The sequence below is a fragment of the Amycolatopsis sp. NPDC059021 genome (assembly GCF_042739895.1).
Taxonomy (GTDB): Bacteria; Actinomycetota; Actinomycetes; order Mycobacteriales; family Pseudonocardiaceae; genus Amycolatopsis.
The window spans coordinates 15,469-72,464 of the sequence record NZ_JBHYIQ010000027.1 but is presented as its reverse complement, the minus strand read 5'-3'; the positions used below and the strand labels follow the sequence as shown (position 1 = coordinate 72,464).

Sequence of the window (56,996 nt, the reverse complement as noted above, 5' to 3'; positions counted from 1 at the left end):
GTGCGCAGCGGTTGCTGGAACGGCTGGCCACGACGCCGGTGCGGTGGTTGGTGGTCCTCGACGACCTGCAGTCCCCCGAGGATCTGCGGGGATTGTGGCCGCCGGCCACGGCGACCGGCCGGGTAGTGGTCACCACCCGGCGTCATGACGCCGCGCTGCGGGGCCCGGGACGCCAGGTGATCGAGATCGGGGTGTTCACCCCGGACGAAGCCCACGGCTACCTGCGCGGCGCGCTGGCAGGCCGGCCGCGTTCGCCCGACGGCACCGACGATCGTGGTGAGCTCGAGGAAGTGGCGCGGGAGCTGGGGTTTCTGCCGTTGGCGTTGGCCCAGGCGGCGGCGTACATGCTGGACCGGAACCTGACGTGTGCGGCGTACCGGAGGCGGCTGGCCGACCGTCGGCGCCGGTTGGCGTCGCTGTTGCCCGAGGGCGCGGGCCTGCCGGACGAGTACCGGGCGACGGCGGCGGTGACCTGGTCGTTGTCGGTCGAGCAGGCCAACCGGCTCGCCCCGGCCGGGCTGGCGCGTTCGTTGCTGGCGGTGGCCAGTGTGCTGGACGCCAACGGCATCCCGCTGGAAGTGTTCGCCGCACCGGCGGTGCTGGGGTTGCTCACCGCGGCGGCGGGCAGGGAGGTTTCCGGGGAAGAAGCGGTGGATGGGCTGGGGTGCTTACAGCGGCTGAGCCTGGTCACGCTGGACCCGCAGTCCTCGGTGCGGGCGGTACGGGTGCACGCCTTGGTGCAGCGCGCTACCCGCGACAGCCTGTCCCCGGATCGGCTGGCGGTGGTGGTTCGTGCGGGGGCGGACGCGCTGCTGGGGGTGTGGCCGGAGATCGAACGCGACGTCGCCGTGGGGCAGGTGCTGCGCGCCAACACCGACGCGGTGGCCGAGGCCGGTGGCCGGTACGTGTGGGAACCCGAGACCCACCCGCTGTTGTTTCGCGCCGGGCACAGCCTGGGAGAAAGCGGCGGGGCCGCCCAGGCGCGCGACTACTTCCACCGGCTGCACACCACAGCGACCGAACGACTGGGCCCCGAGCACCCCGACGCGCTGCTCACCCGCACCAACTTCGCCCGATGGCGTGCACACGCCGGGGACCTCGCCGGAGCGGTGGCCGTGTTCGAGGAGCTGGTCGCCGACTATCTGCGCGTGCTGGGGCCCGATCACCCCGACACCCTGCTCGCCCGCGACTATCTCGCCACCTGGCGCGGACGTGCCGGGGATCCCATCGAAGCGCTGGCCGCCTTGGAGGAATTGGTCGCCGACGAGATCCGGGTACTGGGACCCGAGCATCCCGACACCCTGCTCTCCCGCCACTACCTCGCCACCTGGCGCGGACGCGCCGGGGACCCCGCCGGCGCGGCGGCCGCGTTCGAGGAGCTGCTCGCCGACGAGATCCGGGTGTCGGGGCCCGAGCACCCTGACACTCTGCTCACCCGCCACTACCTCGCCCGATGGCGTGGACATGCCGGGGATCCCGCCGGGGCGCTGGCCGCGTTCGAGGAGCTGCTCACCGATTACCTGCGGGTGCTGGGCCCCGAGCACCCCAATACCTTGACCACGCGCCACTATCTCGCTTACTGGCGTGGACATGCCGGGGATCCCGCCGGGGCGCTGGCCGCGTTCGAGGAACTGGTCACCGATTACCTGCGGGTGCTGGGCCCCGAGCACCCCAATACCTTGACCACCCGCCATCACCTCGCCACCTGGCGGGGGAAGGCCGGGGACCCGGCCGGCGCGGTGTCCGCGTTCGAGGAGTTGCTCGCCGACGAGATCCGGGTGCTGGGACCCGAGCACCCGGACACCCTGCTCGCTCGCGCGAACCTCGCCACCTGGCGGGGGAAGGCCGGGGACCCCGCCGGCGCGGTGTCCGCGTTCGAGGAGTTGCTCGCCGACGAGATCCGGGTGCTGGGACCCGAGCGCCCCGACACCCTGTTCACCCGCGCCAACCTCGCCCGATGGCGTGGACACACGGGAAACCCCGCTGGAGCGGTGGCCGGCTTGGCGGAGTTGCTCACCGACTACCTGCGGGTGCTGGGGCCCGAGCACCCCGACACCGTGACCACTCGCCACTATCTCGCCTACTGGCGCGGACGCGCGGGGGACCCCACCGGCGCGGCCGCTGCCGAGGAACTGCCCACCGACGAGGTGCGGGCGTCGGGGCCCGACCACCCCGATACCCGGCGCACCCGCGCCAACTGGCACGAACGGCCGCCGTCCGCCTGACAATGCCGCACTGTTTCGCGATGCCGGACGACGTGCCGGTCACGCGATCTTCGGTGCGGCCCGCAGGCCGATGTAACAGCAGCCGGTGCCGTCCGGCAGGGTGCCGAACACCACCGGCATGTACGCCTCGGTCGGGCTGTTGCGCCCGGCGAACACGTTTTCCGCCACGGGCTCGAGCTCCATCTTCAGTGCGGGGGCGAGTCCGGCCATGCCGTCGACGAAGTCGTAGACCATGAACGGCTTCCCGTTCCGCTCGCTGACGGTGATGGCCACGCCCTCTCGCCGGTAGGTGCCGACGAACCGGGCAAGGTCCACGTCGACCGGCTCCGTGGCTGGCGCGAACTCCACCGGCATCCTGGCCCCGGCGAGTTCCGAGAGCAGGTCGCGGAACAACGCGGCGTAGACCCCGCGAGAATGCGTCCACGGGTTGTCGCCGCCGTTGCAGAGCAGCGCGATGACGACCCCGGCCTCCGGCGCGATCCGCAGATAGCCGTGCTGGCCGACGGTGGCGCCGTCGTGCCCGTAGCCGAACACGCCGGTCCAGTCGTAGAGGGTCCAGCCGAGGCCCCAGGCGTCCGAGCTGACCGTCCATTTGTCCGGTACCTCGACCTCGCGGCGTTGCATGGCGGCGACGGTCTGCTCGGACAGCAGCCGGGTACCGTCCGGCGCGACTCCGCCGTCGAGGTGGAGTTTGCCGAGCCGCACGATGTCCGCGGCGCTCGCGCACAGGTAGGCGCCGCCGGGAGTGTGCGAACGCTGCAGCGGGTTCCAGGACGGCGCCGGTTCCGGGTAGGCCCCGGAAGGGCCGAGGTGGCTCATCGCGGCGCGGAAGCGCAGTGCCTCCTCGGGCAGCGTCACGGTGTGCTCCAGCCCGAGCGGGGCGATCAGCATCTCGCGCAGCGCCTCGTCGTAGGTCTTGCCGGTGAGTACCTCGATGATCCGGCCGAGCACGCTGTATCCGGAGGTGCTGTAGGAGGCCACCGTTCCCGGCGGCACGTCCTGCGCGATGTTCACGCAGGCCTCGACGAACCGGGCGAGGCAGTCGTCGCCACGGCCGGTTTCCGCGTGGAAGTCGCCGCTCATGCCGCTGGTGTGGCTGAGCAGCTGGCGGGTGGTGATCCGCTTCGTCGCCTCCGGGTCGGCGACCGCGAACTCCGGCAGGACGTTCACCACCGGGTCGTCCAGGTCGAGTCTGCCCTCGTCGGCCAATCGCATGATCAGCGTGGCGGTGTGGATCTTCGTGATGGAGCCGACCTGGAACACCGAGTCGGTGGTCACCTCGACGCCGGTGCCGCGGTGCAGCACACCGCTGGCCAGTTCGTGGATCTCGCCGTCCACGAGCACGGCGAGCGACGCGCCAGGCACGTGGTGTTCCGTGCGCAGCTCGTCGAGCCGGGCCTGCCAGCGGGCGGTGTCGAACGTCATCGTTTTCTCCTTTGTTTCCTGGATTTCAGCTGACTTTGGGGGTGGCGCGCATGCCGATGTAGACACAGGACGTGCCGTCGCGAAGGGTCGCGAACACGACCGGCATGTATCCGTCGCTGAACGAGGGACCGGCGCCGGTCCCCGCGAAGACCTTGTCGGTGACCGGAGTCAGATCGACGTCGAGCGGCGGGGACATGCCCGCCATGCCGTCGGCGAACTCGTAAAGCAGATGTGGTTGTCCGTCCTTTTCGGACACTGTGATCGCGGCGCCTTCCCGGCGGTAGCGACCGGCCAGTGGCGCGAAATCGACCACCGGCGGTGTGCTCGGCGGGCCGAACGGCTCCGGCATCCGCACCCCGGCCAGCTCGTCGAGCAGTTCCCGGAACAGGTCCGAATACAGCAGGCGCGCCCCGCCGCCGTTGGTGGTCAGCGCGATCGCCACCCCGCGATCGGGCACTACCCGCAGATAGGCGTACTGGCCGATGGCCGCGCCGTCGTGCCCGTAGCCGCGGATGCCGGACCAGTCGTAGAGGGTCCAGCCCAGCCCCCAGGCGTCCGAGCTGACCGTCCATTTGTCCGGTACCTCGACTTCGCGGTGTTGCATGGCGGCGACGGTCTGCTCGGACAGCAGCCGGGTGCCGTCCGGCGCGACACCGCCGTCGAGGTGGAAGCGGGCGAAGGCGGCCAGGTCGCCCGCACTGGCGATCACCCGGCCCGCCGGGCCGATCGCCCGGGACTGGAAATCCCACCGCGGGGCGGGATCCGGGTCCTGCCCCGGCTCGCCGAGGTGGCTCATGGCCGCCCGGAACCGCAGTGCGTCCTCGGGCAGCGTCATGGTGTGCTCGAGCCCGAGCGGGGTGAGCAGCCGCTCGGCCAGCGCCTGATCCCAGGTCTGCCCGGTGAGCACCTCGACGATCCTGGCGAGCAGGACGTACCCGCTGCCGCTGTAGGAGACCGCGGTCCCCGGCGGCACGTCCTGCCCGAGCGCCCGGCACGCCTCGGCGTACCGCGCGAGGCAGTCGTCACCGCGGCCGGTGTCCTCGTGGAAGTCACCACTGATTCCGCTGGTGTGGCTGAGCAACTGCCGCACCGTCACCGTCTTGGTGGCCTCGGCGTCCGCGACCGCGAAGCCGGGAAGCACGTCGATCACGCGGGTGTCGAGATCGAGCTCGCCGGCGTCGGCGAGCTGCATCACCTGGGTCGCGGTGTAGATCTTGGCGATCGAGCCGAGCTGGTACACCGAGTCGGTGGTCGCTTCGACGCCGGTGCCGCGGTGCAGCACACCGCCGGCCAGTTCGTGGATCTCGCCGTCGACGAGCACGGCGAGCGAGGCGCCGGGCACGTGGTGTTTCGCGCGCAGGGTGTCGAGCCGGGCCTGCCAGTGGACGGCGTCGAACGGGGTACTCATGGTTTCGTGCTCCTCGATGCTCGAGCGGTTCACGCGGCCACCCCGGCCGCCTCGGGTTCCTGGGGCGTTCGGTCCGCGGGTGCCGCCTTGTGGTTGCGCAGCACCAGGAAGGCGAGCACGGCCGCGGCCGCGACGCCGCACCCGCTGACCACGAAGGTGGTGGAGACGGCGGAGGTGAACGCCGATCGCGCGGCGTCACCGAGGCCCGGCACGGCCAGCGCGTCCGCCATCGACCGCTTCGCCGATTCCGGAGCCGAGGCGGGCATGGCCGAGCCGAACCCGCTGGAAAGGACGCTGCCGAGGATCGCGACGCCGAGCGCGGCACCCATCTGCTGGATGGTGTCGTTGAGCGCCGACCCGACTCCGGCATGGTCCTTGGGCACCGCGCTCATCAGCGAGGAGATCGCCGAAGGCATGGCGAGCCCGCCGCCGATGCCGAGCAGGGCGAGACCGACCGCGAGGGTCGTGAAGCCCTGGCCGTCCGAGACCGTGGACAGGACACCGAACGAGGCCGCCATGACGAGCAGGCCGGTGGTGGCCAGCGTCCGGTTGCCGAGCCTCTGCCCGAGTGCCGCGCCTGCCGTGTTCGCGAGCAGTGAGGCCACCGCCATCGGGATGAACGCGAGGCCTGCCTGGGTCGAGGTATAGCCGAGCACGAACTGCAGGTACTGGGCGAGCACCAGCAGCAGGCCGCCGTTGCCGATCTGCACCAGGGTGAGGGAGAGGCTGCCGCCGGAGAAGTCGCGGTTCCGGAACAACCCGAGCGGCACCAGCGGATGCGCCACCCGCAGCTCCCAGAGCACGAACCCGGTGAGGCCGAGCACCGCGACCGCGAGCGCGGTCAGCGTGACCGGGTGCCCGAGCCCGGCCCTCGGCAGTTCGATGATGGTGGCGACCAGCGCGGTCATGCCGGCGAACGAGAGCACCGCGCCGAGCGGATCGGGCTTGCGCCACGGCCCCTGGGACTCCGGCATCAGCAGCAGCGCGGCGATGATCGCGAGTCCCGCGATCGGCACGTTGATCAGGAAGACCGCGCCCCACCAGAACCACGCGATCAGCGCGCCGCCGAGCACCGGGCCGCCGACGAGGCCGATCATCGCGACCGCGCTCCACACGGACATCGCCTTGCGGCGTTCGGTGTCGTCGAACACGGTGATCAGGATGGACAGCGTGCTCGGCATGATCAGGGCGCCGCCGATGCCCATCACCACCCGCGCGGCGATCAGCTCGACCGGGCCGGCGGCGAAGGTCGCGACCAGCGAGGCCGCGCCGAACAGCGCGAGCCCGACGATCATGATCTTCCTGCGGCCGAACCGGTCGCCGAGTCCGCCGGAGGTCAGCAGCAGGCCGGCGAAAACCAGGATGTACGAGTCGAGGATCCACTGGGTCTCCTGCGCACTGGTGCCGAGATCCTCGGCGAGCGGCGCGAGCGCCACGGTGAGAACCATGTTGTCGACCACCAGCACCAGCGTGCTCAGGCAGAGCACGACCAGGATCAGCCAGCGGCGTGGATGACGTTCGCCGGTTCCGTCCACAAGAGATTCCTTTCGCGGTACGATACAGCGTGCGCGTGTAGCGCACACTGTACGCATGAGGGGGTTCGATGGTGCGAGGAAGGCCGGGTGAGGGCGGTCAGCCCGAGGGTGGATCCCATTCGGTGAGCTGGACGACCACGCCGTTCGGGTCGGCGAGCCGTACCGTCCACTCACCCCACGGCGTGCGCCGCAACGGGCCGAGCAGGTTCGCGCCTTCCCGGCGGAGCCGGTCGTGCTCGGCGGCGATGCCCGTGACGCTGAACGACACCAGCACGTCCGCGAGCGGATCGCGGGCCGGGTCCGCGGGCGCCACGGATTCCGGGTCGCGTTCGCGCAGCACGATGTCCGCCGCGCCGTCGTCCCGGGTCAGCAGCACCGCGTCCTCGGTCCGGACGTCCTCCCGGAAACCGAGGTGCGTGGTGAAGAACTCGGCGGACGCCGAGACGTCGCCGACCCGCAGCGACACCGAGGAAGCAATGACGATCACGACATCAGCATCACCGCCGGCCGGCGGCGGATCAACGGCGGAATCCGCAACGCGCGTTAACCGCCAGGTTCACGGTCGGGAGTAGCGGTGGAACTCCGGGACATCGAGATCTTCCTGACCCTGGCCGAGGAACTGCATTTCGGCCGTACCGCGCAGCGCCTGCACGTCTCGGTGGCCAGGGTCAGCCAGGCGATCAAGAAGCAGGAACGGGGCGTCGGCGCGGAACTGTTCGAACGCACTAGCCGCACCGTGCGGCTCACCCCCGTCGGCGAGCAACTGCGTGCCGATCTCACGCCGGTGTTCCGGGGACTGCGCGAGAGCGTGGAGCGTGCCCGGATGGCTGCGCAGGGCAAGACCGGGGCGCTCCGGGTCGGCATGATCGGCGCCAACGCCTACGATCTTCGCCCGTTCTGGGAGTCGTTCCGCCGCCGGTACCCGCAGTGGGGACTGAAGATCAGGGCCAGCCCGTTCATCGACCCGTTCGCCGCGCTGCGCCGGAGCGAGATCGACGTGCTGGTGTCCTGGCTGCCGGTCGAGGAGCCGGACCTCACCGTGGGGCCGGTGATCTTCACCGAGCACCAGGTACTGCTGGTCTCGCCGGAGCACCGGCTGGCCGTCCGGGACTCGGTGTCGCTCGAAACGCTCGGCGACCACGGCGTGATGGACACGAAAGACGACGAGGGGCCGGAGTACTGGAAGGACGGTTTTTCGCCGTACTACACCGAAAGCGGGCGCCGGATCGAGCGGGTCGGCCCGCTGATCGACAGTATGGATACCATCTTCACCGCGGTCAGCACCGGCGAGGTGGTCCACAATCTCGGTGCGCACTGGGCGCGTTACAACGGCAGGCCGGACATTCTGTACCTGCCGATCGACGACTTCGCCGGGCTGCGGTGGGCGCTGATCTGGCGTAGCGACGCGGAGACCGAGGCGATCCGGGGGCTCGCCGCCGTGGTACGGGAGATGGGCACGCTCACTCTGTAGCGTAAGGCTTACGCGAAACGGCGAAAGGAGTCCGGGTGGTGGCACGCGCGCGTCGAGTCTCCTCGGTCTGGACCCGGGAGAGCAAGGACGAGCCGCCCGCGTTGAGTCCGGGCCAGATCGTCACCGAAGCGATCCGGCTGCTCGACGAGGAAGGTCTCGAAGCGCTGAGCATGCGGCGCCTCGGCGCCCGGCTGAATGCCGGCGCCACCTCGCTGTACCGGCACGTGAGCAACCGCAACGAGCTGATCGAGCTGATCGTCGACGAGGTCTACCAGGAGATCGAGGTCCCGGAGCCGGACACCCCGGAGGACTGGCGCGCTTCGGTGGCGGTGTGCGCGCACAGCATGCGATCGATGATCCTGCGGCACCCGTGGATCGCCCCGCTGCTCGGCATGACCGGGCTCTCCTATCTCGGGCCGAACGTGCTGCGGCTGAACGAACGCATGCAGCAGCGGTTCGAGGCCGTGGGGTTCGAGCCGCGCGAGGCGGCCCATGCGATCAGCGCGCTGGTCTCCTACGTCATCGGGATGGGGGTCAGCGAGGCCGCGTGGCTGACCCTGGTCGCCCGCACCGGCGAGACCGAAAGCGCGGTGCACGCGAGCTTGCGGCCCGCCATCGAGCGGGCGGTCCGGACCCATCTCGACGAGCCCGCGCGGTTTCTCGGCTCGCAGGTCCGCGATCCGAAACGGAACCGCGACGAGAAGTTCGAGTACGGGCTGGACCGGCTGCTGGACGGCTTCGCCGCACGACTCGGCTGAGCACGTTCAGCCGATGTTCCGGCCGGGGAAGATTTGTGCCGCGGGCAAGACCGGAGCCGGCCTATTTCGGTCAGGTGCGGACAAGGGCGTCGGCGTCCACAATTTCGAGGCCGAGGCGCCGAATGCGGTGTGGTTGTGGTGGTGATTGCAGGAGCGCCGCCTTCGCGGGACGCGGTCACCGGATCGGGTTACTGTGTCCGCGTGCTGACGCGCTCGCCTTCCCCATGACGACTTGGCGGCTCGGAAGAAAACAATCGAACGATGATCGTGCGGTGTTAACAATACTCGCGATTGCTTGATCAAACCGTGACCAGGTTAACTCGTGCGGGTGACGTCGATGGTGGTTCGAATGGCCGTCATCTGTGCTGTTTTGTTAGGTTTTCCCCATTTCTCGCAGGTTACGGGCCTTCGGCACGTGGTGAGTCGGATAGGGGAACTCCTGATGAGTGTCAGGCCTGGGCACCGGTTTGTCGTGGCCCTCGTCGCGTTGCTGCTGGGACTGTCCAATTTGGCCATCCTCGCCGGCGTGGCCGCGCCGCCCGCCGACGCTTATCAGACGCACCCGGACGGTTCGTGGTTCGGTAACACCGGCACGAACACCTCGGCGTCCTCGACCTTGCCTTCGGGTCTTCAGGCCACCGTCGCGGTGCAGAGCAACCTGCAGATCTCCCGGCTCTCCAACAACCGCGCGGACAGCAAGGGCACGGTTCCCGGGATGTACACCCCGGCGATCCCGGGCAGCACCCCGTTCGCCGTGCTGAACACCCGGCCGGATCTCCAGGGCTGCTACGACACGACGCTGTGCCCGAACATGGCCACGCTCACGGTGTCGTTCAACCGTCCGGTGCGGAACCCCGTGCTGCACCTGACCGGCATCGGCGCGTTCTATGGCAACGGCAAGAGCCAGGTCCGGCACACGCTCACCGGGTCGAGCCCCGCCGGGGCCTCGCTGAGTCTCTCCTCGGGCACCAACCTCCAGGTCTCCGGCGGCAGGACCATCGAGGTCGCCAACAAGAACAGCAACACCGTGTGCAGCAGCCCCGTGGCGGGCGGTTCGACCGCGGGGTGCGGCAGCGTCCAGGTCAACGGCACGGTCTCGTCGCTGACCTTCGCCATCGACCAGACCGGCAACGGCTGGGCCCAGATCACCGGCGACGAATACCTGTTCGGCGTGTCCGCGGACGAGAACTTCGGCGACGCCCCCGCGAGCTACGACGCGGGCGCCGCGGCCAGTCACATCGTGAGCGACCTGCGGCTCGGCCAGCGCGTGGATCCGAACAACACCGCCGTTCTCAACACCGGTCAGGTGTCCCCGAGCCCGAACGCGGTGGCTCCCGGCGCGGACATCACCTCGGCACACACGGACGGCGTCACGAAACCGCTGCCCCGGCTGACGGTGGCCGACGCCGGCAAGACCTACAGCGTCACCACCGCGTTGTCCGGGGCGTCCCAGCCAGGGCGGGTCTGCGGCTGGATCGACTTCAACCGCAACGGGGTGTTCGACAACCCGGGCGAGCGGGCCTGTGCCGACTTCGCGGCGGGCGCCACGTCGGCCACACTGAACTGGACGGTGCCGAGCAGTATCGTCCCGGGGTTCACGTACCTGCGGCTGCGGGCCGGTTACAACACCACGCAGGTGCAGAACCCGACCGGGCTGGCCGACAGCGGCGAGGTCGAGGACTACCGGCTGCCCATCGAGGCGGTCGTGTTCGAGAAGAAGGCGGACAAGCAGGTCGCGGGCCCGGGTGACAAGGTCACCTACACCGTCACCGCGACCAACAGCGGTCCGGTCACCGTCGGGGGCGTCCGGTTCCAGGACGACCTGACCAATGTGCTCGACGACGCCACCTTCAACAACGACCAGCGCGCCACGGCGGGCACCGCGAGCTACACGCAGCCGACGCTGAGCTGGGTGGGCGACCTGGCGCCGGGCCAGACGGTGACCGTGACCTACTCGGTGACGGTGAAGAACCCGGTTACCGGCGACCACCAGCTCGTCAACGGCATCAGGTCGAACACCGGCAACTGCGCCACGGTACCGGGAGACTCGAAGTGTTCGACGACGGTGAACGTCCCGGGTCTGGACATCGGCAAGACGGTGGACAAGCAGTCGGCCAACCCCGGCGACACCGTGAAGTACACGGTCACGGTCCGCAACACCGGCAAGACCGCGCTGACGAACGCGACCTTCACCGACGACCTGTCCAAGGTCATCGACGACGCGACGTTCAACGCCGGGAGCGTCACGGCGAGTGCGGGGTCGGCGGCCTACGCCGCGCCAAGGCTGACCTGGACCGGCAATCTCGGCGTGGGCGCGACCGCGACGATCACCTACACGGTGACCGTGCAGAACCCGGTGACCGGGGATTTCAAGCTGGTCAACGCGATCACCTCGAGCACCCCCGGCAGCAACTGCGCCGCGGGCTCGGCCGATCCGAAGTGCACCACGACCACCCCTGTCTCCGGGCTGAAGATCCAGAAGAAGGCCGACAAACCGGCCACGAACCCCGGCGACAAGGTCACGTACACGGTCACCGTGACCAACACCGGCCAGACGCCGCAGAACGGCGCGACGTTCACCGATGATCTGTCCAATGTGGTCGATGACGCCACGTACAACAACGACGCGGCCACCTCGCAGGGCACCACGTCCTACACCGCGCCGAAGCTGACCTGGACCGGGAATCTGCCCGTCGGCGGCACCGCCACGGTCACCTACAGCGTCACCGTGAAGAATCCGGTGACCGGGGACCACAAGCTGGTCAACGCGATCACGTCCACGACGCCCGGCAACAACTGCGTCGCGGGTTCGGCCGACCCGGCCTGCTCGACCACCACGCCGGTCGCGGGAATCCAGATCAGCAAGTCCGTCGACAAGACCGACGCGAAGCCGGGCGACATCGTCACCTACACCGTGACCGTGCGCAATACGGGCCAGACTCCGCAGAACGGCGCGACGTTCACCGACGATCTGTCCAAAGTGGTCGATGACGCGACGTTCGACACGGGCAGCGTCACCGCGAGCACGGGTTCGGCGAGCTACAGCGCGCCGAAGCTGACCTGGACCGGCGATCTGCCCGTGGGCGGCACCGCGACGGTGTCCTACTCGGTGAAGGTCGACAACCCCGATACCGGGGACCACAAGCTGGTCAACGCCGTCACCTCGACCACCCCCGGCAGCAACTGCGTCGCCGGGTCCACCGATCCGAAGTGCTCCACGACCACTCCGGTCTCCGGGCTGAAGATCGAGAAGAAGGCCGGCAAGCAGCAGGTCAACCCCGGCGAGAAGGTCACGTACACGGTCACGGTCACCAACACGGGCCAGACGCCGCAGAACGGTGCGACCTTCACCGACGATCTGTCCAATGTGGTCGATGACGCGACGTTCGGCAATGACGCGTCGGCGTCGGTGGGAACGACCACGTACGCGGCACCGAAACTGACGTGGACCGGTGACCTCCCGGTCGGGGCGTCGGCGACGATCACCTACAGCGTCACGGTGAAGAACCCCGTGACCGGGGACCACAAGCTGGTCAACGCGATCACGTCCACGACGCCCGGCAACAACTGCGTCGCGGGGTCGACCGACCCGGCCTGCTCGACCACCACCCCGGTCGCGGGTATCGAGTTCGGCAAAACCGCCGACAAGACCAGCGCGAATCCGGGCGACACGGTCCAGTACACGGTGACGGTCCGCAACACCGGCCAGACGCCGCTGACGGGCGCGACGTTCACCGACGACCTGTCGAAGGTGATCGACGACGCGACGTTCGACGCCGGCAGTGTTTCCGCGAGCACCGGCACCGCGTCCTACACCGCGCCGAAGCTCACCTGGGCCGGTGATCTCGGCGTGGGCGCGACTGCGACGATCACTTACCGCGTCACGGTGAACAATCCGGTGACCGGGGACCACAAGCTGGTCAACGCGATCACGTCCACGACGCCGGGAAGCAACTGCGCCACGGGTTCCACCGATCCGAAGTGCGCGACTTCCACGCCGGTCTCGGGCCTGCGGATCGCCAAGTCCGCCGACCGCGACCAGGTCGTGCCCGGCGACAAGGTCACCTACACGATCACGGTCACCAACACCGGCCAGACGCCGCAGAACGGCGCGACGTTCACCGACGACCTGAGCAGCGTCCTCGACGACGCGACCTACAACAACGACGCGTCGGCCACGATCGGTTCGCCGAGCTACGCGGCGCCGAGGCTGACGTGGACGGGTGATCTGCCGGTGGGGGCGTCCGCGACGGTGAAGTACAGCGTCACGGTCAAGAATCCGGACCCGGGGGACAAGAAGCTCAACAACGTCGTCACCTCGTCCACGCCCGGCAACAACTGCCCGCCCGGCTCCACCGACCCGTCGTGTTCCACCACGACCCCCGGCAAGGAGCTGACGGTCGCCAAGACCGCGGACAAGCAGGCCGCGAACCCCGGCGACAAGGTCACTTACACCGTGACGGTGACCAACACCGGCCAGGTCCCGCTCACGGGCGCGGACGCCGCCACATTCACCGACGACCTCACCGCGGTGATCGACGACGCGTCGTTCAACAACGACGCGTCGGCCACGGTCGGCTCGACGGCCTACGCGGCGCCGAAGCTGACGTGGACGGGTGATCTGGCGGTCGGCGCGTCCGCGACGGTGAAGTACAGCGTCACGGTCAAGAACCCGATCACCGGCGACCACCAGCTGCGCAACACGGTCAGCACCAGCGTGCCCGGCAACTGCGAGCCCGGCTCGACGGATCCGCAGTGCTCGACCACGACACCGCTGCCGGGCATGACGATCGAGAAGAAGTCCGACAAGCAAGCGGCCAACCCGGGCGACAAGGTCACGTACACGGTGACCGTGACCAACACGGGCAAGACCCCGCTGGCAGGGGCGACGTTCGCCGACGATCTGTCGCAGGTCGTGGATGACGCGAGGTTCAACAACGACGCGTCGGCCACGACCGGCTCGGCGACCTATGCCGCGCCGAAGCTGACGTGGACCGGTGATCTGGCGGTCGGGGCGTCGGCGACGATCACTTACAGCGTCACGGTGAATAATCCGGCGGCGGGTGACCACAAGCTGGCCAACGTCGTCACCTCGGACACGCCAGGAAACAACTGTCCGCCGGGTTCGACGGATCCGAAGTGCGGCACGACGACGCCGGTGTCGGGGATCGCGATCAGCAAGACCGCGAGCAAGACCGACGCGAAGCCGGGCGACACCGTGACGTACACGGTGACCGTGACCAACACCGGCCAGACGGCACTGACGCACGCGACGTTCACCGACGATCTGAGCAAGGTGCTGGACGACGCCGCCTACAACAACGACGCGTCGGCCGACATCGGCGCCGCGACCTACGCCGCGCCGAAGCTGACCTGGACCGGTGATCTGCCGGTGGGCGGGAAGGCGACCGTGACTTACAGCGTCACGGTGAACAACCCCGTCAAGGGCGATTTCGCGCTCGCCAACGTGGTCACCTCGGATACGCCAGGCAACAACTGCCCGCCGGGCTCGACGGATCCGAAGTGTGGGACGACGACGCCGATCGCGGGGCTGGACATCACCAAGACCTCGGACAAGCAGAATGCGAAGCCGGGGGACAAGGTCACGTACACCGTGACGGTGAAGAACACCGGTCAGACTGTCCAAAAGGGAGCGACTTTCGCCGACGATCTGTCGAAGGTGATCGACGACGCGTCGTTCAACAACGACGCGTCGGCCACGGTCGGCTCGGCGACCTACACCGCGCCGAAGCTGACGTGGACCGGTGACCTGGCGGCAGGCGCGTCGGCGACGATCACCTACAGCGTCACCGTCAACGACCCCGTCAAGGGTGACTTCAAGCTGGCCAACGCCGTCACGTCGGATACGCCGGGCGGGAACTGCCCGCCGGGTTCGACGGATCCGAAATGCGGGACCACGACTCCCATCGCCGGCCTGAGCATCGAGAAGAAGTCGAGTCCCACCACGGCCAAGCCGGGGGACAAGGTCACCTACACGGTGACCGTGCGGAACATCGGTCAGACTGTCCAAACGGGAGCGACGTTCACCGATGATCTGTCGAAGGTGATCGACGACGCGACGTACAACAACGACGCGGCGGCCACGGTCGGCACGACCGCTTACGCAGCACCGAAGTTGACGTGGACCGGTGATCTGCCGGTCGGGGCGACTGCGACGGTGACTTACAGCGTGACGGTGAATAACCCCGTCAAGGGCGATTTCAAGCTGGCCAACGTGGTCACGTCGGATACTCCGGGTGGGAACTGCCCGCCAGGGTCGACGGATCCGAAGTGCGGGACGACGACTCCCATCGCGGGTCTGGAGATCACGAAGGTCGCGGACAAGAAGGACGCGAAGCCGGGGGACAAGGTCACGTACACGGTGACCGTGAAGAACACGGGGCAGACCGTCCAAACGGGAGCGACGTTCACCGATGACCTGTCGAAGGTGATCGACGACGCGGCGTACAACAACGACGCGACGGCGACGATCGGTTCGCCGAGCTACGCGGCGCCGAAGCTGACGTGGGTGGGTGATCTGCCGGTCGGGGCGACCGCGACGGTGACTTACAGCGTGACGGTGAATAACCCCGTCAAGGGTGATTTCAAGCTCGCCAACGTGGTCACGTCGGATACTCCAGGTGGAAACTGTCCGCCGGGTTCGACGGATCCGAAGTGCGGGACGTCGACTCCCATCGCGGGTCTGGAGATCACAAAGGTCGCCGATAAGAAGGACGCGAAGCCGGGTGACAAGGTCACGTACACGGTGACCGTGAAGAACACCGGTCAGACCGTCCAAACGGGAGCGACGTTCACGGACGACCTGTCCAAGGTGATCGACGACGCTACGTTCAACAACGATCAGAACGCGTCGATCGGCAACGCGGCCTATGCGGCGCCCAGGCTGACGTGGACCGGTGACCTTCCCGTGGGCGCCATAGCGACGATCACCTACAGCGTCACGGTGAACAGCCCGGTGACGGGTGACCACAAGCTTGCGAACGTGGTTACCTCGGATACTCCGGGTGGGAACTGTCCGCCGGGATCGACCGACCCGAAGTGCGGGACGACGACGCCGATCGCGGGGCTGGAGATCACAAAGGTCGCGGACAAGACCAACGCGAAGCCGGGCGACAAGGTCACGTACACCGTGACCGTCCGCAACACGGGACAGACCGTCCAAACAGGAGCGACGTTCACCGACGATCTGTCGAAGGTCATCGACGACGCCACCTATAACAACGACCAGAACGCGTCCATCGGTGCCGCGACTTATGCGGCGCCGAAGTTGACCTGGACGGGCGATCTGCCGGTCGGCGCGACTGCGACGGTGACGTACAGCGTCACGGTGAACAATCCCGTCAAGGGTGACTTCAAGCTCGCCAACGTGGTCACGTCGGATACTCCGGGTGGGAACTGCCCGCCGGGTTCGACGGACCCGAAGTGCGGGACGACGACGCCGATCGCGGGCCTGGAGATCACAAAGGTCGCGGACAAGAAGGACGCGAATCCCGGTGACAAGGTCACCTACACCGTGACCGTGAAGAACACCGGCCAGACCGTCCAAACGGGAGCGACGTTCACCGACGACCTGTCGAAGGTTCTGGACGACGCGGCGTTCGACAATGACGCCGCGGCCACGATCGGCACCACCACCTATGCCGCGCCGAAACTGACCTGGACAGGCGATCTGCCGGTCGGCGCGACCGCGACCGTGACGTACAGCGTCACGGTGAACAATCCCGTCAAGGGTGACTTCAAGCTCGCCAACGCCGTTATTTCCGAAACCCCGGGCAACAACTGCCCGCCGGGTTCGACGGATCCGAAGTGCGGCACGACGACCCCGCTGTCCGGGATGGAGATCGCGAAGCAGGTCGACCGGCCGGATGCCAAACCGGGGGACAAGGTCACGTACACCGTGACCGTGCGCAACACGGGACAGACTGTCCAAACAGGAGCGACGTTCACCGACGATCTGTCGAAGGTGATCGACGATGCCGCGTTCGGCAACGACCAGAAGGCGTCGATCGGCTCGGTGAACTACGCCGCGCCGAGGCTGACGTGGGTGGGCGATCTGCCGGTCGGGGCGACCGCGACGATTACCTACAGCGTCACGGTGAACAACCCGGTGACCGGTGACCACAAGCTGACGAACGTGGTCACGTCGGATACGCCGGGTGGGAACTGTCCGCCGGGATCGACCGACCCCAAGTGCGGGACGACAACGCCGATCGCGGGTCTGGACATCGCAAAGGTCGCGGACAAGAAGGACGCGAAGCCGGGCGACAAGGTCACGTACACCGTGACCGTGCGCAACACGGGACAGACTGTCCAAACAGGAGCGACATTTACCGACGATCTGTCGAAGGTCATCGACGACGCCACCTATAACAACGACCAGAACGCGTCCATCGGTGCCGCGACTTATGTGGCGCCGAAGCTGACCTGGACGGGCGATCTCCCTGTCGGGGCGACCGCGACGATCACCTACAGCGTCACCGTGAACAATCCCGTCAAGGGTGACTTCAAGCTCGCCAACGTGGTCACGTCGGATACCCCGGGTAACAACTGTCCGCCGGGTTCGACGGACCCGAAGTGCGGGACGACGACGCCGCTGTCCGGGATGGAGATCACGAAGGTCGCGGACAAGAAGGACGCGAAACCGGGCGACAAGGTCACGTACACGGTGACGGTCAAGAACACCGGTCAGACCGTCCAAACGGGAGCGACCTTCACCGACGACCTGTCCAAGGTCATCGACGACGCGACGTACAACAACGACGCGGCGGCGACGGCGGGCACGACGACCTATGCGGTCCCCAAGCTCACGTGGGTGGGTGATCTGCCGGTCGGGGTGACCGCGACCGTGACCTACAGCGTCACCGTGAACAACCCCGTCAAGGGCGACCACAAGCTGGCCAACGTCATCACCTCGGATACGCCGGGCAACAACTGTCCGCCCGGTTCGACGGACCCGAAGTGTGGCACCACGACGCCGCTGCCCGGCCTGGCCCTCGCCAAGAAGGCCAGCGCCACCGAGGCCAAGCCGGGCGACAAGGTCACCTACACCATCACCGCGGCCAACACCGGCCAGACCGAACTCAAGGGCGCGACCTTCACCGACGACATGACCGGGGTCCTCGACGACGCCGCGTACAACAACAACGCCGCGGCCGACACCGGCACCACGAGCTACGCGGCGCCGAAGCTGACCTGGACCGGTGACCTTCCCGTCGGTGCCACGGCGACGATCACCTACACCGTCACCGTCGGCAACCCACCCACCGGCGACCTGAAGCTGGGCAACGTGGTCGGCTCGACGACCCCCGGCAACAACTGCCCGGTGCCCATGCCCGGCCGGGCCGACGCGGCGGACGTCGACCCGAACTGCTCGGCCACCGTCCTGGTGCCGCGCCTGGCGCTCTCGAAGAAGGCCGACAAGACCGACGCCAAGCCCGGTGACACCGTGACCTACACGGTCACCGTGGCCAACACCGGCCGGACCGACCTGAAGGGCGCGACCTTCACCGACGACCTGACCGGCGTGCTCGGCAACGCGACGTTCGGCGACGACGCCAAGGCCACCGCCGGCTCGGTGACCTACACGGCGCCGAAGCTGACCTGGACCGGCGACCTGCCCATCGGCGCGTCGGCCACGGTCACCTACAGCGTCAAGGTGAAAGCCGTCCCCAGCGGCGATTTCACCCTGCGCAACGCGGTCGGCTCGGACACCCCGGGCAGCACCTGCCCGCCGGGCTCGAAGGACCCGAAGTGCGGCACCACGACGCCGATCGCCGGTGTGGCCATCGCCAAGACCGTCAATACGAAGCAGGCCGCCGCGGGTGACGTCGTGACCTACCAGGTGACCGTCCGCAACACCGGCCGGATCGACCTGAAGGGCGCGACGTTCACCGACGATCTGACCGGGGTGCTGGGCGCCGCCGACTACACCAATGATGCGAAGGCCACCCTCGGTTCGGCGACCTACACGGCGCCGAAGCTGACCTGGACCGGCGACCTGCCCATCGGCGCGTCGGCCACGGTCACCTACAGCGTCAAGGTGAAGGCCCCGGTCGGCGCCGACCGGAACCTGCGCAACGCCGTGTCCTCCTCGACCCCCGGCAACAACTGCCCGGACGGTTCGGCCGATCCCCAGTGCCGGACCACGACGCCGCTCACCCCGGCGCCGCCCACTCCGCCCAGCCCGCCGGTCAATCCGCCGACACCGCCCAAGCCACCGCTGGCCTGGACCGGTGCGGTGATCATCCCGGTGGGAATCGCCGGACTCGCGTTGCTCGCGGTGGGCGGGCTGTTCCTGCTGATCTCCCGGCGCCGCAGGGGGCAGCGATGACCCGGCTCCCGAAAGGACCTGATATCTCCGTGCCTGCCCGCTACCTCCGTCACGCTGTCGCGGTGGCTCTCGCCTTCGGCGCGTCGGCGCCACTGGCGGCCCCGGCGGTGGCCGACCCGGCGAGCCCTCCATCGCTGTCCATCGGCATCGACGACGGCCGGGCGAAGGCACGCGGAGGCGAAGAACTCACCTACACGGTCAAGGTCGCCAACACCGGTGCCGCCGGCATCGAGGGCCTCAGGCTCACGCAGAGCCTGCCGCCCGGCCTGCGGTTCACCTCCGCCGATCACGACGGCCGTCAGGCCGATCAGGTCGTGACGTGGACCGTGACCGTCCCGGCGGGCAAGGACGTGACGGTCACCAGCCGGGGCGTGGTCGAACAGGTGCCGCGGGGCACCACCCGGTTGGCCTCCTCGGCCTGCGCCTACACCGCCGGTCAGGACCGGCCCGCGGTGTGCTCGACCGACTCCGACGCACTCGACGCCACCGCGCTGGCCACTGCGTCCCCCGAGGGCAGCACCTGGTGGTACTGGGCCGCCGGCGTCCTGGCTGCGGTCGCCGTCGTCGTCGCCGTACTGCTGTTCCGGCGCCGTCGCAAAGAGGCAGCGACCGCCGGCGCACGGGTTCCTGCCGGACGGGCAGTGGAGCACGAGGAGACCGTGTAGACGTCGGAACACCGGCCGCTGATGCGCTCCCGGAACGCGTGGATCACCGGAGGACGCCGTATTAGCGCTACGGCCGACGACGGTGACCACAATGGACAGTGCGGTAACCGGCCCAGCTGGCGGCGACTCGAGCTGTCCTAGCCGGCTGGTGGAGTGATGGCTTCGTCGAGCGTGGCGATGGCGACGGCGAGGTGTACGTGTGCCCAGTTGCGGTCTTCGGGTTTGATGACGGCGATCAGGTCGAAGGTCGCTTGTTCGGGGCCGTGTTCGCGGCGCAGCGCGCTGAAGGAATCCAGGAGCTGGGTGATGTTGCTGTAGAACTCGGCTATGGCTCCGGGGGTTTGGGAGATGGGGAGGTGGTCGGTTCGGTCGGAGGTCATGTTCTCCATGGTGCGTGTTACAACTGTGCAACGGTAATGTCCGCCCGGGTGAAACTGCCCTCCAGTTTTGGCGAGGGCGGCGGGTAAGGCGCGCGAGATGACCGTTCGTTCAAGGCGCGGGTCATGGTGGGGAAAGCGGACCAGGCGCCAACTGGCTTGCGCTAGCTGGGGCTTTCCGGGCGGCCTCGGCTGCGGTGGTGCGCCGCCGACATGCCACGGTGACGTTGGCGCTGGCACGTAGCGCTTTAGGAAGTTCAAGATCGACAACGCGAGCGCGGTATCGAACAGGTCGACCAATGTTGCGGGTCGACCAGCTGCCGGTAGCCTCCCAGTCGGGCCTGGGTGCCGAACGTCCGGCTGGTCCGTGCTAGACTTCGGCGTCCTCGATAAGAGGATGCGGCCGTGCGTGAAGGTCCGCTATGGCATGAGCGGCAGGGCTCCGGCGCCCCCGCTGACGATGCCGAGGGTGTGGGGCACCCGCGTCGCGTGAAAGTAGTGACACTAACCGTCTGAAACGTGACCATGTGCGGGCCGGAACGCGGAAATGGATCACGCATGCCCTCTTCGGCTCGGCGTAAACTCAGGGATCTTAGACGCTCCTTCACGGGCGAGGACAAAGTCAGCGCTGGCGCAGGCGTCGGACGCGGCGACCTCGGTCTCGACCGCTGCATGCCACAGCAGCGCATGTTTCGTGCCTTTCTGGCTATACACCTCTTCAACGCCAACGTGCCCGGCATGCCCTGCGCAGATTGGGACCTGCACAGCGCACGAGCGTTCCTGTCGTACACGATGACGGTGTCGCCAAGGTTCGACACTCTTGTGTGCATTGTTCCCCGCGCTGTAGAGAACGCTGTGGGCCGGTTGGTCGCTTCACCGTCTCGCCCGGATCTGCGTTACGGCATACCGGGTTTGCGCGTAGCAGCGGCCGTTGATTTCCAGACTTATCATCTCCTTCACCTGCCGACAGGTGCACGAATGGTGATAGCTCGACGCTCGGACTTCGCGACGGAAAGTGACATTCAGCGCGGCGGAACGTACCGCCGAACGTGGAGTGCCGAGCACTACGCGGGAATCGAGGTCCCCCTCGCCTCGGTTGAACGAGAAGCACTCGGCCGTATTCCCCCGATGTCGTCGGGAATCCAACGCATCCTCGCCGCACTCGTCGCGCGAATCGACACCCGCGATCCTGCCGGACGGTGGGCCATGGGTACATGGTGGTATGACCCTCTGCGCCGGCCCCGGCGCCCTAGGCGCCGAAACGATGGCAGGTTCATTCTCTGGGGGACGGACTCGATGTGGGAGCTTCGCTGGAATGACAGTCCTCGACCAGAGGATGTCGTCGCGTGCTTGACGGCCCCTGCTGTCGGTGTCCAGCAGGCCATCGTTGAGCAGCTTTCGGAGTCTGAGTGGGCGATTCAGCTCGACGGATGCTGCTTGACGTTGAGGCATGGTGCCGCATGATCACCGAACGTTTTATCAGTGCGGTTGGCAGGTTCCAATTAGACCGGTACTGGGTGGCTTTGGCGACGTGATGATCGCAGGGATTATCGTGGCCTTCACTGCTATTTTGCCTGTGTTATATATGGGAGTTGCTATATCGGTTGCACTCTTTCACACGGACCGGAAGCGACGTGCGGATGCCCGCGTCGTCCTGAGGTACCTCATCGGGTTTCTGCAACGTCGGAGGAGGCGTTAGTTCCAGCCCTGCTTCCGACCCTCGAACTGCTTCTGGGATCTGACTACGCTCGAACCTTCGCCGACGGCCCCGGCATCGTGCGCTTCCGGGTACCGCAGGATGCGATGACCCGACTGTGGCACGCGGCCACGCTGCTGCAGGAACACCGCAGTGACGGCCACACCGCGGTCTTGGTGGCCGAGGGCGTCGGCGGGACGGAGGGAGACCCACGTGCTCCACGCTCTGCCCGGCGACATGCCCACGGACAGCCGTCCCGCGGTTGCGGTCGGCACCGTCGACAAGATGGGCCAACCCTGCGCCCTCGACGTCTTCGACGACGTCGGATTCACCAACCTGGACCATGTGACCGCGGACCACTGACGCCGGAATTCGCAGGCAGCCGGCGTCAGCAACCGTCGTCATAGCCACAAGCCTGCGACTCTGTGGGCCTCAGAGGGAATCCTGCTGCAGTCGACGCAGGAAGAGCCCGCCGCCGTCGCCTCCGTGACGGAAATCCAGGGCGTACGGTTCGTGCCCTGCGCGGATCCGATCATGATCTCGCAGGACGGCGTCAGTGCCGAGCAGGCCCGCCTGCGGCTCGATCAGTTGGAGTGCAACCTGTGCGAGAGCGGGACCGTCGGCCCACTCGATCTTGTACGAGCCGTCAGCTGTCCACACGTCAATCCACTGGGCGTCGCTGAGCACATGCAGTCGGCGCAGCATGAGGCTCGCCAGCGCCGGACGAACTCTCACTAACCCATAGTGGCGCAGAAAGTTGCCCTCGGCTTGGCTCAATGAGGAGTCGTGGACTAGCGAAGTACTGGGAGAGCCGTATTGGTCATCCGCCCACGCGAGCGCAGATGACCACTGCTTCGGCGTGACCTTTCTGAGGAGAACTCGCGCGCCAGGAACGGGACCGTTCTGGTCGAGCAACGACACGACCATGCCGCTGTCCCCGGGTGAGACGCGCAGTCCCGGAATACCGCCAAAGCCGGACGTCGGGTCGTCGTAGGGACGGGGAGCCAGGGCGAAGGCGAGTGGGCCGAGCATGTGTGGGACCGGGAGGAGTTCCAGGGAGTCGAGTTTCGGGATGATGTGGTCAAACGGGTAGAAGGGCAGCTGCACATTTCGTGCCCTGCGCGCATCTCGTAAACCAAGAAGCACGAGCGCTTCCAGTTCCTGTTGCGCCACCGAAGTCGGCGCCGGGATGAGGCGGTCGCCGTTACCCAGTTTCCGCACGCCGTCTAGGGCCATCCTGTACACCTCGCCGGTGTAACGCATACGCAGCCGCGTCGAACGTTTGGTGCGCTTGTCGGCGGCCTTCGTGGAGGGGGGCATCAGGATTCACCTCGCTTGCGATGCCGACGGACAAGCGTGTTCCGCGTCAGTGTCCCCGCGAGGATCGTGGCCAGCGTGCCGGCCGCATACGGGACTCCGACCACGATAGCGAGTGAGACGAAGGTCGCCGAGACCACGATCGCGATGCTGACAGCTGCCGTGACCATGAGCTTCACCGCCCTGCGTGTGCGCCCGTCGCTCTCGAGGGTTATGGCCAGCACTGCTACTGGGGTAAGACGGCGACTGCGTTCCCGAGCGGGCGTGGCAGCATGCCGTATGTTCCGGCGGTCGAAGGTCGTTCGTGACATCAGGCGGGCCTTCAGTCTGTACCGCCCGGCACGGCGCAGACATTGACTCGTCAACCTGAGGTCAGCCTTCAGCGACACTCCTGGTGCGCGGAGGCTATGACGCCTTGGGGTCGTATTCATCAGCAAGCCGGGCGCTGACGGGACCGGGCTCCCCGCGAGAGCCATCGAAGCGACCATAGCACGAACGACAAGTCAGACTGCGTTGCACGCTCGCCGTATCCTCGGCAATCACCATTTCCGATACGACCGGAGGAGGCTTCGCCGTCCTGGTGGCGGCGCGCCCTGTCCGCGAGACGCTGGGTCGCGGGCCCGGCTGGCGGTCCAAGCCGCTGCGCGGGGAGGATGTGAACCGCTGAGCAGGCAGGGAAAGGAAGACGCACAATGACAGCTGAGCGAATGAAGGCCACCGATCAGGTCGCTCCCGCCCGGACAGCGGATGTGTACGACGTCAGGTTTCCCAAGCAGCACAGGCAATGGCTGGTGTCTGTCGACAACACCGTGGTATCCCCGGTGTGGTTGGGACATCGGACCGACGAGGGGCTCGAGGCCGCTCTGGTCGGCACGCTGCCCCGCGCCGCGTTCCCGCCCGGGGCGAACCCGCTGGCATGGGATGCGCCGGGGAGGTCAGTCGGCAAGTTGATGGATGTTATCGAGCCGGTGATACCCGGTGCGCAGCGATCCGCCGTGGGCAAGGCCGTCCAGCAGCATCTCGCGCAACAGGTCGCCGCGCTGCCCGGGTGGCCTCGTGTGAGCTGGACCGTGCAGGGGAATCGTGCCGAGGCATCGGTCCTGCATTTCGCCGGAGCGTGGATCGCGATTACCAGCGACCTGCTCGAGTCGTATCTCGTGGTCATCGCAGTGGGGATCGCCCCTGACGACCTTGAGTTCAGCGTGACACGAGGTGAGGAGTGCGGGGTCGACTTCTCTGTCCCGCTCACTATCGGAACACTTAACCGGTTGCCTGTCTGGCAAATGCCTCAGCCTAATCAGGTCGAAGTTCATCCGGATCTCCGCCGATTTCTGTCGCCTGGCTTGTGACCGGGCTCGTCGCACTCCTCAAAGAGCCGGAGGCTACCCGTTCAGGTGAAGATCACTGCGAGAAGTCGCGGCTACATGAGACAGCAACTCCGCGCCGACGCGCATGAGCTGTGCTAAACGACGGAGCGGCCAGTCGAGGGCGGTGGCAGCCTGAGCGATGGGCGCCGTCTGGGTAAGCGATTGTTAGCCTGATTCCTCGGAGATGGAGGAGCCGTGCCGGGCGAGCCCCGCAGCCCGGTACCCAAAGGAGTCATGGAGATTCCCGGCATGGCCTGATGGCCAGCCCGCGCGGACCGGCCATCAGGCCATGCGAATTTATGTGACGGAGCCGTCCGGTCATTTTGCTCGTGATTGAGAGTGCCCGGACGGGCTTCCAGCATACGAATTCCATTCGGTAGATTCGTGTGCGATCGATCACGTCTAATAGGATTTGTAGAGCTTCATCGAGTAAACGTGATCATTGCAAGACCAGGGAACGTTGACGTCCCACTGGAAACTGTAGATGCCGCAGAGGTTTTTAAAGTTCTTTTCCGAATAGATGGCACTGCCGTTACATTGAGCGAAGGTCCTGTATGAGGAAATCCCGCCGACGGCGTCGTTGTATCTCACAATATTGGAGAATCCCCAGCCGGCGCTGTCGCATTCAGAATCCGCGACAAGATCGGCTCGCCAGCCGCCTACCCCGGAATTCTGGTTGGTATGTTGGAACAACTCCGCAAGCAAAACGTTCCTTCGCATGGCAGGGCGCTTCGCTGCGGCGGCCTCCCGGGTCGGCCCGCATGAATTGTCGATCACCTTCGCCTCGGGGCTACCTGGAGCTTCCTTGGTAACCGTGATGATGCAGTACTGGTCTCCGCTCTCGGCGTGCGCCGAGAGCGGAGTACTGATCGTGAAGATCGCTGCGAGCAGGCTCGCCAACCCTAGCAGCGATGACGGCCTCCTCTTGCCTCTTCGTAACACGGTGCGTGGACGCAACAGAATGAACCTTTTCGCCATTACGCAATCCAATCTTGTGAATTGGTACTTTCAGCGCGGTGTTGTTGTCCTGGTGCGAAGTGGACGCCTGGAGTGTATTGAGGTGCTGCCGGGACCGGTCCCGATGCTCGACGCGACCCGGGGGAAGCCTGCACTGTCTAATCGACGGCTGTGTTGAGAAGCTGTACGTCCCCGAGATCAGTCGACGATCTCGTTACCTGTCTGGGTTCTGGTGTCGTTCGGCTCTGTCTCGCTTTCCGTGAAACCGCGCTGCCACCGTGGAGCCAATCTCCCTCCGGTGGTCGTGGCGTAAGCACGCGGCTTCGCGTCACGACCACCGCTACGGTCGACAGCCACCGGCCGCCTTCACGGGAAGGAGGTCAGAGCCAGAACCAAGTCACGACGCCACGGCCAGTCGGCCCGACGTCTGACACGTAATGACGGGTGCTGCGTTCTGATGGTCTTCCGTGTTGCTGTCAGGTGTGCGGGGTCGGGGTGTGGCAGGCCAGGGTTTCGAAGGCGAAGGCCGCGGCGTGGTCCGAGGCGAGGGGTTGCCAGTATTTGTCGGCTGATTCGGTTTTGTCGAGCAGGTCGGAAATGCCGCGCACCACGAGGGCGTCGATTCGGTCGTTGAAGTAGGCGCTGCGGAGGAAGCCGTGTCCTTCCATCTCGACGGCGACGGCGTCGCTGCAGTGCCGGTGGACGAACTGGGCGGTGGGCGATCGGGGGTCGGCAATCACGGTGCCGCCCGCTGCGAGGGGCCGGATGATGGCCGCGGGTTCCCGGTCGAGGCCGGTGGTTTGGCGGATGCGGCGTTGCCAGCGCCCATGGCGGGCTACGGCCCTGGCGCGCTGGACCATACGATGCGATGCCGCATGGGTCCTGACCCGGGGCAGGTAGCCCTCGGCGGTGTCCCTGCCGGCGTCGTACTCGTAGATCGTGTCGGCGACGACGACATCGCCGAGTGCGACGTCCTTGCGGCCCCCGCCGACTCCCACGGACAGCACGACCTGCGGTGAGAACACCGAGATCGCCCGCTCCAATGCGATACCGGCGGCGGTGTCGCCGACACCGGTCTCCACGAGTACGACAGTCCACAGCCCTGGCCGCCCAGGAAAGGTGCCGATTTCGTAGAGGGTGCCCCGGACTTCACGCTCGGCCAACGGTTCTGTCAGGTGTCGACGCACTGCGGCGTACTCGACATCGAGTGCGGTGCACACGACCGCCACTCTGGCCGGCCATCCAGATGGCGTCGCGACACGGCCCGCACCTGTGTGTCCCTGATGCTGTGGCGACGTCATCGACATCCCGGCATGGGCCACGGGCTCAAGGTTCTTCGATTGTCGCGTGAGTTCGAGCATGCGGCTGACGGCGGGACTCGGCACGACTTCCAGCGCGACGTCCTGTTCACCAGCTTGGCGTTGTGCGTGCAGCACCACGTTCAGCGCGGAGGAATCGAAGAAGGTCACCCCGGTCAGATCGGCCACCACGCGTCGCGAGCGCTTCTCCGCGATCAGTCCCGCCAATGCCTCCTGCAGTTGCGGGCTGGTCAGCAGATCGAGTTCGCCGGTGACCACCACCCGAGGCTCGGACGCTCCGGTGTCCAGGGTGATACCGAACCCGGGAGAGGAGGCAACAGCGTTGCGGTCCCACAGGGCGGAGGTCACGGGCCTGTATTCGGCTACCGGCATTGTTTCGAGGCGCGCCGCACGCTGATAGAGGTCGGCCAGTCCAGCGGCAGTATCGAACTCCGGCTGCTCTGGGTCGGTGTCATGGGCGCGTTGCATCAGATTGCGGGTGGCGTCTTGCCTCTCGTTCATGGCCTGTCGCCTCCTTGGTCTGTGCGGCGGAGCTGGTCGAGGTGAGGTTTGAGGATGCTGCGTACCCGTTGGATGTGTGTGCGGACGGTCGACTCGGTGATGCTCAGCGCTACAGCGATTTCGTGTGCGTCGAGGTCGTCGAGGAAGAACAGCACCGCGACCGCGCGGCGCCGGGCTGGTTGCCGATCGATCAGCGCGCGCACCGCACTCAGGATGGTCAGCTCGTCGAGGATCTCTTCGTAGCCGGTGTCGACGATCGGCACCTCGGCGTCGTCGTCGAGTTCGGCGCATCGCCCGCGCTGCCGATACGCGTCGACGACCTTGTGGGCGGCGGTCCCGAGCAGGTACTTCCTGTTCTCTGCCTGTGGCAGTCGCTGTCGCATCGGCCAGCACCCCAGCATTGCTAGATACGCTTCTTGCGTGGCATCGTGCGCCAGGTGGGCATCGCCGGCGGCCATCCGGCGAACGGCGTTGAACGTTCTGCCCGCGGTGGCGGCGTAGAACGCCTCGAAGCCTTCGGAGTCGTCGTCGCGGGGATGCATGGCTGTCACACTGCCCGGTGATCGCGGACCTGGAGAAGTTCGACCTCGGATTTAGCGGTTGCGGAGGAGTGGACTGACACCTCGATGACGGCTCCATCCGGTTCCCGGTCAATGACGCGGCCACCCGGACCGACCCCGGCTACGACACGCTCGATACTGGCCCGCCGCAGGTGGTAGCGCCACAGGGTGGTCATTTCGCGCACCGTCACGCCTAACGTCGAGAGCAGGGTGATGGCCAGCAGCGACACGGAATCCATCTTGTCGTCCTCCCAGCAGTCTGTCTGCTGATAGCTCGGAGATGACGCCTGTTCCGTCTACAACCCCGCACGCTCAGGGTGTGCTGGGGGAAGGTTCGCGAGCTCGTGACCCGATACGGTGTTGGTGCCCTTGCCGCCGTGATCTCCGGAGGGCGGAAGGCGTCGGGCGGGCCTCGTTGTTGGCGCTCTCTGAAATCCCCCGCTCGTGCTCTCTGATATTCCCGAGTTGGGCTGTCTTGTCGGCGCGTCGTTTGCGCTGGTCAGCCGCCTTCGGGTGACGGTTCGCGGTGTTGATAGCCGCGGTTCGTCGCTGGAGGCTAGATGCTCTCGCTGGAGGAAGACGTGGAGGCGCAGGTGCTGCGCGATCAAGGCTGGTTGATCTCGGCGATTGCCCGGCATCTCGGGCGTGATCGCAAGACGATCCGCAGCTACCTGTCCGGTGAGCGTCAGCCGGGGCGGCGGAAGCCGTCGGGGCCGGACCCGTTCGAGCCGGTCGTCGCCTACTGCCGTGCCCGGCTCACGGATGATCCGCTGAGGCGGCGCGGAAGCTCGCGGCGCGCATTCCGCGGCGGTCGCCGCAGGCCGCCAGCAGTCTCGGGCTCGCAGGAGACCACAATGGACACTCCGCAAGCGGAAGAAAGCCTTCCGGAAAACGCAGAAATCCATGTCATCGTTTCCGGTGACCTGGAGTCTGGGAGTGCGCCATCAGGGCGATGGCGCTCACGCAACTGGCCGTTGGGCGGCGTGGCTGGCGTTCGGTTTCGGGATTTCACTGTCGTTGTGCGCGAATATCGGTTCGGCTTCGCGGTTGAGCGTGTTCGGTGTGATGGTGGCGGCGTGCCCGCCGCCGGCTCTGTTGCTGGCGGTCGAGCCACTGAACCGCGCCCTGAAACGGCACAGGGCCGAGACTGAGCCTGTGGCTACGGGTCGTGTTTCCGAGACCGGTGACGAGAGTGAAGACCGGCGCAAGTCAAGGGGTGGCCGGTAATCGTGGGACTTCGGCCACGCGAGCGGCGAGGCAGTCACGGGCTCGAACGGGGTGCGGGGTCAAACGCTCCAAGGCCAATGCTCAAGGAGCACCTGGTGTCGAAGGGGTTCTACCCGAGGACACCCGTGGAAACCACGAGGGACGATCTTCCCGCACGCGTTCCGTGAGCGAAGATCGTCCATCGCCTGTGCCCCATGACCGTTGTGCTCGCGGGTGCCGGGGCCTGCCGGTCAGACGGCCACGCGCAGTGTGACGTCGACGTTGCCGCGGATCGCCCTGGAGTACGGGCAGCGCCCGTGGGCGTCCTCGGCCAGCGATTCGGCGTCCTCTTGGGACAGACCGGGAAGCAAGACGGACAACTCGACGTCGAGCAGGAACCCGGCCTCGTCCTGGGCGAGGCTCACCCGTGCGACGACTGTGTCGCCGGACAGCTTGACCTTGCGCTCCCTGGCGACCAGTCGCAACGCGCTGTGGAAGCAGGCCGAGTAGCCCGCGCCGAACAACTGCTCGGGGTTGGTCGCCGTGCCGGAGCCGCCCGCTTCCTTGGGGAGCGCGAGGGCGGTGTCCAGCAGGCCGTCGTGGGAGCGGACCTTGCCGTTGCGGCCGTCACTGCTGGAGGTCACTTCGGTGGTGTACAGGGTTTTCACGGTCACTGTCCTTTCTGGATGGAGTGGGCGAACCAGTCGAGGGTCTTGGCGAGTGCTTCGCGCATGGGGGTGGCGCGGACACCGAAAGTGCTGGTGTAGAGGGAGTCGTCCATGGCGAACGGCTCGGTGTGCCAGTAGAAGAGTTCGCGGTACTCGGCCATGAACTCCTCGTCGTAGGGGCCGAACGGTTCTGGCTCGCGCTGCACCGTGATCTGCGTCGGCTCGCCGGTCAGGTCGCCGATGATGCCGTGGATCTGCCGGGTCGTGTACGGGCCGTCGACGGGCAGGTGCCACAGCTTGCCCAGTGCGCGCTCGTCGGAGCCGAGCACGGCGAGCCCGGCGGCGAGGTCGGGTACGTAGGTGTAGCTCTTCGGCAGGTCGATGTCGCCCAGCCCGAGCCGGGCCTCGCCGGCCAGCGCGGCGGGGAACACCGACACGCCCAGCGAAGACAGCAGAACGCGCGGGCCGAAGAAGTCGGCCGCCATGCCGAGTGCGACGCGGACGTCCCCGCGCTGGTGCGCGGCCAGGTACCGCTCGGTGATCGCGGCGCGCGTCCTGCCCTTGGGGCCCGGCGCGGCGAGCGGCGTCCGCTCGGTCATCGGCACCCCGCCGGTCGGGCCGTACTGGTTGAGCGTCTCGACGGTGACCAGCTTCGCGCCGCTGCGGCCGACGACGTCGAGCAGCGCGTCCTGGATCGCCGGCAGCACCTGCGGCTGCAACTGGTACGGCACGTGCGTGCAGTTGTAGACGACGTCGGCGCCCTCCACGATCTCGGCAAGCTTGACCCGGTCGGTCACGTCGGCGGCGACCCGCACCGAACCGGCGATCTGCTCCCCGCCGCCGGACCGGTTCACCGTGCGTACCCGGTGGCCCCGGGCGACGAGCCGCTCGGCGAGGGTCAGGCCGACCGGTCCGGTGCCGAGGACGACGTGCAGTTCCTGGTTCATCACTACCCCTCCTAGATTGAGTGGTTGATCACTCACACTATGGTTCAAAGAAAGCCGCGCGACGCGGCTGTTCTCACGGTGAAAGCTCAGTGGTGAAAGAGGTCAGTGATGGCGCAGGCCCGCCGAGAGCGTGTTCGCCCACGGCGCGTCGACCTCGGTGGCGCCGATCGCCACCACCAGGTGACACAACGTCCCCCTGGCCATGAAGTGCTGGACCGCGTCGGCGTCCGCGCCGGAAACGCTGCGCACGTACTCGACGGTCCTGGCGTAGCTGCGCTGCACCACCTCGCGCACTGCGGGCTCGGAAGCCGCGGCCGCCTGGGCGTGCACCTGGACCAGCATTAAGTCCTTGTCGGCGATGAGTCGGGCGTATTCGTCGCCCATCGCCATCAGCACCTCGTGTGGCTCGCTGCCGCGCGCCTTGGCCGCCCCCCTGGCGAAGCTGTCCCGCACGAGGTCGAAGCAGTGCTCGACGACCGCGACGAACAACGCCTCCTTGTTGGGGAACAGACGGTAGACATAGGCCTGCGAGATCCCCGCCCGCTTCGCCACCTCGGTGGTATTGGTGCCGTAGTAGCCACGGGCCGCGAAGCTGCTGACCGCGGTGCTCAGCACCACTTCCCTGCGTTCCTCCGCGGTGCTGAGCACCCGTCCCGTCGCTGCCATATGAGTAATAAACCACTCACACTTTCCGGTGTCAACCCCCTCGACGCTTCCCGTCAGGCCGCCCAATCCGCGCATCCGGGCGACGCCGCGGCGGCAGCACACCGGGCCGACGCGATCGTGTCGGTCGGCGGGGGCTCGACCACGGGACGAGATCCGCGGGTGCTGCCCGCCGCGATCGTCTACGACCCGTCGGTGATGCTCACGCTACCGGTGGAAATGAGCGTGGCGTCCGGGCTGAACGCGCTCGCGCACCGTGTGGACAGTCTCTGGGCGCCAAATGCCGATGCGATCAACGCGGCGCTGGCGGTCGAGGGGGTGCGGGCGCTCATCATCGGGCTTCCCGAGGTGGTGCGTGATCCGTCCGGTTTGGACGGTCGCGAGCATGCCCTGTACGGCGCTTACCTGGCGGCGGTGGCGTTCGCCTCGGCCGGGGGCTGAACAGCACCGCCTGGATCGGCCCGAGCCGCTCGCGCAGCCCACCCAGCGCCGCTGCGAGCGGCTGCGTGTCGACGGCGTCGGCGTCCTCCGCTTCAACTTCGAGACCTTCGCACTCGCCGGACCCGGGGGCCACGTGCTGTATGTGTACTTCCCCGAGCCCGGCGGCAAAGACGACGAAGCACTGCGCGGACTCGCCTGACCGGCACCGGCGGACCAGTCCGGTCACCGACGCGCCGCCTGCTGATCGTTCTGGAACGCAGTGTTCATGCTGCGAGGGCGATACTTTGGCGATAGCTCATGCGGGTTTCGTGGGGTTTTCGGTATCCGAGTGTCGAATGTAGACGGTCGTCGCCGTAAACCGCTTCCGGTCAGCACTCTCCACTCGGGTGGCTTAGCAGGGTCGGGCGCTTACGGTGTATTCGGCGCCGATTTTCGTGTCGTGGATCTGCACGTTGATCGGCCCCCGGTAGAAGTAGTCGCCGGTGTAGGGGCTGTGTTCCCTGGCGCAGTAGCCCTTGCCGACCCAGAAGCCGTCGACGTCGCGGCGGTACTTGTACGAGTGGTCTCCCGGCGCGAGCAGGCCCTGGTGGTGGTCGACGGTCGGTGTGCGGTCGATCTCGTCGGTCCACGTGTTGATGACACCGATCGCCACGTTGCCGGTGTTCCAGAGCTGGCCGCACATCAGCCCGACGCCAGGGACATCGTGGCATTCGTCGGCGGCGGCTTCCGGGGCCGTCGCCACGCCTACCCCGGCGGCGCAGCACAGAATGGCTGCGAGCCCGGTGACCCGGCGCCGGACGGACTTTCCACGAGCTCCTGGCACTGTGGTGTAAGAAGTTTCTTGAGTCATGACACCGAAGGTAGGACTGAGGCCACGGGACCCCTCCCTGCCGGAAGCGCTCCCCACCTATCCCTCCCTCACTCGGACCCGTGGCGCCGCACAGGGATTCCGAGGAGACGAGGCTGAATCCGTGCCGGTGCGGGAGGTTCTCGAAGTGCGTGTCTGGACTGTTGGCACACGAACTGTCGCAAAAGGACCGTTGGAGCAGGCTTCATGTGGTGTTTGCTGCTCGGCGTTTCCTGCTGGTGTGGGTGCGGTCGGTGGTCCAGGCGAGCGCGGCGATGACGGGGAAGGCTGCCGCGGTGAGGGTGACCGCCTGCCAGTTGCCCCAGTGGTAGGCAAGGGCGCCGAGTTGGGAGCCGATGGCGCCGCCGATGAAGAAGGTGGCGATGTAGACGCTGGTGATCCGGGCGCGGGCGTCTGCGTCGAGTTGGTAGATGGTGTGCTGTCCGAAGATCAGGGAGCACTGCACGGCGCAGTCGAGGAGGATTGCGGCGGCGGCGAGAACGAGGATCTGGTGGGCGGCCAGGCCGGCCCAGACGAGGGTAGCGGCGGCGAGCAGGCAGGTCACGGGGGTGAGCCGGTGAGCGAGCCCTCGGTCGGCGAGGCGGCCCGCGAGTGGGGCGACGAGCGCGCCGGCGGCGCCGACGAAAGCGAACAGGCCGACCTGGAGCTGGGAGTAGTTGTACGGCGCGTCGGCCAGGACGTAGGAGATGGTCGTCCAGAACGCGCTGAAGGCGGCGAACATGCAGGCGTGGTAGAAGGACCGGCGGCGCAGCTGCGGGTGCATGCGGACCAGACGGGCCGTGGAACGCAGCAGCGCGGTGTAGGAGTGGGTGCTGGTGGGGGCCCGGTGGGGCAGCGCGCGGCGCAGGACGAGGGCCAGGATCGCCATCAGGGCGGCGGAGACCAGGTAGACGGCGCGCCAGCCTGCGACGTCCGCGAGCAGGCTGCCGACGGTGCGGGAGAGCAGGATCCCGGCGAGCAGTCCGCTCATGACCTTGCCCACCACGGCGCCGCGCAGGTGATCGGGGGCGAGGTCGGCGGCGTAGGGGACGAGCACCTGTGCGACGACGGAGGTGGCACCCGCGACGAGCGCGGCGATGAGCAGGACGGTGAAGGTGGGGGCGAGGCCGCCGGTGGCCATGGCCAGGGCCGTGACGGTGAGCAGGACGGAGACCAGGCGGGAGTTCTCGATGCGGTCGCCGAGGGGGACCAGGAACACCATGCCGGCGGCGTAGCCGAGCTGGGTCAGGGTGATCAGCAGGCCGGCGGTCGAGTCCTGGAGCTGGAAGGTCCGGCGCAGCATCTCCAGGAGCGGCTGGGCGTAGTAGAGGTTGGCCACGGTCAGCCCGCAGGAAGTGGCCAGGAGGACGACCAGCCAGCGGGGCAGGGCTCGCTGTCGCGCATTCGGCCCCGGTGTGGCACGGGCGGCTGAGGGCACGGGCATGGTCTATCTCCGGATACGGACGCGGGGAGAGGCGAAAGCCGAGTCAGCTCGACAGGCCGGCCAGTATGGAATCAGGATTCAACATTGAACTACGATTCAATATAGAACGCGACGAGTACGATGTCAACCATGAAGAATCCGGGCGACCCGCTGCCTCAGGGGATCGAAATCGGTGCGCTGTCCAGGATCATCCGGCAACACTTCGCCGACCGGATCGAGCAGGTCATCGACCCTCTGGGGCTCACACTCGGGCAGTGGACGGTGCTGCGGGAGCTGAAGCGGACACCCGGCGCCTCCGCCTCGGAGCTCGCGCGCGCCGCGGTCCACACGCCGCAGGCCGTCAGCCGTCTCATCCGGACCCTGCAGGAGGAGGGACTGGTGGAGCGCTCCCCGGCCCGGGGCCGGGTGGTGGACAACCATCTCACGGCCAAGGGGCACAAGCTGATGGATGAGACCTTCAGCCAGATCGAGGCCCGGCTGGCTCCGGCGCTGGAGAAGTTCGGCAGGGCCAACACCGAGGAGTTCCGCCGTCTGTCTCATCTCCTCATCAAAGCTCTGGAGGACCCGGCCTGAGCCAGATGCCCGGGAACCAGGGCCGAGCGGGGTGAGCTGCTGCGCCAGGAGCCGGGAGAGATCACGGCGGAACAGCGCCAGGTGTCCATGCTCTGATCTCGCCCTTGGATCGACGAAGGCGATGGCGGTGGCGGTCCGGGAAGCGAGCTGCCCTGGCAATTCTAGTTCGTCGTGGCCACGGCTGGCGCAGCGCCAACCGAGTGCGCCCGCACGTCACCAACTATCTCTTCCAGCCAGGTGGGAAAGCCTGCCCCTCAAGGACGGCTCGACGGTTCTGTGTGCAGAGGCCAGATGGTGATGGTCCATTCCTCGAGTCCGTCGGGGTTCGGATCATCAACGGGGGGAACGAAGGTCGCGGGTGAGACCAGCAGGCGTCGCATGACGTGCGCGTGGCAGGTACCGAGGTAAGGCGGTTCGATGTGGGTGTCTGGCATGACTTCGTCGGGATTTTCGAACTGGAGACCACCAGCCTGCAGGATGAACACGCCGTCAGTTGTCCGTACCGAGGGATCGTCGGCCCCGGTGTTCTTTGCTTCCAGTGACTCGGGCAGGAATTCGACGGTGACTAGGGTTCGGTGTGACTGGAAAACACTGTTGAACGTGATGCCGTTGTCTCCGAATCCGCAGAGAGCGTCCGTAGGATACAAGTCGGCGACCAGGTCGTTAGGATGGCGCGAACCGACAAGGTTGACATTGGCAGATGGGCAGCATGAACCATGTTCTTCTTCGCGTCAACTTTCCCCTCGCAAAAACCGAACCACGGCTCCGGGACCCCGAACCATGGTCGCGACCTACGTACACACGCGTGGGACCGCCTAGTCGTATAAGCGCTGAACAACGACAGCGGCGTCCGGGGGACCTCATTCTTCCTGTGGTCCCCGCACGTGCTGAATTGACAAGCAAGAGCATTACCAAGTTGAGGTGATCGCACCAGTGTTGATTACGGGGTAATTCCAGGAAACAGTGCGCCGAGGATGTGTACCGCGGGATGTCGAGCAGCGTGGGGAGAACATGTTTCGGCGTGTGCGTGAACGGGGCCAGTCAGCCATGTCGGCTGGCTCGGCGCGTTTCCGGCTGTAAAGGGGGCGGATGTCGATCAGCCGGCGCGAGCCTGGCCACGACGCGCTCAGCCCTGGCGGTCGTCGAGTGGTTCGGCGTCCAGCAGGACGAAGAGAATCGTGCAGGGCTTGTCGGAGCGATTGTCCCAGGCGTGGTTGGTGCCCCGCTGGACCAGCACGTCACCGGCGCGCATGAGTGTCTCGTCCTTGTCCAGGACGCTGTACACCTCGCCGTCGATGACGTAGGCGTAGTCGAGTGAATCGGTGCGATGGACGTAGGGAGCCGCACCCGATCCGCGCGGCGGGAACTCGACCACGCGGAGCAAACTGCCCCGGGCCGGCGGCGGAAGCGGCGTCCCGGGTGCGACCGGATCGCGGTAGGGGTCCGCGTTGCCGGGTCTTCCCTCGTGCCGCCACAGATTGGTCACGGTGGCACCGGCGGTCACCTCGACGTGCGGGCATTCGCGGTCCTCGGCGACCGCCGATCGCCTGTCGCCGTCATGACCGGTGACGATTCTGCGGAATGCCCGCATTGTCAGGCCTCCGTCCCTTTCCGCTGCCAGAGAATGTGACTGCCAAGCGATTCGCCGCCGATCTTCATCGGCGGGGTGTCGAGTTTCAGCGTGTCCTCGTCCTCGAAGACGCACGTTCTGGTGAGGTCGGTGCCGACGAAATTCGGGAATGTCGCGATCTGCACGTGATGGACCACCGTCGCTGTCGGCTCGTCGACCTCGTAGGTACCGGCGTACGAGATGATCGAACGGTACGCTTCGGCTCGTTCCTCTTGCGTGCCACCGTCGAGCGACCCGTCGGCGAAGGGTGCTCGCTTGCCGAGCATGAGATTGGCGCTCATCGTTCCCTCTTCGGTGTAAATGAGCAGCCCGGTGCAGGCCACGACCGGGCCAAGGGGTGGATCGAGCGTTTCCCCGTCGCGGAAAACCTTCCAGTCAATCATCCGCCAACTGCCGAAAAGACGAGCGCGGACCGAGGTCATCACTGGTTCCCCTTTCATTTCGTCCGCCCGGTCACATCGGCGGCGCGATGAACAGGCCGCGATCGACGTCGTTGTGCGAGCGGGCGGCGATGAACTCGTCCATCTCGTTCGCGGTGCCCCACTGGTCGGCGTTGGCGGGATCGGTCAGGTCGTAGATGTGCGGGTGCCAGGTGTCCTCGTCGATCACCTCGAGCTCGGTCGTGTACTCGACGGTGTTGCCGGCCCGGTCCAGGTAGTAGCTGAACGAGTTGTCCCCGGCACGGTGCCGTCCGGGGCCCCAGAGGCGCTCGAAACCGAGACGGTTCATCCGCCCGGTGCCACGCATGAACTCGTCAACGCCGCGCATCTCGAACGAGGCGTGGTGGAACGCGGCATGCGGACCACGCACGAAGCCGAAGCTGTGGTGGAAGGTGTTGCAGCGCAGGAACCACATGATCTCGCGGTCGCCGACGCGCATCGTGTCGGACAGCCGGAAACCCAGGTGGTCGATGTACCAGCGGACGGTCGCTTCCGGGGTGGGCGTGTTCATCAGCACGTGGGAAAGCCGTACCGGGATGGACTCGCGCGCCTCGATCTTGCGGTGTGCCCGGACCGCGACGTCCGCGGAGACCTCGACCACCCGGCCTTCGTTGTCGAAGAACCGGACGCCGTAGCCGCCGCCCGGGGTGTCCAGCACACGGGGTTCGTGGACCAGCGTCACTCCTTGACCGATCAGTTGCTCGGTCAGGCTGTCCACATCGGACGGGCCGGCGGAGCCGAACGCGATGAGGTCGGTGCGTTTCCGCTCGTCCTTGCGCAGCCGGACGACATACAGCTCCGGTGAGCCCTCGGCGGCGAGGAACGACACTCCCGAGTCGTCGGTGGTCTCCGTCAGCCCCCACGTGTCCCGGTAGAAGGTGCGCTGCTCAGCGAAGTTCGGCATCGCGATGTCGACGTGCCGCAGGTGCGTGATCAAACCGGTGGTGTGCATGTCAGTTCCCTTCGGTGGCCGGGTGGCCGAGCCGGTCGGTCAGCCAGTCGACGATGGTGGGCAGGACGGGGCCGGAGCCCATGTGCCCGCCGGGAAAGAGCCGTGCGGTCTTCGGGTCGCCGTGCTCGAGGGCGAGGTGGATGTCGGCGGAGCAGTTCTGCTGGTCGTCCTTTCCGTTGACCAGTAACAGCGGGCACGACTTCCGGTCCAGAATTCCCTGGTCCAGCAAGGAAAGTTCCGGGCAGTGCGCGACGTAGTCCTCGTAGGTGCGGCCACCGAAGATGCGAGCGCGGGCGGGCATGAGATCCATCAGATAGGATGAGGCGTTCCGGGACTTCTCCTGCCATTCGGGCTGGAACGTCAGGTGCACGCCGCCACCCCAGTTGACCGCGGCGGTGAGCTGTTCGCGGTGCGTGTGCGCCAGTTTCATCGCCCAGTACCCGCCGAACGACAACCCCAGCGCCGCGACCCGGTCCGCGTCGAGATCGTCCCGGGTCCGCAGCCACGCGAACACCGGATCCCACTGGCGTTCCGCGTCCGGGCCGGCCGGCACCGGCGACTGCCCGACTCCCGGCTTGTCGATGTGCACCGTGGCGAAACCCCGTTCGCGCAGTAGCCGGCCGCGGGCGTAGCTTTCCTCCTTCCACACGTCGATTCCGCCCCACATCAGCACGACCGGTGGCCTGTCCACAGTGGAACCGGGCGGCCGGGCCACCAGGAACGAGACGGAGTCGCCTTCGCCCGCGCGGCCGTCGAACGGCACGCTGACCCGCTCGACCGGCGTGTTCTCCAGTTCGCACACCCGCGCGAAATACTTCCGGGCCAGCTCGTACGCGGCCAGTTTGGCAGGGTGAATGGGCGACGGATACCGCCCGAGGAACGCGAATTGGTAGGCCTGCCACCAGTTTTCCAGCGCGTCGCCGCGGTCGCCGTCGGCCTCGGCCCGCTCGGCCGACGCCGCGAACTCCGCCGCACCACCGAGCCAGTGCTCCGCCCACCGGACCGGGTCGACGCCGGGCAGCGTTTCGATATACCGCGCTGCGGCGTCCTGGCCGATGGCGTTGAACGGGTTGCGCCGCTGCGCAAGATGCGTGCGCAACCACGACTTCGCCTCGGGCAGGGACGGGGCGGTGTTGTCGGACAAGTGAACCTCCTGTGTCACGCCGGCTGCGCCATCCGCTGGTGGCACGCCTCGATGAGGGGATATGAATCGCGATGCCGTTGCTCCTGCTCGAGCCGGGCGATCGCGACCGAGGTCTTCACCAGGACCGAGCACCGTTCCCGGCGGCGGTCGGTGAACGCCTCGAGGGCCTTCCAAATGTCCTCGTACCGGTCCAGTTCCTGGGCCAGGACAAGGCCGTCCTCGATGGCGAGCGCGGCCCCGCTGGCCATTTGCGGCGAGGGCGCGTGCGCGGCGTCGCCGAGGACGACGCTGGCTCCGTCGGACCACGGGGCGTCGACGAGCGCGGTCTGCACCGGCCGCCGGATCACCGAATCGGACCGCGCGACCTCGGGCCGGATCTCCGCTATCCGGCCGGTGAACGGCGCGAGCAGATCGCCCATGCGCGCGGCGAGTTCGGCGTCCGGCAGTACGTCCGGCCGGACGCCGTTCTCGGTGAGGAAGACGTAGGCCTGGCTCGGGGAGATCGGCACGACTCCGGTCTGGTGGCCGTCGCCGGCGAAGGTGTGAATGCTCGTGGCCCAGCCGGGCCGCGGCACGAGGGCCCGCCACACCATCTGGCCGTGATACCGGATCGGGGTGGGCCGGCCGATGAGGTCCCGGACGGTGGAGCGGATGCCGTCGGCGCCCACGAGCAGGTCGACGGTGCGGACCGTTCCGTCGGTCAGCTCGGCACGTGCCCGCCCGTCCCGCTGGGCCAGCCGGGAAATGCCGAGTTCGTAGTGAATTCGCGTGCCGAGCCGCAGCGCCTCGGCACGCAGGATCCGGTGCAGCTCCGGGCGCGCGATGCCGGCCATGGCCGGGCGATCGTCGCCGATCAGGTGCGGGAGCTCGATCGGGGTCGTCACCCCGTTCGCGTCCACGTTGGTGATCACGCTCATGCCGTATCCGGCGGCAAGGCAGTGATCGGCGAGGCCGAGACCGTCGAGCGCCCGCAGCGACGGGCCGGTCAGGCTCAACCCCCACCCGGCGGTCGCGCCCTCCGAGCCGGTTTCGACGACCTCGACACTCCACCCCCGCCGCGCCAGGGCGCTCGCCGTGGTCAACCCCGCGATGCCGGCACCGACGATCAACGCCGAACGGGTGCCGTCACTGTTCTCCATAGGACCTCCATGCCGATGTGCTCGACCAAACTAGGTCCGCGGGCCCGGCTTTCCCGTCCGTTTCCGGCGGCCGTTGTCCAGTTCCGGCAACGTTTTCCTGGCCGCCGGAATCGGATAGGCGTCTCCGGAACCGGACACAGATCCCGCCGCCACCGGCTTAGCGTGGCCACAGCCGCTATTAGCGGCGGCGCAGATCCTTGGGAGGCAACGATGCCCCAGCCAGACGACGACCTGCCCTACGACGTCGTGCAAATCGGTTACGGCCCGGTCGGCCAGACCATGGCGGCCCTGCTCGGACAGTGCGGCCACCGGGTCGCCGTGTTCGAACGCTGGCCCGGGCTGTACGGCAGGGCCCGCGCCGGCCACGTCGATCACGAGATCATGCGGATCTTCCAGTCCCTCGGGATCGCCGAGCGGATCGAGCGGGACATGGTCCGGGCCACCAAGTACGTGTTCCGCAACGGGCGCGGCGAGACCCTGCTGACCTTCGACTGGGATGCCGACGGCATCTCCGGCTGGCCGTCGGACTACATCATGTATCAGCCGTCGATCGAGGACGCGCTCGACGCGGCCGTGCGGGCCCAGCCGACCGTCTCGGTGCACCAGGGCTGGGAGGCCACCGCGCTCACCCGGCACGAGGACCACGTCGAAGTCACGTTGCGTGAGATCACCACCTCGCCGGACGGCGAGAAGATCGTCGGCGCGCGGACCCGGACGGTGCGCGGCCGGTACCTGGTGGGCGCCGACGGCGCGAACAGCTTCATCCGCGACCGGCTCGGCATCACGCAGACCGACTTCGGGTTCCGGGAGACCTGGTTCGTCTGCGATCTCGAACCGAAGGTCCCGCTGGACTTCGGATTCGACAACGGGCAGGTGTGCGATCCGGCCCGACCGCACTGCCTGTTCCAGCTCGGCACCCGGCACCGCCGGTTCGAATTCGCGCTGCTGCCCGGCGAGGATCCGGAACGCTTCGGCGACCCCGGCGTGGCCTGGGCCCTGCTCGCGCCCTACGCCGTGACCCCGGACAAAGCCGAGCTCGTCCGGCACGCGGTCTACACCTTCCAGGCCAAGCTCGCCGACCGGTGGCGCGACGAACGGATCCTGCTGATCGGCGACGCCGCGCACGTCATGCCGCCGTTCATGGGACAGGGCATGTGCTCCGGCATCCGCGACGCCAAGGCACTGGCCTGGCGGCTCGATCTGGTGCTGCGCGGCGTCGCCGAGGACACCCTCCTGGACAGTTACCAGATCGAGCGGGCGCCCCACGTGGAGACGCTGATCCGGATGTCCATCGAGGCGGGCCGGGTATCCTGCACGTTCGATCCGGAGATCGCCGAGGCCAGAGACGCGGCGTTCCGCCGCGGCGAAGTGCCGCCCCCGCCGCCCTTCCCGCACCTTCTCGACGGGCTGCTCGACACCGGAGCCGAAGGCAGGGCGGCCGACGTCGTCGGCAGGCTCGCCCCACAGGGCCGCGTGCAGACCGGCGGGGAGACCGGACGGTTCGACGACATGCTCGGCAGCGGGTGGACCCTGTTGCTCGCCCACGGCACGGACTGCGGCCTCACCGCGGGCCACCGCGCGGTGCTCGACAGGCTCGGCGTCCGGGTGGTCGCCCTCGGCGAGGACACCATCGACATCGACGGCTACTACACCGGTTACTTCGCCGGGACCGGCCTCTCGATGATCCTCTACCGCCCTGACTTCGCCATCTTCAGTGCCGCGCAGGACAGCAGTGGGATGGGCCGCGTCGTCGACGCGCTCGACCGGGCGATCGGCACACCGATGCGGATCGCGGCCGTTTCGTGACTCCGAGCGGGAAAGCGGCGGAGGCGCACAAACGGGCGATGCCGGTGCAGCGGCTCGTCGGCAACGGCATGGATTTCGCCGATGTCACCGAGCTCTACCGGCTCGTCGGCACCGGCCGCCCGTGGGACGAGGCGGCCGAGGAACTCGGCGACCGGAACCTGGCCCGCGCGGATGCCGCGCTCGCCGAGGGACACACCGCGACCGCACACGACTGGTATCTGTTCGCCTCGGCCTGTTTCCGGGCCGGGCAGGTCCCGCTCGCCGACACCGAGCCACGCAAACGGGCGCTCTACCGCAAGCTGATCACCGCCTTCGGCGCCGCGGGCGCGTTGACCGAGCCGATCGCCGAGCACCGGGACATCGACACCCCGGCCGGGATCGTGTCCGGCTGGCTGCTGCGCCCGGCCGGGGTGGAGGCGCCACCCACCGTGATGATCATCGGCGGCTTCGACGGATGGCGGGAGGAGTACCACGTCGGCGCCACCTACCTGCTCGACCGCGGGATCGCCGCGTTCCTCGCCGACGGCCCCGGGCAGGGCGAGAGCAGGCTGTTCCACGGCAGCACGATGACCCCGGAGGTGGACAAGGCGTTCGAGACGGTCGCGCGGACCCTGCGGGCGGACGACCGGCTCGGCGACCGGGTGGGGATCTGGGGGAACAGCATGGGCGGGTTCCTCGCCGCGCTGGCGGCGAGCGCGGGCGAGGGTTTCGCGGCCTGCTGCGTCAACGGCGGCACCGTGCGTCCCGCCGAGATCCTGGACCGCTTTCCCCGATTCATCGCGAAGGTGCGGCCACTGCTCGGTATCGACGATCCGGAGCAGGCCCGGTCCACATTGGAGGGTTACCGGCTCGCCCCTGCGCGCCTTGCCCTCCTGCGGATCCCGTTGCTGGTCCTGCACGGCACACCGGACCGGGTGTTCCTGATCGAGAACGCCCGCGCACTGTTCGACGGCGCCGGATCGCCCGACAAGCACTGGGCCGAGTGGCCCGACGGCGATCACTGCGTCTACAACCATTCGCACGCCAAGCACGTGCTGGTCGCGGACTGGTTCGCCGACCGGCTCCACGCCCCGGGCAGTGTTCCGCCACCTCGATCGATGACATGATCGTCCTGCCCGCCAGGGAGCGTGATTCGTACTTCGTCAATCTGGAGGTGACGAATCGGATCGTGCTGTACGGGTGGCAGACCGGGCAGTCGAAACCCAAGACTCCGTCGTCGGAGGGATTGTGGCGCTCGACCCGGACACGGTGCTGGTGCTACGTAGTCACATCGCGTGTCAGGACGCGGCCAGGGAGGAACTCGGGGACGCGTGAGTCGACACGGATTTGTTGTTCACGATGCCGGATGGCAGCCCGCTGCATCCGGCGGACGTGAGTGACGAGTTCGCGAGGTTGATCCGGCTCGCGGGGTTGCCGCCGATCACGTTGCACGGGTTGCGGCACGGTGCCGCGACGATCGCCCTTGCGGCGGGAGTGGATACGAAGGTGGTGCAGCACAGGCTGAGGCATTCGTCGATCACGGTGACCATGGACCTCTACACCAACGTGCTGGAAGAGGTCGCGGCCGACGCGGCGCGGAAGCTTGTGGCGCGCATTCCCGCGGCGGTCGCTGCAGTCCGCCAGCAGTCTCGGGCTCGTCTCGGGCTCGCAGGAGACCACAGTGGACAGTCCACAAGCGGAAGAAAAGCTTCCGGAAAGCACAAAACCCCAGATCATCGTTTCCGATAACCTGGGGAGTGCGGGTGCGCCATCAGGGACTCGAACCCCGAACCCGCTGGTTAAGAGCCAGCTGCTCTGCCAATTGAGCTAATGGCGCTTGTGTGTCTCGCCGCTTCGGTTTCCCTCGGCGACGTGGAAAAGATTAGCACGGCTCCGGAGGGGGGTTTCGCGGGGGGTCCCTTGGGAGGAGTTACCCGATCTTGGCCCCAAGTTGTGCCCGGTCAGGCAGACTGTGGCGGGACATCGGCGGCGAAACGGGCGGGGTGTGATGGTGCGGCGGCGGGTGCTGGGACTGGTTGCGGTGGGGGTGATCGGGTTCACGACGGCGTGCAGTGCGACGCCTTCGGGTGAGCCCGTGGCGTCGAACGTGGCGGCGCCGAGCAGCGCGCCGGTGCTGAAACCCGCCTCGGTGAGCGTCACCCCGGCGGACGGCGCGAACGGCGTCGCGCCGGGGGAGCCGGTCACGGTTTCGGTGACGGACGGCAAGGTCGGCGAGGTCAAGCTGACCGGCGCCGACGGGCGGCAGGTGGCGGGCAAGGCCAAGCCGGACGGCTCGGGCTGGGAGTCGGCCGAGCCGCTGGGGTACGGCAAGAAGTACACGCTCGCGGTGGCGGCGACGGGGACGGACGGGAAGCCGGTCACCTCGCAGCAGTCGTTCACCACGGCGAAGCCGGCGCGGCAGCTCGCGGTGTCGGTGAACGTGCAGGACGGGGACACGGTCGGCGTCGGTATGCCGGTGATCTTCACCTTCACCGGGAACGTGCCGGACCGGGCCGCGGCGGAGCGTGCGATCAAGGTCACGGCCGAGCCCGCGACGGAGGGCGCGTTCCGCTGGTTCGGCGACAAGCAGCTGGTCTGGCGGCCGAAGGAGTACTGGAAGAGCGGGACGAAGGTCTCGGTGAACGCCGCGATCTACGGCAAGGATCTGGGCAAGGGCACCTACGGCCAGGAGGACAAGCAGTTCGGCGTCAAGATCGGTGACAAGGTGGTCGCGGTGGCCGACGGGCAGACGCACCAGATGACGGTCTCGGTGAACGACAAGGAGGTGAAGACGGTCCCGGTCTCGCTGGGCAAGCCGGGGCACACGACGCCGGCCGGCACCTACACGGTGATGAGCGAGCACGTCGGCTTCACCATGGATTCGGGCACCTACGGCGTTCCCGCGGACAGTCCCGGCGGCTACAAGACCTATGTGCAGTACGCGATCCGCATGTCCTACAGCGGCATCTTCTACCACTCGGCCCCGTGGTCCGTCGGCGATCAGGGCAAGCGCAACGTGAGCCACGGCTGCATCAACCTCTCGACCGAGAACACCAAGTGGCTGATGGACCTCTCGAACCCCGGCGACCTCATCACCGTCCAAAACTCCGGCGGCCCCGCCCTAGAACCCACCGACGGCTGGTCCTACTGGCAACTCCCCTGGGACCAATGGAAAACCCCCAGCAACTAACCCCCGGGCCGGTAGGGACCCGCCTCCCTACCGGCCCACCACAAAGGTGAGCGGGCAACGAAACGTCACCACACGGGATGGGGGTCCGGGGGACACCCCCGGCTGGGGGTCTGGGGGTTTGACCCCCAGAAAAAATGGCGAAACCCCAGCCAAGGGAGGGCCAGTAACGGCCCGAACAGGCTGGGGTGATGGGGTGAGCGACGGGTTTCGAACCCGCGACCTCCTGGACCACAACCAGGTGCTCTACCAGCTGAGCTACGCCCACCATCGCCGAGGTTTCTCTTGCGATCAACCGGCGAGAGCAATCGTAGCGTGCCCTCGCGCGGGGTTTTCTCCGGGGGTGGGCGGGGTCAGTGGGGGTGGCGTTCCTGCACTTCGGCGGCCATGGCTTTGGCCTGTTCGGTGCTGGGGCCGGGCTGGGGGACGAAAGCGGCGGCGCGGTAGTAGTCGAGCTCGCCGATGGATTCCTTGATGTCGGCCAGCGCGCGGTGGGCGAGGCCCTTCTCGGGCTTGGCGTAGTAGACGCGGGGGTACCAGCGCCGGACGAGTTCCTTGACCGACGAGACGTCGACCATGCGGTAGTGCAGGTGCGCGTCGAGGGCGGGCATGTCGCGGGAGATGAAGCCGCGGTCGGTGGCGATGGAGTTGCCTGCCAGCGGTGCGGTGCCGGGCTCGGGGACGTGCTCGCGGATGTAGGCGAGGACGCGCTGCTCGGCCTCGGCGAGGCTGACGGTGGAGCGGCGGACTTCCTCGGTGAGCCCGGAGTGCGCGTGCATCTCGCGGACGATCTCGGGCATTCCGTCGAGTTTGTCCTCACCCGCGTGGATGACGATGTCGACGCCTTCGCCGAGGACGTTGAGCTCGGCGTCGGTCACCAGAGCGGCGATTTCGATCAACGCGTCCTTGCCGAGGTCGAGCCCCGTCATCTCGCAGTCGATCCAGACTAGATGGTCGGTCACCGGCAAACCCTAACCCGACACGGGGAGCCGAGCTGGCTCACCTGCGTATCCGGCGCGTTACGCTCTGCGTGACCGGAAGCGGATGTGGTGTCGGACACAGAGTCGGGAGCAGTGGTGGTCGAGCAGGGGTCGGGGCCCGCGAGCGAGATCGCGAAGGGCTATGTCAGTGAGGGCGCCGCGGTCGAGCTGGGCGCGGTGGTCATCGACGGTCAGGCGGAGGCGGCCGCGGCGGTGCGGCTGCCGCTGGCGACGTTGAACCGGCACGGCCTGGTCGCGGGTGCGACGGGGACGGGCAAGACGAAGACGTTGCAGCTGGTCTCGGAGCAGCTTTCGGCGGCCGGGGTGCCGGTGGTGCTGGCGGACGTCAAGGGTGACCTGTCCGGGCTGGCGGCGCCTGGCGAGGCGAACGACAAGCTCACGAAGCGGGCTCGGGAGCTCGGGGACGACTGGGCGCCGACCGGATTCCCGGTGCAGTTCCTCTCACTGGGCACAGGCGGGAAGGGTGCCCCGGTCCGCGCGACGATCACGAGTTTCGGGCCGGTGCTGCTGGCGAAGGTGCTGGGGCTGAACGAAACGCAGGAGTCGACGCTGGGGCTGATCTTCCACTGGGCCGACCAGCGTGGCCTGGCGTTGCTGGACACCAAGGACCTGCGCGCGGTGATCACGCATCTGACGAGCGACGAGGGCAAGGAGGACCTCAAGGGCATCGGCGGGGTGTCGGCCGCGACGGCCGGGGTGATCCTGCGCGCACTGTCCAATCTGGAGGCTCAGGGCGGCGAGGACTTCTTCGGCGAGCCGGAGCTGGACGTGCGCGATCTGATGCGCCAGGCGGACGGCAAGGGCGTCGTGACGCTGCTGGAGCTGGACAACCTCCAGTCGAAACCCGCGTTGTTCTCGACGTTCCTGATGTGGCTGCTGGCGGAGCTGTTCGAGGTGCTGCCGGAGGAGGGCGACCTCGACAAGCCGAAGCTCGTCTTCTTCTTCGACGAGGCACATCTGCTCTTCAACGACGCGTCGAAGGCGTTCCTGGAGCGGATCGAGCAGACGGTGAAGCTGATCCGTTCGAAGGGTGTCGGCGTGTTCTTCTGCACGCAGCTGCCGACGGACATCCCGAACAACGTCCTCTCGCAGCTGGGCGCGCGGATCCAGCACGCGCTGCGGGCGTTCACCCCGGACGACCAGAAGGCGCTTTCCCGGACGGTCAAGACCTACCCCAAGACCGAGTACTACGAGCTGGACAAGGCGCTGACGTCGCTGGGGATCGGCGAAGCGATCGTGACCGTGCTGTCCGAGCTGGGAGCGCCGACGCCCGTGGCGTGGACACGCCTGCGGCCGCCGCGGTCGAAGATGGGCTCGATCGGCGACGAGGCCGTCGCGGCCGCGGTCCAGTCATCGGACCTGCACGGCAAGTACGCGGAGACCATCGACCGCGAGTCGGCCTACGAGATCCTCCAGGCCAGGGTGGCCCCACCTGCTGACGACCAGGCGCCGCAGGACGCGCCGCCGCCCGCTCCCGAACCGGCGCCGAAGAAGGAGGAGCCGGGGTTCATCGAGCAGACGATGAGCAATCCGGCGGTGAAGTCGTTCCTGCGGTCCGCCGCCAACACGCTCGGCCGGGAGATCACGCGCGGGCTGTTCGGGAACCGGCGGCGCTGAAAACCTGACAGAAGATGGCAGGTAAGGGCGGCAAGCTGTGCTGGTCCACTGAGGAACGACAGACGGGATCGACGTCATGACCAGCACCGCCACCGCCTCGTTCGTGCTCGACAGTTGGGAGCCGCAGGCCGAAGACGAGACGGCGGGGACGCAGTTCGCGCGGGTCGCGATCGCCAAGACGTTCACCGGGGACGTCGAGGGCACCAGCACCGTCGAGATGCTCACGGCGGTGAACGAGACCTCGCGGGCGTACGTGGCCTTCGAGCGCTTCGCGGGAGCGGTCGGCGGTCGCAAGGGGACGTTCGTGCTGCGGCACACGGCCGGTGACGAGGGCCTGGACCTGCGGATCCTGCCCGGTTCCGGGACGGGCGAGCTGGCCGGGATCACCGGCACCGCCGCGATCACCCAGGACGCCGAGGTAATCACACGCTCACGCTGACGTACGAAGGCTGAAGGCCCCTCAGAGTCCCGAATCCCTGAGGGGCCTTCAGCGAGTTCCTCGCACCCCGTGAGCGAGGAGGGATGGGCCGCCCCGACCGCGGTCCATCCCGGACGGTCAGCCGACGATCTGGTTCACGATCTTCATGGCGTCGTTGATCGGGATGGCGAAGCCGATCCCGACGCTGCCCGCCGCGCCGCTGGAGGACTCCACCGGGCTGTACATCGCCGAGTTGATGCCGATCACCCGGCCCTGGCTGTCGACCAGCGGCCCGCCGGAGTTGCCCTGGTTGATCGAGGCGTCGGTCTGGATGGCGGTGTAGCTCGGCGAGTCACCGGAACCGCTCGTGTCGCGGGTGTTCCGGCTGAACGGCGACTGCTGTTGCTGCTGCTGGTCCTGCCCGCCGAGGTCGGACAGGTTCCGGTTCAGCGCGCTGATGATGCCGGTGGTGACGGTGCCCTGCAGCCCGCCGGGCGAGCCGATCGCGATCACGGACTGGCCGACCGCGAGCTTGCCCGAATCGCCGATGGCGGCCGGGGTGAACCCGCTGCCGTTCCGGACCTGCAGGACGGCGATGTCCGCCTTGGTGTCCGCGCCGACGACGTCGGCCTGGTACTTCTTGCCGTCCGACGTCGTGATCGTGACGGGCCCGGCCGCGCCGGAGACGACGTGCGCGTTGGTCAGGATCCGGCCGTCGGCGGTGAGGAACACCCCGGAGCCGATCGCGCCGCCCCGCTGCGTGGTGACGTTCACCTGCACGACGCTCGGGGTCACCTTCGCCGCGACGCTGCTGACGTCGCCGGAGCCGGTGGTGTTCGCGACCGTCTGCCCGTTCACCGGCGACGAACTGGACGTCGACGGGGTACTGGAGGCGGCCGAGGAGGAGGTCAGGCCGACGACCGCGGCGCCGCCCGCGCCGCCGAGCAGAGCGGCGGCGAGCGCGGTGGCGCCGACCAGCGCCGCGACCCGGTTGCCCTTCTTGGGCGCCGGGGCCGGCGGCTGCTGGGTGAAGAGCGGGTTCGGCGTGGCCTGCTGGTAACCGTAGTGCGGGTACGGCTGGGGGTGCTGGTGCGGCTGGTGCCCACCGGATGAGGCGGGGCCGGGCCGGCTCTCGTTCTCGGTCATGCTTCGAGAATCGCCCGCTTGCGTGTGAACAGCCTGTGGAAATACCTGCGGCTTTGCTGAGAAGAATCAGCTGAGAAACCTCAGGTGAATCTCAGCAACAGGGAATCCTTTGTGGACCTCAGTCGAAGAACGCGGGGACGTCCAGCGCACCACCGGCTGCCTCGAACTCCTCGTGCACCGCGGCGCGCAGGGCCGCGTCGCCGAGGTAGTCGGCGGCGGTCAGCGCGAGCCCGAGCGCGCCGTCCACCACCGCGGCGTCCCCGGCCGGTGACCCGGCGGCGGCCGCGAACTCCTTGGTGTGCAAGGCCGTCGTCGCCTCCGAAACCGCGATCATCGGATGGATCGCGGGCATCCGGTAGGACAGGTTGCCCAGATCCGTCGACCCGGTGAGCGATTCGGGGACGACGCCCGGCGGCAGCGGTTTCCGCCCGGTGCCGCGCTGATTGACCGACCAGCGTCCGGCCAGCGCGGTGTTGAACCGGATCGGCAGATACGCGGGCTGGGAGTCCCAGAGCAGTTCGACGCCGCAGCCGGTCATCTCCGCCGCGCCGTGCGCGATCGCCGTCATGCGGGCGGCGAGGTCCCGCAGTGTCGCGGGGGTACCCGAGCGCAGGTAGAACAGCACGGCCGCGCGGGCGGGGATCACGTTCGGCCGCGCACCACCGTCGGAGAACACGCCGTGCACGCGGTCGCTGTCCGGCAGTTGCTGGCGCAGCGCCGAAACACCCTGGTAGGCGGCGACGGCGGCGTCGAGCGCGTTGCGGCCCATGAACGGCTGCGCGGAGGCGTGCGCGCCGATCCCGTGGAACACCATCTCCAGCTGACGCCTGCCGAGGAACGGGTGCATCGCGATGTCGTGGCTGAACGGATGCAGCATGATCACCGCGTCGACGTCGTCGAAAACCCCGGCGCGGGCGAGGGTTTCCTTGCCGCCTCCGCCTTCTTCGGCCGGTGTGCCGATCAGGCTGACCCGTCCGCCGAGCCGCTCCGCGACCGCGGCGGCCCCGAGGAACCCGCCCGCTCCCGCGGTGCAGATGACGTTGTGCCCGCACGCGTGGCCGAGTCCCGGAAGCGCGTCGTACTCGGCGAGCACGGCGATGTGCGGACCCTCGCCCGGGGTGCCTGCCCGCAGCGCGGTGTCCAGCCCGCCGACCCCGATCGTCGCTTCGTGACCGTGCTTGGCCAGCAGTTCGGCCAGCGCGCGCACCGAGCGGTGTTCGGCGAAGCCCTCCTCGGGATGGGCGTGCAGATCCTGGCTGAGTGCCACCAGATCGGCGGAAACGGCGTCGATCGCGCTCCGGACGGCCGACCGGCTCGCGTTGTCGGCGCCGGTGTGCGGGGAATCGAGTGGCTGGGCGTTCGCCACCGCGTCCGCGGTGTCTTCGATGAGGGAACGGAGATAGCTGTCGTCGGGCGGGATCGGCGCGGCGTGGCTCATCCGCCGATGCTATGTCTTCGAGGACGTCCGCACAGCGCCGGCACTCGCGAGCTTGCCCGCCACGATCTGCGTGAACCCCGCGTACCGTTCGGCGATCGCGGTGAAGCCCCGTGTACGCAGCGCGGCCGCGATCTCCCCGCGGTCGAACATCCTTTGCCCGCTGAGGATTCCGCCCATGGTTTCGACGGTGCGAGCCGGTTGCCAGCCTCGCCGCGCGCTGGTAAGCAGCACGATCCGGCCGCCGGGCTTGAGCAGTCCGGCGAAGGAGTCCAAGGCCTTTTCGGGCTCGGCGAACATGTGGAGCGCGGCGAAGCAGCAGATGGCGTCCACTGTGGACCCGCGAAGGGGTGGTTCGACGGCGTCGGCGCGTAGGTAGGCGACGGTGTCCTGCCCGCTCTCCGCGACCGCCGTCTCGAGCATCGGGCGTGCGCCGTCGAGACCGATCGCGAGGCCGCCCGGGGCGACCGCGGCGCCGAACGCGCGGGTGAACCGGCCGGTGCCGCAGGCGACGTCGAGCACGGTCTGGCCGGGGCGCAGGGCCAGCAGTTCGGTGGCCAGCCGCACCTCGCCCGCCATGCTCGGGCCGAACGGGCCCTTGAAGACGCAGCCGAGCAGCGGCCGCCAGTACCGCTCGTAGACGCGGGGGAGCAGGGACGTGCGCATCAGCCGCTGCGTGATCCCGGTGGGCGGCCCGGCCTGCGGGGACTCGCCGAGCAGATCGACGAATCCCTGGTCAGTGCTGGGGGCCGCGGTGGTCAGGAGGTCGGCCAGGCGGTCGCGTGTTCCCGGCTGCATCGTCGGCATCGCCTGCTCCTGGGGATCGGGGTTCAGATACCGGGAGTATGTCAGATGAGGAACATGCAGGCCAGCGACGCGTGTGCAGCACTATCGGGTGAACATCTCGGTGATCGGGTGTTCGAGGCCGGAAAGTGTCGGTGCTCCTTCCTAACGTCGTCGGCACAGTGTTCCCGAGCCCACAAGGAGGGCATGAGATGACTGCGACAGCGGCGCCGACCGGCCGGATCACGGTGTGCGGGCCGTTCGATCTGGCGGCTTCGGCCCGGTTCCTGGCCGGTTTCACCCCGGCAGGTCGGCCTGACGCGGCGGGCGAGTCCGGGGTGCTCAGACTGGCGTTCCCGGCCGACGACGGCGGCACGCCGGTCGGTGCGGTGATCCGGCAAAGAGCCCCGGGCACGGTCGAGGTCGAGGCGTGCGGCCCGCCCGCACTCGCCGAGGCGGTGACGGCCCAGGTCCGGCGGATCCTCTCGCTCGACGTCGACGGCACCGGATTCGCCGGGGCAGGCGAGCGTGATCCGGTGGTGGGCACGCTTCAACGGGAGCGGCCGGGGTTGCGCCCCGTGTTGTTCCCGTCGCCGTACGAGGCGGCCTGCTGGGCGGTGCTCAGCCAGCGCGTCCGGAGGAGCCAGGCCGCGCGGATCAAGCAGCGGCTGGCCGAGGAGTACGGGAAGCGGGTGAACGTGGGCGGTGTCGCGCTGACCGCGTTCCCCGAGCCGGAGATGGTGGCCGGGTTGTGCGATTTCCCCGGTATCCCGGAGACCAAGTTCGAGCGGCTGTGCCTGGTGGCCAAGGCGGCCGCGGACGGCGAACTCGACGCGGTCGCGTTGCGGGCACTGCCGGTGGAGGAGGCACTCGAGCGGTTGCGGCTGCTCCCGGGAATCGGCCCGTTCTCCGCCGAGCTGATCCTCATCCGCGGCGCCGGGCATCCCGACGTCTTCCCCGCGAGCGAAGGGCGGTTGGCCGAGGAGATGAGAAAACGGTACGGACGGCCGAATGCCGGGGCCGCGGAGCTGGCCGCGATCGCCGAGGCCTGGCGGCCGTACCGGAGCTGGGTTTCCTTCTTCCTGCGCACCGCGCAGGAGAGGGGAGGCGACATGGCGTAGCGGATCCCTTACCGGATCCGGCATATCGGCGGGCAATGGGGACTTACGCGGGCCAAATCCGGCCTGTGGTGAGGTGTGCGGGTGAGTTCCTCGGTTCTCTCGGCGGTGTCGTTCACCAGTCTTCCGTGGTTGTCCGCGGGGCCGTCCGGGCTCGGCAAGGCCTCCGAGTCGATCGTCTCGGGCGAGCTGTCCACCATCACGCTCGTGGCCGGTGGTCTGGCGCTGCTCACGGTGCTGGTCAACGGGCTGTGGCGGCCCGCGCGCAACGTGGTGACGATCGTGCACGAGGCCGGGCACGCGCTGGCGGCGGTCATGGTCGGGCGGCGGCTGAGGGGGATCAAGCTGCACTCGGACACCTCCGGTGTCACGGTGTCGCGCGGCAAGCCGGAGGGGCCGGGGATGGCCTTCACGGCGATGGCGGGCTACATCGCGCCCTCGGTGCTCGGGCTGTTGTTCGCGACGCTGGCGGGAGCGAAGCTGACGACGCTGGTGCTGATCCTGATCGCGTTGCTCCTGCTCGGCGTGCTGGTCATGACCCGTAACGCCTACGGGGTGTTCGCCGTGGTCGCGAGCGCCGTGGTGCTCGGGCTGATCGCGCTGGTGGCGCCGACGTGGTTGCAGGCCCCGTTCGTGTACCTGCTGACGTGGTTCCTGCTCATCGGCGGGATCCGCCCGGTGATCGAGCTGCAGGCGAAGCGGCGCCGGGGTGCGGCCCGCGACTCCGATGCCGATCAGCTCGCCCGGCTGACCGGGGTCCCGGCGGTGCTGTGGGTGCTGGTGTTCGGCGTGCTCACGGCGAGCTGCCTCATCGCGGGCGGGCTGTGGCTTCTGGAGCCCGTGGCGGCCTGAGCGCGGCCGTGCGGCAGACTGTTCCCCCAGGCTGTGCGCGCGGAAGGAGTCGGGACCATGGACGAGGTGGCCAAGGCCGTCGAGGAGTGCGCCCGGGCGGCCAAGCTGGCCGCGCCGTCCCTCGCTGCGGCGGATGCCGGCGCCGTGGACGCCGCGCTCGTCGGGATGGCCGAGCGGCTGCTGAGCCACCGCGCCGAGGTACTGGAGGCGAACGAGGCCGACGTCACCAAGGCCCGTGCCGAGGGGATGAGCGCCGGGCTGCTGGACCGGCTCACCATCACCCCGGAACGACTGACCGACATGGCCGATCAGCTCCGGTTGCTGGCCGGTGCCCCGCATCAGGAACGGTCGGTCGAGGTGTCCACTTTGGATGGTGGGCTGCGGCTGGTGGAGCGGCGTCGTCCGGTCGGTGTCATCGGTGCCAACTACGAGGCGCGCCCGAACGTGACCGTGGACGTGGCCTCGCAGCTGGTGAAGTCGCGCAACGCCGGCGTACTGCGGACAGGCTCCGCGGCGCTCGGCTCGGCACAGCGCCTGCGGGAGTCCGTGATCGCGCCCGCGCTGGACGCTGCCGGGATCGACGCCGATGTCGTGCAGCTGGTGCCACGGGTCGAGCGCGAGGCGGCCTCGGCGCTGGTGCGCTTGCCCGCGCTCGTGCCGCTGGTGATCCTGCGCGGCAGCGGGGACAGCACCCGCGCGCTGGCGACCGAGGCGGCGGTGCACGGCGTCCGCACGCTGGCCCACGCCGACGGCGGCGGAGTGCTGTACGTCGACGCGGCCGCCGATGTGGCAAAGGTGCGGGAACTGGTCTTCGCGAGCCTCGACCGGCTCGGCGTGTGCAACCGGCTCAACCTGCTGCTGATCCACGAGGGCGTGCACGACGCGGTGTGGCCGTCGATCGCGGAGGCGCTCGGCGAACGCGGCGTCACGCCGTCGCTGGCGCCGCACGAGCACGCGATCGGCTACGAATGGGCGCTGGACTCCGAGCGCGAGGCGACGGTCACCGTGGCGAAGGTCGGCGGGCTCCCCGAGGCCGTCGAGATCGCGAACGAGCGCACCTCCGGTCTCGCCGCCGGCATCGCGACCGAGGACAAGGCCGCCGCCGAGGCGTTCTTCGACGGCTACACCGGCACGGGCGTGTTCTGGAACGCCCCGACCCGGCTGCTCGACGGCTTCAAGCTGCTCGCCGTGCCCGAGACCGGCATCAACCTGGACAAGGTGCCCGGCCCCCGCGGCCCGGTCACCTACACCGACCTGTACGTCCGCCAGTACGCGGTGCTCCCGGCCTGAACCGCCGAACGCGCCCTGGACGATCGACGTGGCCGCCGGTGCCACGCGGGGGGAGCCTGATCTGTTCTCGCGCTCCCGATCTTCCCGAGCGCGGCACGCGTTGTCGTTCCGCTGAGCGGCAGTGTCCACTGTGTACAGCGTCGTCATGTCCTGGATGCGGACGGGCAGCCTCGTCCGCGCGATCGAGCCGAAGCCGCCCGATGGGCTGACGCCCGCTCTGCTGGGTTCGGCGAAGCCACCGGATTACCCGCGTGGGTGACTGGGCCGACCACTCGAAACGGGCTCCCGCGTCCGTCACAGGTTCCCGTTTTCGTTGCTCCCGCTCGGCTGTCAGGGTGGCGTGGATGCTCGATGGAATGGCGTGCCGACAAGGTTGTGGTGTCTCGCCGGTTGGTGTCTTTAACTGTGAAGCGAGGTAGTCCATGGTCGGTTCCACCGGAAGGGCGCAACGATGAAACACGTGCTTGACCTGCAAGAACTTCCCGAAGAAGAGGGGAGTCTCGGTGCCGGCGAGGCCCTGCACCACAGCCACCACAGCTGGGGCTGTACCCACAGTGGCCTGAGCCTCCTTCTGTGTGTGACGGACGACAGCTGAAGCCGCGGCGGCCGGAGTGTTGAACCCGGTCGGTGCGGCGTCGGAGAGTCACCGCTGCGCCGACCGGGGCCGCCGGGGCTGACGGGGAATCGGGGCAGGACACGTCCCGGTCGTCCTGAGCCGCGAAAGCGACTGTGCCCGCTTCAGCTGGGCGCGCAGGTTTTGGGGCTCTGCGGCGCGGGGCCACGGTGCCCGCGGGACACCTCGAAGGTCACCGGGAGCTGGTGGCCCTCCCGGTCGTTCGGCCCCATCGCGCGGAGCAGGACCCGGGTCCAGGCACCGGAAGCCTGCGCCAGCACCACCGATTCGCTCACGTGCACGCCGGAGGTCCGGCAGGTCAGCGCGGGCGTGGTGACGCTGAAGTCGATGACGCCGACGGTGCTGCTGCCGCTCGCCGTGCCGTTGGCGAAGGCGGTGCACGTGCCGGGGTGGTTGTCGACGCCCACGCAGGTGGCGTTTCCGTTGTCCGTGCTCGTGAAGCTCACGCTGTCGATGGCGATGGTGATGCCCTCGGCGGCGGCGGTTCTGCCGTCCAGGACGTTGACCGTCACTGTGCTTACTTCCACCGGGTGAACCGGCGCGACGACGGACTGCCGGGGCACGTCGGAGGGCACGACGAGGGCGAGGAGTACCGGCAGTCCCAAGGCCGCGACGAGCATGGCCGCCCCGGCGTACCGGGGCAGGTGGACGTGGAAGCCGCCGTTGACGACTCCCACCTGGATCAGGCCGCGGACCTTACCCGTGAAGGTGTTCGTGACTCGCGTGGCCGATGCCTGGTCGAACTGCCGCTTCATCGACGACCCCCACGTGGACAACGTCGGGTTGCTGTGAAGCACCAGACAATACTCAGCCGGTTCCGGCCGGACCACGGACCGGCGCGATCGGCGGCGTACCGTGCAGGCTCTCGCCCGGACGGCCGCGCACCAGGGCATACTGGCTGGGTGATCACCCGGCCCCATGTCCTGCTCTCCGCGGCGCAGTCGCTGGACGGCTATCTGGACGACGCGTCCGACGAGCGGCTGGTTCTGTCCACTGAGGACGATTTCGCCGAGGTGGACCGGTTGCGGGCCGAGGCCGACGCGATCCTGGTCGGGGCGGGCACCGTGCGGGCGGACAATCCGCGGCTGCTGGTGCGCTCGCCCGAGCTCCGGCAGGCGAGAGTGGCCGAAGGACGGCCGGAACAGCCGATCAAGGTGACCATGACCGCGACCGGCGACCTCGACCCGGAGTCCCGGTTCTTCACCACCGGGGAGACGCCGAAGCTCGTCTACGTTCCACGCGGGCGAGCGGCCGCGCTCGACGCGGTGGCGACCGTGGTCGAGCTGGCGGAGCCCGGCTTCGGCGCGGTGCTCGACGACCTCGCCACGCGCGGGGTGCGGCGGCTGCTCGTCGAGGGCGGCGGCGCGGTGCACACCCGGTTCCTCGCCGACGGGCTGGCCGACGAACTGCGGCTCGCGATCGCGCCGGTGTTCGTCGGTGATCCGCGGGCACCGCGGTTCACCGGGCCGGGGACGTTCCCGCGGCCGATGACCCTCACGGACGTCCGCTCGCTCGACGGGGTGGCGGTGCTGCGGTACGTCGCCGCCGCCGAACCGTCCTCTGTGGACATCCGGTGGCTGCGGGAGGCCAGCGCGCTCGCGGCGCTGTGCCCCCCGAGCGCGCCGGGCCGGGGCGGCGCGGTGGCGGTGGCTGATACACCACACCGAGCCCCCGCGACAAGGTGCGCTCACGGGGGGAGGGCTA

Annotated in this window: 48 protein-coding genes, 2 tRNA genes and 2 pseudogenes (1 of these 52 running past the window's edge); 23 read left to right on the top strand and 29 right to left on the bottom strand. The window is 68.1% G+C overall.

Translation table 11 applies throughout. The annotated features are described in order from the left end of the window. A protein-coding gene (fxsT, locus tag ACFWX1_RS18355; RefSeq protein WP_378388712.1) for an FxSxx-COOH system tetratricopeptide repeat protein crosses the window boundary here: on the top strand, window positions 1–2,225 show its 3' portion. It extends 454 nt beyond the left edge of the window; the window shows 2,225 of its 2,679 coding nt (coding positions 455–2,679); the start codon falls outside the window, past its left edge; its stop codon occupies window positions 2,223–2,225. A gap of 39 nt (window positions 2,226–2,264) precedes the next feature. Here the strand turns inward: fxsT and ACFWX1_RS18350 are convergent, their stop codons facing one another. From ACFWX1_RS18350 to ACFWX1_RS18335, 4 genes are all read right to left on the bottom strand, one after another. Then, on the bottom strand, window positions 2,265–3,650 hold the full coding sequence (locus ACFWX1_RS18350) for a serine hydrolase domain-containing protein (RefSeq protein WP_378388710.1): 1,386 nt from the start codon (window positions 3,648–3,650) through the stop codon (window positions 2,265–2,267). Between the two features lie 25 nt (window positions 3,651–3,675). After that, the gene (locus ACFWX1_RS18345; RefSeq protein ID WP_378388708.1) at window positions 3,676–5,058 is read right to left on the bottom strand and encodes a serine hydrolase domain-containing protein; all 1,383 of its coding nucleotides are present in this window, start codon (window positions 5,056–5,058) and stop codon (window positions 3,676–3,678) included. Window positions 5,059–5,087: 29 nt separating this feature from the next. Next, the gene (locus tag ACFWX1_RS18340; RefSeq protein WP_378388706.1) at window positions 5,088–6,593 is read right to left on the bottom strand and encodes an MFS transporter; all 1,506 of its coding nucleotides are present in this window, start codon (window positions 6,591–6,593) and stop codon (window positions 5,088–5,090) included. 97 nt (window positions 6,594–6,690) lie between these two features. Then, complete coding sequence (locus ACFWX1_RS18335; protein ID WP_378388704.1) at window positions 6,691–7,080, bottom strand: VOC family protein; 390 nt, start codon at window positions 7,078–7,080, stop codon at window positions 6,691–6,693. 87 nt (window positions 7,081–7,167) lie between these two features. Here ACFWX1_RS18335 and ACFWX1_RS18330 point away from each other — a divergent pair, with 87 nt between their 5' ends. The 4 genes from ACFWX1_RS18330 to ACFWX1_RS18315 all read left to right on the top strand — a co-directional run bounded on the left by ACFWX1_RS18330 (window position 7,168) and on the right by ACFWX1_RS18315 (window position 19,838). After that, entirely contained in the window at window positions 7,168–8,064 is an 897-nt protein-coding gene (locus ACFWX1_RS18330; protein WP_378388702.1) for a LysR family transcriptional regulator, read from the top strand. Between the two features lie 38 nt (window positions 8,065–8,102). Next, window positions 8,103–8,822, top strand: a complete 720-nt coding sequence (locus ACFWX1_RS18325; protein ID WP_378388700.1) for a TetR/AcrR family transcriptional regulator — start codon at window positions 8,103–8,105, stop codon at window positions 8,820–8,822. 442 nt (window positions 8,823–9,264) lie between these two features. After that, complete coding sequence (locus tag ACFWX1_RS18320) at window positions 9,265–19,173, top strand: GEVED domain-containing protein (RefSeq protein WP_378388698.1); 9,909 nt, start codon at window positions 9,265–9,267, stop codon at window positions 19,171–19,173. Window positions 19,174–19,235: 62 nt separating this feature from the next. Beyond that, window positions 19,236–19,838, top strand: a complete 603-nt coding sequence (locus tag ACFWX1_RS18315; RefSeq protein WP_378388696.1) for a DUF11 domain-containing protein — start codon at window positions 19,236–19,238, stop codon at window positions 19,836–19,838. Window positions 19,839–19,975: 137 nt separating this feature from the next. Here ACFWX1_RS18315 and ACFWX1_RS18310 read toward each other — a convergent pair whose 3' ends face one another. After that, the gene (locus ACFWX1_RS18310) at window positions 19,976–20,218 is read right to left on the bottom strand and encodes a hypothetical protein (protein WP_378388694.1); all 243 of its coding nucleotides are present in this window, start codon (window positions 20,216–20,218) and stop codon (window positions 19,976–19,978) included. Window positions 20,219–22,003: 1,785 nt separating this feature from the next. On the opposite strand from ACFWX1_RS18310, the pseudogene ACFWX1_RS18305 reads away from it, so the two are divergent. Next, window positions 22,004–22,154: pseudogene (locus ACFWX1_RS18305) on the top strand (MarR family transcriptional regulator); the annotation flags it as partial. A gap of 189 nt (window positions 22,155–22,343) precedes the next feature. Here ACFWX1_RS18305 and ACFWX1_RS18300 read toward each other — a convergent pair. Then, window positions 22,344–23,231 carry a hypothetical protein gene (locus ACFWX1_RS18300; RefSeq protein ID WP_378388692.1) on the bottom strand — a complete coding sequence of 296 codons (888 nt, stop codon included), beginning with the start codon at window positions 23,229–23,231 and terminating at the stop codon, window positions 22,344–22,346. Continuing rightward, entirely contained in the window at window positions 23,231–23,398 is a 168-nt protein-coding gene (locus ACFWX1_RS18295; protein ID WP_378388690.1) for a hypothetical protein, read from the bottom strand. Before ACFWX1_RS18295 ends, ACFWX1_RS18300 begins: the two co-directional genes overlap by 1 nt. Before the next feature lie 522 nt (window positions 23,399–23,920). On the opposite strand from ACFWX1_RS18295, the gene ACFWX1_RS18290 reads away from it, so the two are divergent. Beyond that, on the top strand, window positions 23,921–24,577 hold the full coding sequence (locus ACFWX1_RS18290) for a hypothetical protein (protein WP_378388688.1): 657 nt from the start codon (window positions 23,921–23,923) through the stop codon (window positions 24,575–24,577). A gap of 420 nt (window positions 24,578–24,997) precedes the next feature. Here ACFWX1_RS18290 and ACFWX1_RS18285 read toward each other — a convergent pair whose 3' ends face one another. From ACFWX1_RS18285 to ACFWX1_RS18270, 4 genes are all read right to left on the bottom strand, one after another. Next, window positions 24,998–25,495, bottom strand: a complete 498-nt coding sequence (locus ACFWX1_RS18285; protein ID WP_378388686.1) for a hypothetical protein — start codon at window positions 25,493–25,495, stop codon at window positions 24,998–25,000. A 533-nt stretch (window positions 25,496–26,028) separates the two neighbouring features. Further along, a complete protein-coding gene (locus ACFWX1_RS18280) occupies window positions 26,029–27,372 on the bottom strand; it encodes an STAS domain-containing protein (RefSeq protein WP_378388684.1) in 1,344 nt (447 codons plus the stop codon). Further along, the gene (locus ACFWX1_RS18275; protein WP_378388682.1) at window positions 27,369–27,914 is read right to left on the bottom strand and encodes an RNA polymerase sigma factor; all 546 of its coding nucleotides are present in this window, start codon (window positions 27,912–27,914) and stop codon (window positions 27,369–27,371) included. Before ACFWX1_RS18275 ends, ACFWX1_RS18280 begins: the two co-directional genes overlap by 4 nt. 5 nt (window positions 27,915–27,919) lie before the next feature. Next, complete coding sequence (locus ACFWX1_RS18270) at window positions 27,920–28,171, bottom strand: hypothetical protein (protein WP_378388680.1); 252 nt, start codon at window positions 28,169–28,171, stop codon at window positions 27,920–27,922. 321 nt (window positions 28,172–28,492) lie between these two features. On the opposite strand from ACFWX1_RS18270, the gene ACFWX1_RS18265 reads away from it, so the two are divergent. After that, window positions 28,493–29,083 (top strand): hypothetical protein, encoded by a 591-nt coding sequence (locus ACFWX1_RS18265; RefSeq protein WP_378388678.1) that lies wholly within the window; start codon window positions 28,493–28,495, stop codon window positions 29,081–29,083. A 306-nt stretch (window positions 29,084–29,389) separates the two neighbouring features. Here the strand turns inward: ACFWX1_RS18265 and ACFWX1_RS18260 are convergent, their stop codons facing one another. From ACFWX1_RS18260 to ACFWX1_RS18250, 3 genes are all read right to left on the bottom strand, one after another. After that, window positions 29,390–29,806 (bottom strand): organic hydroperoxide resistance protein, encoded by a 417-nt coding sequence (locus ACFWX1_RS18260; RefSeq protein ID WP_378388676.1) that lies wholly within the window; start codon window positions 29,804–29,806, stop codon window positions 29,390–29,392. A 2-nt stretch (window positions 29,807–29,808) separates the two neighbouring features. Then, window positions 29,809–30,753: an NAD-dependent epimerase/dehydratase family protein gene (locus ACFWX1_RS18255; protein WP_378388674.1), complete on the bottom strand. Its 945-nt coding sequence runs from the start codon at window positions 30,751–30,753 to the stop codon at window positions 29,809–29,811. 102 nt (window positions 30,754–30,855) lie between these two features. Beyond that, complete coding sequence (locus tag ACFWX1_RS18250; RefSeq protein ID WP_378388672.1) at window positions 30,856–31,419, bottom strand: TetR/AcrR family transcriptional regulator; 564 nt, start codon at window positions 31,417–31,419, stop codon at window positions 30,856–30,858. Here ACFWX1_RS18250 and ACFWX1_RS18245 point away from each other — a divergent pair, their 5' ends adjacent. Beyond that, window positions 31,420–31,857, top strand: coding sequence for an iron-containing alcohol dehydrogenase (locus ACFWX1_RS18245; protein ID WP_378388670.1), 438 nt, complete (start codon window positions 31,420–31,422; stop codon window positions 31,855–31,857). It abuts the gene before it with no gap. Continuing rightward, on the top strand, window positions 31,802–32,056 hold the full coding sequence (locus tag ACFWX1_RS18240) for a hypothetical protein (protein WP_378388668.1): 255 nt from the start codon (window positions 31,802–31,804) through the stop codon (window positions 32,054–32,056). The genes ACFWX1_RS18245 and ACFWX1_RS18240 overlap by 56 nt, the downstream gene beginning before the upstream one ends. A 192-nt stretch (window positions 32,057–32,248) precedes the next feature. On the opposite strand, the gene ACFWX1_RS18235 is transcribed toward ACFWX1_RS18240, so the two are convergent. Next, window positions 32,249–32,707, bottom strand: coding sequence for a hypothetical protein (locus ACFWX1_RS18235; protein WP_378388666.1), 459 nt, complete (start codon window positions 32,705–32,707; stop codon window positions 32,249–32,251). A gap of 202 nt (window positions 32,708–32,909) precedes the next feature. Beyond that, window positions 32,910–34,148 (bottom strand): MFS transporter, encoded by a 1,239-nt coding sequence (locus ACFWX1_RS18230; RefSeq protein WP_378388664.1) that lies wholly within the window; start codon window positions 34,146–34,148, stop codon window positions 32,910–32,912. 129 nt (window positions 34,149–34,277) lie between these two features. Here ACFWX1_RS18230 and ACFWX1_RS18225 point away from each other — a divergent pair, with 129 nt between their 5' ends. Further along, window positions 34,278–34,721, top strand: a complete 444-nt coding sequence (locus ACFWX1_RS18225; protein WP_378388662.1) for a MarR family winged helix-turn-helix transcriptional regulator — start codon at window positions 34,278–34,280, stop codon at window positions 34,719–34,721. Window positions 34,722–34,975: 254 nt separating this feature from the next. On the opposite strand, the gene ACFWX1_RS18220 is transcribed toward ACFWX1_RS18225, so the two are convergent. From ACFWX1_RS18220 to ACFWX1_RS18195, 6 genes are all read right to left on the bottom strand, one after another. After that, on the bottom strand, window positions 34,976–35,368 hold the full coding sequence (locus ACFWX1_RS18220) for a hypothetical protein (protein WP_378388660.1): 393 nt from the start codon (window positions 35,366–35,368) through the stop codon (window positions 34,976–34,978). A gap of 479 nt (window positions 35,369–35,847) precedes the next feature. After that, window positions 35,848–36,312, bottom strand: coding sequence for a cupin domain-containing protein (locus ACFWX1_RS18215; protein WP_378388658.1), 465 nt, complete (start codon window positions 36,310–36,312; stop codon window positions 35,848–35,850). A 2-nt stretch (window positions 36,313–36,314) separates the two neighbouring features. After that, the gene (locus ACFWX1_RS18210) at window positions 36,315–36,773 is read right to left on the bottom strand and encodes a lipocalin-like domain-containing protein (RefSeq protein ID WP_378388656.1); all 459 of its coding nucleotides are present in this window, start codon (window positions 36,771–36,773) and stop codon (window positions 36,315–36,317) included. Window positions 36,774–36,804: 31 nt separating this feature from the next. Further along, the gene (locus ACFWX1_RS18205; RefSeq protein ID WP_378388655.1) at window positions 36,805–37,743 is read right to left on the bottom strand and encodes a VOC family protein; all 939 of its coding nucleotides are present in this window, start codon (window positions 37,741–37,743) and stop codon (window positions 36,805–36,807) included. Window position 37,744: 1 nt separating this feature from the next. Next, window positions 37,745–38,887, bottom strand: coding sequence for an alpha/beta hydrolase family protein (locus tag ACFWX1_RS18200; RefSeq protein ID WP_378388653.1), 1,143 nt, complete (start codon window positions 38,885–38,887; stop codon window positions 37,745–37,747). A 14-nt stretch (window positions 38,888–38,901) separates the two neighbouring features. Continuing rightward, complete coding sequence (locus ACFWX1_RS18195; RefSeq protein ID WP_378388651.1) at window positions 38,902–40,026, bottom strand: FAD-dependent oxidoreductase; 1,125 nt, start codon at window positions 40,024–40,026, stop codon at window positions 38,902–38,904. Window positions 40,027–40,236: 210 nt separating this feature from the next. Here ACFWX1_RS18195 and ACFWX1_RS18190 point away from each other — a divergent pair, with 210 nt between their 5' ends. From ACFWX1_RS18190 to ACFWX1_RS18180, 3 genes are all read left to right on the top strand, one after another. Continuing rightward, on the top strand, window positions 40,237–41,832 hold the full coding sequence (locus ACFWX1_RS18190) for a bifunctional 3-(3-hydroxy-phenyl)propionate/3-hydroxycinnamic acid hydroxylase (protein ID WP_378388649.1): 1,596 nt from the start codon (window positions 40,237–40,239) through the stop codon (window positions 41,830–41,832). 38 nt (window positions 41,833–41,870) lie between these two features. After that, on the top strand, window positions 41,871–42,938 hold the full coding sequence (locus tag ACFWX1_RS18185) for an alpha/beta hydrolase family protein (protein ID WP_378388647.1): 1,068 nt from the start codon (window positions 41,871–41,873) through the stop codon (window positions 42,936–42,938). Window positions 42,939–43,158: 220 nt separating this feature from the next. Next, window positions 43,159–43,560, top strand: coding sequence for a tyrosine-type recombinase/integrase (locus ACFWX1_RS18180; RefSeq protein ID WP_378388645.1), 402 nt, complete (start codon window positions 43,159–43,161; stop codon window positions 43,558–43,560). Between the two features lie 15 nt (window positions 43,561–43,575). On the opposite strand, the gene ACFWX1_RS18175 is transcribed toward ACFWX1_RS18180, so the two are convergent. Then, window positions 43,576–43,648: transfer RNA gene (locus ACFWX1_RS18175), tRNA-Lys, on the bottom strand. Window positions 43,649–43,819: 171 nt separating this feature from the next. Here ACFWX1_RS18175 and ACFWX1_RS18170 point away from each other — a divergent pair. Beyond that, on the top strand, window positions 43,820–45,001 hold the full coding sequence (locus ACFWX1_RS18170) for an Ig-like domain-containing protein (protein ID WP_378388643.1): 1,182 nt from the start codon (window positions 43,820–43,822) through the stop codon (window positions 44,999–45,001). A 189-nt stretch (window positions 45,002–45,190) separates the two neighbouring features. On the opposite strand, the gene ACFWX1_RS18165 is transcribed toward ACFWX1_RS18170, so the two are convergent. After that, window positions 45,191–45,266: transfer RNA gene (locus tag ACFWX1_RS18165), tRNA-His, on the bottom strand. 85 nt (window positions 45,267–45,351) lie between these two features. Then, a complete protein-coding gene (orn, locus tag ACFWX1_RS18160) occupies window positions 45,352–45,960 on the bottom strand; it encodes an oligoribonuclease (protein ID WP_378388641.1) in 609 nt (202 codons plus the stop codon). 114 nt (window positions 45,961–46,074) lie between these two features. On the opposite strand from orn, the gene ACFWX1_RS18155 reads away from it, so the two are divergent. Together ACFWX1_RS18155 and ACFWX1_RS18150 are read left to right on the top strand one after the other, a co-directional pair. Continuing rightward, window positions 46,075–47,616 (top strand): helicase HerA-like domain-containing protein, encoded by a 1,542-nt coding sequence (locus tag ACFWX1_RS18155; RefSeq protein WP_378388639.1) that lies wholly within the window; start codon window positions 46,075–46,077, stop codon window positions 47,614–47,616. Between the two features lie 76 nt (window positions 47,617–47,692). Beyond that, a pseudogene (locus ACFWX1_RS18150) lies at window positions 47,693–48,069 on the top strand (DUF3224 domain-containing protein). A gap of 103 nt (window positions 48,070–48,172) precedes the next feature. Here ACFWX1_RS18150 and ACFWX1_RS18145 read toward each other — a convergent pair. From ACFWX1_RS18145 to ACFWX1_RS18135, 3 genes are all read right to left on the bottom strand, one after another. After that, window positions 48,173–49,180 (bottom strand): S1C family serine protease, encoded by a 1,008-nt coding sequence (locus ACFWX1_RS18145; RefSeq protein ID WP_378388637.1) that lies wholly within the window; start codon window positions 49,178–49,180, stop codon window positions 48,173–48,175. A 118-nt stretch (window positions 49,181–49,298) separates the two neighbouring features. Continuing rightward, the gene (locus ACFWX1_RS18140; RefSeq protein ID WP_378388635.1) at window positions 49,299–50,618 is read right to left on the bottom strand and encodes a M20 family metallopeptidase; all 1,320 of its coding nucleotides are present in this window, start codon (window positions 50,616–50,618) and stop codon (window positions 49,299–49,301) included. A 9-nt stretch (window positions 50,619–50,627) separates the two neighbouring features. After that, complete coding sequence (locus tag ACFWX1_RS18135; protein WP_378388633.1) at window positions 50,628–51,422, bottom strand: class I SAM-dependent methyltransferase; 795 nt, start codon at window positions 51,420–51,422, stop codon at window positions 50,628–50,630. 188 nt (window positions 51,423–51,610) lie between these two features. Between ACFWX1_RS18135 and ACFWX1_RS18130 the strand changes: the two genes are divergently transcribed. From ACFWX1_RS18130 to ACFWX1_RS18110, 5 genes are all read left to right on the top strand, one after another. After that, window positions 51,611–52,519: a DNA-3-methyladenine glycosylase family protein gene (locus tag ACFWX1_RS18130; RefSeq protein WP_378388631.1), complete on the top strand. Its 909-nt coding sequence runs from the start codon at window positions 51,611–51,613 to the stop codon at window positions 52,517–52,519. A gap of 171 nt (window positions 52,520–52,690) precedes the next feature. Further along, window positions 52,691–53,368 carry a M50 family metallopeptidase gene (locus ACFWX1_RS18125; RefSeq protein WP_378388768.1) on the top strand — a complete coding sequence of 226 codons (678 nt, stop codon included), beginning with the start codon at window positions 52,691–52,693 and terminating at the stop codon, window positions 53,366–53,368. 57 nt (window positions 53,369–53,425) lie between these two features. Continuing rightward, a complete protein-coding gene (locus ACFWX1_RS18120; protein WP_378388629.1) occupies window positions 53,426–54,658 on the top strand; it encodes an aldehyde dehydrogenase family protein in 1,233 nt (410 codons plus the stop codon). Between the two features lie 121 nt (window positions 54,659–54,779). Further along, window positions 54,780–54,917 carry a hypothetical protein gene (locus ACFWX1_RS18115; protein WP_378388627.1) on the top strand — a complete coding sequence of 46 codons (138 nt, stop codon included), beginning with the start codon at window positions 54,780–54,782 and terminating at the stop codon, window positions 54,915–54,917. A 192-nt stretch (window positions 54,918–55,109) separates the two neighbouring features. Further along, on the top strand, window positions 55,110–55,253 hold the full coding sequence (locus ACFWX1_RS18110) for a class III lanthipeptide (protein ID WP_378388625.1): 144 nt from the start codon (window positions 55,110–55,112) through the stop codon (window positions 55,251–55,253). Between the two features lie 143 nt (window positions 55,254–55,396). Here the strand turns inward: ACFWX1_RS18110 and ACFWX1_RS18105 are convergent, their stop codons facing one another. Beyond that, a complete protein-coding gene (locus ACFWX1_RS18105; protein WP_378388623.1) occupies window positions 55,397–56,047 on the bottom strand; it encodes a hypothetical protein in 651 nt (216 codons plus the stop codon). A gap of 147 nt (window positions 56,048–56,194) precedes the next feature. On the opposite strand from ACFWX1_RS18105, the gene ACFWX1_RS18100 reads away from it, so the two are divergent. Beyond that, the coding region (locus ACFWX1_RS18100) for a RibD family protein (RefSeq protein WP_378388621.1) at window positions 56,195–56,996 on the top strand (802 nt) is incomplete at its 3' end.

What these genes read in the sequence shown, in the direction of transcription:
- ACFWX1_RS18345 (WP_378388708.1), bottom strand. Translation starts at nt 5,058, where the DNA reads ATGAGTACCCCGTTCGACGCCGTCCACTGGCAGGCCCGGCTCGACACC.
- ACFWX1_RS18205 (WP_378388655.1), bottom strand. Translation starts at nt 37,743, where the DNA reads ATGCACACCACCGGTTTGATCACGCACCTGCGGCACGTCGACATCGCG.
- ACFWX1_RS18195 (WP_378388651.1), bottom strand. Translation starts at nt 40,026, where the DNA reads ATGGAGAACAGTGACGGCACCCGTTCGGCGTTGATCGTCGGTGCCGGC.
- ACFWX1_RS18310 (WP_378388694.1), bottom strand. Translation starts at nt 20,218, where the DNA reads ATGACCTCCGACCGAACCGACCACCTCCCCATCTCCCAAACCCCCGGA.
- ACFWX1_RS18240 (WP_378388668.1), top strand. Translation starts at nt 31,802, where the DNA reads ATGCCCTGTACGGCGCTTACCTGGCGGCGGTGGCGTTCGCCTCGGCCG.
- ACFWX1_RS18225 (WP_378388662.1), top strand. Translation starts at nt 34,278, where the DNA reads ATGAAGAATCCGGGCGACCCGCTGCCTCAGGGGATCGAAATCGGTGCG.
- ACFWX1_RS18230 (WP_378388664.1), bottom strand. Translation starts at nt 34,148, where the DNA reads ATGCCCGTGCCCTCAGCCGCCCGTGCCACACCGGGGCCGAATGCGCGA.
- ACFWX1_RS18320 (WP_378388698.1), top strand. Translation starts at nt 9,265, where the DNA reads ATGAGTGTCAGGCCTGGGCACCGGTTTGTCGTGGCCCTCGTCGCGTTG.
- ACFWX1_RS18250 (WP_378388672.1), bottom strand. Translation starts at nt 31,419, where the DNA reads ATGGCAGCGACGGGACGGGTGCTCAGCACCGCGGAGGAACGCAGGGAA.
- ACFWX1_RS18295 (WP_378388690.1), bottom strand. Translation starts at nt 23,398, where the DNA reads ATGGTCACGGCAGCTGTCAGCATCGCGATCGTGGTCTCGGCGACCTTC.
- ACFWX1_RS18140 (WP_378388635.1), bottom strand. Translation starts at nt 50,618, where the DNA reads ATGAGCCACGCCGCGCCGATCCCGCCCGACGACAGCTATCTCCGTTCC.
- ACFWX1_RS18170 (WP_378388643.1), top strand. Translation starts at nt 43,820, where the DNA reads ATGGTGCGGCGGCGGGTGCTGGGACTGGTTGCGGTGGGGGTGATCGGG.
- ACFWX1_RS18270 (WP_378388680.1), bottom strand. Translation starts at nt 28,171, where the DNA reads ATGGATTCCGTGTCGCTGCTGGCCATCACCCTGCTCTCGACGTTAGGC.
- ACFWX1_RS18280 (WP_378388684.1), bottom strand. Translation starts at nt 27,372, where the DNA reads ATGAACGAGAGGCAAGACGCCACCCGCAATCTGATGCAACGCGCCCAT.
- ACFWX1_RS18135 (WP_378388633.1), bottom strand. Translation starts at nt 51,422, where the DNA reads ATGCCGACGATGCAGCCGGGAACACGCGACCGCCTGGCCGACCTCCTG.
- ACFWX1_RS18130 (WP_378388631.1), top strand. Translation starts at nt 51,611, where the DNA reads ATGACTGCGACAGCGGCGCCGACCGGCCGGATCACGGTGTGCGGGCCG.
- ACFWX1_RS18265 (WP_378388678.1), top strand. Translation starts at nt 28,493, where the DNA reads ATGCTCTCGCTGGAGGAAGACGTGGAGGCGCAGGTGCTGCGCGATCAA.
- ACFWX1_RS18255 (WP_378388674.1), bottom strand. Translation starts at nt 30,753, where the DNA reads ATGAACCAGGAACTGCACGTCGTCCTCGGCACCGGACCGGTCGGCCTG.
- ACFWX1_RS18190 (WP_378388649.1), top strand. Translation starts at nt 40,237, where the DNA reads ATGCCCCAGCCAGACGACGACCTGCCCTACGACGTCGTGCAAATCGGT.
- ACFWX1_RS18185 (WP_378388647.1), top strand. Translation starts at nt 41,871, where the DNA reads ATGCCGGTGCAGCGGCTCGTCGGCAACGGCATGGATTTCGCCGATGTC.
- ACFWX1_RS18210 (WP_378388656.1), bottom strand. Translation starts at nt 36,773, where the DNA reads ATGACCTCGGTCCGCGCTCGTCTTTTCGGCAGTTGGCGGATGATTGAC.
- ACFWX1_RS18215 (WP_378388658.1), bottom strand. Translation starts at nt 36,312, where the DNA reads ATGCGGGCATTCCGCAGAATCGTCACCGGTCATGACGGCGACAGGCGA.
- ACFWX1_RS18145 (WP_378388637.1), bottom strand. Translation starts at nt 49,180, where the DNA reads ATGACCGAGAACGAGAGCCGGCCCGGCCCCGCCTCATCCGGTGGGCAC.
- ACFWX1_RS18245 (WP_378388670.1), top strand. Translation starts at nt 31,420, where the DNA reads ATGAGTAATAAACCACTCACACTTTCCGGTGTCAACCCCCTCGACGCT.
- ACFWX1_RS18105 (WP_378388623.1), bottom strand. Translation starts at nt 56,047, where the DNA reads ATGAAGCGGCAGTTCGACCAGGCATCGGCCACGCGAGTCACGAACACC.
- ACFWX1_RS18120 (WP_378388629.1), top strand. Translation starts at nt 53,426, where the DNA reads ATGGACGAGGTGGCCAAGGCCGTCGAGGAGTGCGCCCGGGCGGCCAAG.
- ACFWX1_RS18235 (WP_378388666.1), bottom strand. Translation starts at nt 32,707, where the DNA reads ATGACTCAAGAAACTTCTTACACCACAGTGCCAGGAGCTCGTGGAAAG.
- ACFWX1_RS18350 (WP_378388710.1), bottom strand. Translation starts at nt 3,650, where the DNA reads ATGACGTTCGACACCGCCCGCTGGCAGGCCCGGCTCGACGAGCTGCGC.
- ACFWX1_RS18110 (WP_378388625.1), top strand. Translation starts at nt 55,110, where the DNA reads ATGAAACACGTGCTTGACCTGCAAGAACTTCCCGAAGAAGAGGGGAGT.
- ACFWX1_RS18290 (WP_378388688.1), top strand. Translation starts at nt 23,921, where the DNA reads ATGACAGCTGAGCGAATGAAGGCCACCGATCAGGTCGCTCCCGCCCGG.
- ACFWX1_RS18275 (WP_378388682.1), bottom strand. Translation starts at nt 27,914, where the DNA reads ATGCATCCCCGCGACGACGACTCCGAAGGCTTCGAGGCGTTCTACGCC.
- ACFWX1_RS18300 (WP_378388692.1), bottom strand. Translation starts at nt 23,231, where the DNA reads ATGCCCCCCTCCACGAAGGCCGCCGACAAGCGCACCAAACGTTCGACG.